Origin of the sequence: Acidihalobacter yilgarnensis, assembly GCF_001753245.1 — a bacterium.
GTDB lineage: Bacteria > Pseudomonadota > Gammaproteobacteria > DSM-5130 > Acidihalobacteraceae > Acidihalobacter > Acidihalobacter yilgarnensis.
The window spans coordinates 1,802,989-1,859,117 of the sequence record NZ_CP017415.1; the positions used below are offsets into that span (position 1 = coordinate 1,802,989).

Genomic DNA, 56,129 nt, shown 5'->3' on the forward strand with positions numbered 1-56,129 from the left:
GGGGCAACCACCGAAAATCCTTCCTTCGAGCTGAATAACGCACTGCTGTCGCGTGTGCGCACCTACGTGCTCAAGGCACTTGAGGCCGATGACATCCACGATGTACTCAGTCAAGCACTGTCCGATGAGCAGCGTGGACTCGGTGGGCATGGGCTGTCAGCCTCTGAGCAGGCATTGTCGTTGCTTGTGGCTGCGGCAGACGGCGATGCGCGGCGCGCGCTGAACCTGCTTGAATTGGCTGCTGATCTAGCCAGCGCAGAGGCGCAGGGCGGCCGAATTGATGAAACCATCGTGCGTGAGGCCGCCAGCCAGTCGCTACGTCGCTTCGACAAGGGAGGCGAGTATTTTTACGACCAGATCTCAGCTCTGCACAAATCGGTAAGAGGGTCGAATCCAGACGGTGCCTTGTACTGGTTCTGCCGAATGATCGATGGTGGCTGCGACCCTTTGTACATCGCGCGACGGCTGGTACGCATGGCCAGTGAAGATATTGGCAACGCAGATCCGCGTGCATTGGAAATGACCCTCAGCGCCTGGGACACCTACGAACGCCTCGGCACACCGGAAGGCGAACTCGCCCTCGCTCATGCGGTGATTTACCTTGCCGCCGTGCCCAAGAGCAATGCCGTCTACATGGCTTACAAGGCGGCCATGGCCTCTGTGCGTGGACACGGCACGCTGGAGGTCCCATTACATCTGCGTAACGCGCCCACCGGGTTAATGCGTTCGTTGGACTATGGCAAAGACTATCGTTATGCACATGACGAAGCGGGTGCCTATGCCGCTGGCGAACGTTATTTTCCCGATGGCATGCCCGAGGAACGCTATTACGAGCCCAGCGACCGCGGTCTTGAGTCGCGTATCAAGGCACGGCTCGATGAGCTGCGCACACGTGACCATGCCGCACGTAGCAAGCAGGGGGGGTAACGGCGAGGAATCGCCCGTTGATACTCAAGTCACGTACAGCTACTGCAAGTGTTGCTTGTCGTTCACGGCATCCAGTCCGAGGTGTGCAGGGGTAAGCGCCGCTGCACCGCGCACACGAGAGGGCAGGGTGACGGTGCCGCCTGCCATAGGCTCCCGTTCACCAATCCGCGTCCACAGGGCGTCCAGCGCGGCATAGGCGTAGGCCAGCATCGGCAGATAACGTGCGGCCAGCGCCGGCCAACCGAGTAGGGCGTCGAAGTGCTGCACATGCGGGATCCGCCAGAGCACCGGCTGGCGCCCCTGGGTGCGTAGCCAGTCGACATACGGGAGGCTACTGAACGCGACAGGAACCAATCCATCGTCATCGCCATGCACCAGCCAGAGAGGTAGGTCTTCGTGTGGCAAGGAGACGGCTGCTGCCTCAATACCTGTGCGCAGTACGCGTGACGGGGCATCCTCGTCGGTAGATTCGGTAGACAAGGCATATAGGCAAAGCAGCGACTTGATGAGAGGCCGTCCAGCCGCCAAGCTCGCGGGGACCACACCCAAACTGGGGGGATGCCTGGCGCGTCAGCCCACCAGGTGCTGCGCAATAAGGCGCCGGCCGGACGCAACTGACCCTGGGTATCCGGAACCCGTGCCAGAAAGCCTTCCTCACACGGCAATTCACCCATCGGGCGACACAGATATGAGCCTGCATAGACCGCGCCCGCCGCACGCCATATCTCCGTATCGCCGGTCAGCAGCGCCGCCTGTAGCGCCGCCGTGGACCAGCCCATAGTGTGCAGGCGTGACAAAGCCTCCTCCGCGTATTCGGCCGACCTGTTCGTACTCAGTACACCGGCCTCGGCGAGGCCTTCTCCCCATGCGACATGATCCGGCATCGCGTCAGCGTGGCGTGCCTGAGCGATGCCGAGCAGCGACGGCGCAGCGAGGGCGCTGCCGATCAGTAACGCGACTTCACTGGTGTAGTCGTAAAAGGCACGCCCCCGATTCGGCGTGAGGACGTTGGGCGAGATGGCTACCGCGCCATCCAGCTGGTTTGCCGTATCTCGCCCAGCTGCCTGCAAAATCGCCGCGCCGCCGTTGGACAGGCCTGTGGCGATAATACGGGTATTTTCGGGCGAAAACGGTGCAGCGTCGGGATAGGCGCGGTCGAGCATCGCCAATCCAAAATTCAGTGCCTGCAGCACATGATCACCCCAACTCGCCTCGGGGTTATCTCCAGAGTGCGCGTGCTTGATGCCTATGCCGCCTTCAGGGTCGGCGATGAGCGGTTCGAATTCCAGTACGTCTTCGCCTGCTGCGGCGCGGGTACCGTCCAGCCGGACACCGCTCCCGCTATGCGCGTCGAAATACCCGCTGCCGGCGCCCTTGTCGGTATAGACCACCGCACAACCACGTGGCAAACCCCAGGCACCAGCCAAGGCGATGCCACCGTAAATGCCGCGTGAGCCGGGTGAAGCGGTCACGATCAGGCAGCGTATCCTTCGGTCGAAATCGTCTGGAGCCTGCAGTAGAACGCGATGCGAGGTCTGTGCGCCCGGGAGTCGTGCGAAGGCATGATATTCGCGGCCTGGGATGCGTGGGGCCTGTCCATATATTTCGCCAAAGCCCCCAGTGGGTTCGAGGTCCGCGATCGCGCGCCAACTGGCATGGATGGCACGCCGACGCAGTTCCGTGGGCGTAGGTGTTGTCGCGTCCGTGAAGGCCGGTTTGCGTGGGTCGCGCAGTCCGGCAAGACCCAGACCCGCCGTCAGTAGGTCGTCGTCGTGTCGATGCGGGGATTCCCGGATGACGTCCGGTATCGGGTAATCGCTCATCCAGCCCTCTTTATCGACGTTAGGTTCAATTATCGCATCAATAAAACAATGGGTTACAAGTGTCTATTGAAGTCGAAGTAAAGGTACTTAACGACTATTGCCCACGGGCCATATCTCGAAAAGAATGCCAAGCAGAGGTTGATCGACGTAGTTGAGCACGCGACTCCGCGTACGGCGGTGTTCAATGATATGTACGGCCGTGAGGCTGCCGCCAGGCGTGGGTTGAGCGGATGGGTTGTCGATTACGGCGGTATCCTCGATCTGCCGCGTTTGTCCGCTGGACCCGATCAGTGGCTGGCTCGGTATGTTCAGGATCAAATTCGTATATACATGCAAGTAGCGGCTAAGCACGACCTTGATGGTGCCGGACAGGCGATATAGGTGTTGAGGTGACGGTATTTCCACCGATTGCCCGCCCTGAATAACATATCGCGGCGCGGTCAATGCGGGATACAAGGGTGCGTAATCACGGCCAGCAGTGATCGCAACGGGAATGGCTTGCTTGATGGACAACCCCGGCTGCTCCCAGGCCACGTGCGCAAGTACGGTATATCGTCCGCTGGCCTGCAACCGTTTTGCTGCGTCGTCCAACGCATAATCACTGGCCGGCAACGCGACGAAGCCTGAGGCCTGCTGGCCGTTAAACACGTCGACGGCCTGATCCATGTCGGGTGCAGGCAGATTTTGCGGCCATTGCTCCTGGGTGAAGTTATCGGGATCGTTGATCGCGAAAAGAATCATTTCGACGCGGTAACGATTTTGCGCCGGGACGGTCGCGGCCCAGGCCGTAGCCGACGCTAAGGTGGCGCAAGTCACAAGGCCAAAGGCGAACAAACGATGCAGGGCGGATGTCTTCATGGAAGCTCCGGATTAATGTCGCGTAACAGGTGCGCCAAGACGCTCGACGAGCGCATCGATCGCATCGATCCTTTCCGCCACGCCGGGCAGGGGTTGACTCGCGCGTAGCTTGAATTGGCCATCCAACCGATAGCGCTGCGGATCGGATTGCAGCAACGCGATCAGACGCGCGGGGTCGATCACGGTCTGTTCTGAGAATATGATGCGCAAACCCTGGGGGCCAGCCTCCAGCTTGCGTACCCCAAGGGTCGCCAGACTGAGCTTGAGGCGGGTCATTTCAAACAGGTTCTTGGCCGCATCCGGCAGCAAGCCGAAGCGGTCGATCAATTCGACCTGCAGTTCGCGCAGTTCATCCTGACTGTGCGCGCTGGCGATACGTTTGTACAGAATCAAACGGGTATGCACATCGCTGACGTAATCGTCAGGCAAAAGGGCCGGGGCGGCAAGATCGACCTCTGCGCCATGATCGAGCGGTCGTTCCAATTCTGGCAGCTTCCCGGCTTTGAGCGCAGCAACCGCACGTTCAAGCAGCTCGTTGTAGAGGCTGAATCCGATTTCCTGAATCTGACCGCTCTGATCTTCACCGAGCAGTTCACCGGCGCCGCGTATCTCAAGGTCGTGCGTAGCCAGACTGAAACCCACGCCGAGTTCGCCGAGCGATTCGACTGCTTCCAGGCGTTTAACCGCATCCGGGGTCATCGCCTTGGGCGGCGGCGTGATGAGATAGGCATAGGCACGGTGGTGCGAGCGTCCCACGCGACCGCGCAGCTGATGCAACTGGGCCAAACCCAAACGGTCAGCACGATCGATGACGATGGTGTTGGCGTTGGGGACGTCAATGCCGCTCTCGATGATGGTGGTGCAGACTAGAACATCATAGCGCCTGTGATAGAAGTCGAGCATGACCTGCTCGAGGTCACGTTCGCGCATCTGGCCGTGCGCCACGCCGATGCGCGCATTCGGTAATAAGCCGCGCAATCTAGTTACCGCGCGCTCGATGCTTTTGACCTCGTTATGCAAGAAATAGAGCTGTCCGCCACGGCTCAGCTCGCGCGCGCAGGCTTCGCTGATCAGAGAATCGCTCCATTCGTGCACGAAGGTCTTGATGGTATGCCGACGAGGCGGCGGTGTCGCGATAATCGAAAGATCTCGCAGACCGGCCAGAGACATATTGAGCGTGCGGGGTATCGGCGTGGCCGTGAGGGTCAGGAGATCCACCTCGGCACGTAGCTGCTTGAGACGTTCCTTGTGGCGTACGCCGAAGCGATGTTCCTCGTCGATGATCGCCAAGCCCAGGCGTTTGAAATGAATATCCGACCCCAATAGCTTGTGTGTACCGATGACGATGTCCACGGTACCCTCGCTGAGCGCATCGAGGACGGTGTCCTGCTCCTTTTTACTGCGAAAACGGGAGAGCGATTCGATCCGGAACGGCCATTCCGCAAAGCGATCGCGGAAGTTCGTCAGGTGTTGCTCGGCCAACAAGGTGGTCGGTACGAGAATGGCCACCTGATAACCGTTGTGAGCAACAGCGAAGGCCGCGCGCATCGCCACCTCAGTCTTACCGAAGCCGACATCACCACAAACCACGCGGTCCATCGGATGCGGTGCCGCCAAATCGGTCAAAACGGCCTCGATAGCGGTTTGCTGATCGGGTGTTTCTTCGAAGGGGAAGGCCCCCGCAAAGGCTGCGTATTCCTCGCCATCAAGGATGAACGACTGCCCTTGGCGCGCGGCGCGACGTGCGTTGATTTCGAGCAGTTCGGCTGCCGCATCTGAGGCCTTCTCTGCGGCGCGTCTACGCAGGCGCTGCCACTGGTCGCCGCCCAGTTTATGCAGCGGCGCCTCCTCGGGGCTGGCCCCGGTGTAGCGGCTGATCAGATGCAAAGAGACGACGGGTACGTACAGACGATCTCCCCCGGCATATTCAAGCACCAGGAATTCGGCCTCGATGTCGCCGACATTCAATCGACTCAATCCTTGATAGCGCCCCACGCCGTGTTCCTCGTGGACCACTGGCGCGCCCGGATTGAGGTCCGTGAGATTGCGTATGACGGCATCGGCGTCGCGTGTTTGCCGGCGGGTTCGCCGATGCTGCTGCGCACGCTGGCCGAACAGCGATTGTTCATCGATCAATACCAATCCGCGGCCGGGCAACACAACGCCAGCCTCAAGTGGTGCGACGCACAGGCCCAATGGTTCGGATCCCTCGACGAAGTCATCCCAGCGATCAACAATTTTGGGCCTCAGGCCATGTCCGCGCAGCAGATCGGCGAGCGCCTCACGGCGTCCGGCGGATTCGGCGGTGAAGAGCACCCGCCCCGGGGTCTCGTGCAGGAAGCGCCGCAGGGCAGCCGCGGGCTCGGCAGCGCGTGCCTCCAGGCGTAGTGGCGGTAATGGGGCGGTATCGGCCTGCTCGGCGTTCCCGTCCGATTCGGGGCGAGAGGCCCGCAGTAGGGCAAGACAAGGATACTGAGACACCGCAGTACGCAAGCGCTCGATATCCAGATATAGCTCGCCAGGCTCCAGCAAAGGGCGCTCGATGTCATGGCGCCGTTGCTCATGTCGTTCGACGATGAGTGCAAACTGCCGTTCGGCCGCCTGCCAGACATCGCCGGCCAGCATGACGAGCGTGCGCTCGGCGAGATAATCGAATAGCGTCGCTGTCTGCTCGAAAAAAAGAGGCAGGTAGTACTCGATCCCGCCAGGCGGATTGCCCTGACTCACCCCACGGTAAACCGCACTGCTTTGCGGGTCGCCCTCGAAGCGTTCGCGATAACGCCTGCGAAAGGTCTTGATGCCTTCGTCGTTGAGCGGGAACTCGTGCCCAGGCATGAGTTCGATGTGTTCGACGATCTCGCCGGAACGTTGGTTTTCGGGATCGAAGTCGCGAATACTTTCAATTTCATCATCGAACAGGTCGAGACGATACGGGTGCGGGCTGCCCATCGGGAAGAGATCGAGAATCTCGCCGCGTACCGCAAACTCGCCGTGCGCCATCACCTGATTGACCGCGCGGTATCCTCCAGCCTCCAGGTCGAGTCGGAAGGTATCGACATCGAGCCGCTGACCGACCGCAAAGTTCAGACTATGCCCTCTGATGTAGTCCTGTGGCGCCAGCCGCTGCATCAAGGTTTGAATCGGTACTACCAGCACGCCCCGAGTTAGGCCAGGCAGGCGATTGAGGACCGCCAAGCGCTGCGAGACGATATCGTCATGCGGTGAGAAGACGTCGTAGGGTAGGGTTTCCCAGTCCTCTAGATGCAGTACGTCGATGGATTGCGGCAGGAAAAAACGCAGCGTTTGTTCGAGGTGCCAGGCGGCCTGAGTATCCGATGCGATGAGCATGGCCGGGCCATCATGCGCTGCTGCAGCTGCCGCGGCGGCCATCGCCAGGGAAGCCCCCTGGAGATTGTGCATGGTTGCGAGCTCGCCCTTGGCGGCGGGCGTTGGCGGTCTTAGCGGATCGGCAAAACCGGAAACAGTGAGGTGACGGGCGATAGGGGAATCAGGCATGGGTTACGCGCGGTGGAGGATACAATAGCGCGGCATTCTCCCATAGCTCGCCGCGATCTGCAGCGGCAGATCGCGGCGACGGACTTCTGATGTCAGGTTTTCTTGTTCAGCGGGCAGGTACGTATGCCCAGTACCGTATAGAGGCCGCACCAGCCGACGAGGCCCGTGGCAAGCGGTATGACACCTAACCAACCCCAAGGTGTATGCAGGCCGACGAATACTTGCGAGATAAGCAGGAGACCAATGAGTATGCGTAAACCGCGGTCGAGTTTGCCGACGTTCGGATTCATGGCGAACTTCCTCAGTGAGGGGAAGGGGAGGCCGCGCCGCGCAGCACATCTGCGGGCCTACAGAAGATAGCCCATGATACACCCGCTTGGCGGTGTCGAAGCGGATTAACCGGCAGAGAGCGTTCCAGCCGGTAGCTGCATGGTGACGCAATGCAGGCTGCCGTATTGCTGGATCAACGGCACGCAATCAATACCCACGATCTCGCGCCCCGGAAAGGCCTCTGCAAGCGTTGACAAGGCATGCGCGTCGGCAATCGGGTCGGCATAGGTCGGTACCAATACAGTACCGTTGATAATCAGAAAATTGGCATAGGTTGCCGGCAGTCTTTGGCCCGTCTCGTCGAAGTGCGCGCGCGGCAACGGCAGAGGCAACAGCCGGTAAGGTTTACCGTTGCGCTGCTTCAGTGCGCGCAGTTCCTTGGCCATGGCCGTGAGCCCGGCGTAATGCTCGTCGGCAGGATCGTCGCAGCTCGCATAGGCGATCGTGCCCGCATCGCAGAAGCGGGCCAGGGTATCGACATGGCCGTCGGTATCGTCGCCAGCCAGTTCGCCGTGGCTCAGCCAGAGGATTCTGGATACGCCCAGCCAAGCGCACAGCCGTGCTTCGATCTCGGCTTCATCAAGACCGGCGTTGCGGGTTGACGTGAGTAGGCAGTGACGTGTGGTCAGGAGTCCGCCCTCGCCATCGCTATCGATGGCGCCGCCTTCGAGAATAAAATCAATTGGCGTCACGTCCGTCGCAAAGCAGGCGGCCTCGGCCAAGTGCCGATTGATGGCGTTGTCGAGCGCATGAGGGTGCTTGCCGCCCCAACCGTTGAACGAGAAGTCGAGTAGCAATGGCTGCGCGCCATCGGTAACGCCGATGGGGCCATGATCGCGAGCCCAGGTATCGTTGCTCGGTGCAAGGACGTAGCGCGCATTCCCGACGCCGCATGCCCGAAGCTTGTCGTCGATGGTTTCGCGGTGAATGGCGTCGCGACAGACGATCAGTACCTCCTCATGGCGCGAGATCGCCTGTGCCAATTCGAGGTAGACGCGTTCGACCGCGGCCAGTTGCGGTGCCCAGGCAGTGGCCTCGTGTGGCCAAGTGAGCATAACAGCGTCCTGCGGCGCCCATTCGGCAGGGAGCCGCCGCATCGAGTTTTCGGACATGATTATTTCAGCTATGGAAGGTGGTGGTCGGTCGAAAAATCAGGGGGCAAGATGGACACCCGGATGCACGACGGTATGAATGACGTAGCGATCTTCGAAGTAAACGGTGTATTTCGGGTAGACCCAGCGCGTGATCGGCGGGGTATCGATTGGCACCAAGCGTTGTGTCGGCTGGCCAAAGCGCTTGAGCACCTGCTGCATGGTCATACCTCGGTGCGGTTGCATCGGCAGGCGCGCGGCCTCGGGATGCCCGTTGGGCATGATCAGCACCTCTGCCATGACCGGCGAGGCGAGACCGCCGGCCAGGATCAGGCTCAGCGCTAGCAGCGTGCGTGACACCATGACGTACTCCAGCGTGATCGGATGAGGCCGACTATAGCATCGGCCCCAGTCAGCGAGAAGATCACCCGTTCCACTGTCATGGGCGGGTGTGGTTTAATCCCGCCATGTTTCATCCCCTCGAACTCTTCATCGGGCTGCGCTATACCCGCGCCAAGCGCCGAAACCATTTCATTTCCTTCATCACCTTGATTTCCATGCTCGGCATCGCCCTAGGTGTAACCGCGCTGATCACGGTGTTGTCGGTGATGAACGGTTTCGAACGCGAGTTGCAGCAGCGCATACTCGGTATGGCCTCAGACGTGACCGTCACTGAATTCGGGGGCGGATTGCACAACTGGCAACCCCTGGAGAAACGCCTTGCCGGGGCCGCCGGCGTCACCGGCGTTGCGCCTTATGTTCAGGGCGAAGCGATGATCACGGCCGGCCGTGCGGTCAGCGGAGTGCTCATGCAGGGCGTATTGCCCGCGCAACAGGGTGCGGTATCAGACGTCGGCAGACACATGGTTTCGGGACAGCTGACGGCGCTCAAGCCGGGTGAGTTTGGCATCGTCCTCGGACGCGATCTCGCCACCTATCTTGGTGTGGGCCCTGGCGACCATGTGACCGTGATCACACCGGATACCACGGTAACCCCGGCGGGAATTCTGCCGCGTTTTCGGCGATTTACCGTCGTCGGCGTCTTTTCAGTGGGCATGTATCAATACGATCGCAGCATGGCATTTGTCGACATGCAGGACGCTTCACGGCTATTCCGCCTTGATGACGGCATCACCGGCATCCGCCTCAAGCTCAAAAACGTGATGTCGGCGCCGCAGGTTGCGGCTTCGCTGAGCCGAGAACTCGGTTCCAAGTACTGGGTCAGCGACTGGACACAGGAAAACGCCAACTTTTTCCATGCCGTCAAGACCGAGAAAACGGTAATGTTCGTGATTCTGTTCCTGATCGTGGCGGTAGGCGTGTTCAACATCGTCTCCACCCTAGTGATGGTGGTCACGGACAAGCAATCCGATATTGCCATTCTGCGCACGCTGGGTTTGCCACCCGGCCGGGTGATGCGCATTTTCATGATTCAAGGCACGATTATCGGCTTCATCGGCGTACTGATCGGCATTCTCGGCGGAGTCCTGCTGTCGCTGAACGTGGAAACCATCGTCCCTGCGATCGAAAAACTCTTCCACGTCCAGTTCCTGTCTCCGCAGGTGTATTACATCAGCCAATTGCCCTCGCATCTGGAATGGCGCGACGTACTACATATTGGCGTCATCGCCTTCGTGCTCTCGATTCTAGCCACCATTTACCCCGCTTGGCGCGCGGCGCGCACTCAGCCCGCCGAAGCCTTGCGCTATGACTGACGGATGCCGTTCAAGGTGTTGAATTCTCTCCAATCGGGCGAGCCGGTTCTGCAATGCCGACAATTAAAAAAAACGTTCCGCGAAAATGGCCTGCTGGTCGAGGTGCTGCGTGGCATCGATCTGACGGTCATGCCTGGCGAGAAGGTTGCCATTGTCGGCAGTTCGGGTAGCGGCAAGAGTACGCTGCTGCATCTGCTGGGCGGTCTGGAGACGCCGAGCGAGGGCGAGGTCAATGTTTGCGGACAAGACATGGGGCGTCTGCCTGATACGCAGCGTGGCCGACTGCGCAATGAGGCACTGGGTTTCGTCTATCAATTTCACCACCTGTTGCCGGAATTCACCGCGCTTGAAAACGTGGCGATGCCGCTGATGATCCGCGGTGCACATCCGGCACAGGCTTCTCAACGTGCCCGCATGCTGCTGGAACGCGTCGGCCTGCTGGGTCGTCTCAAACACAAACCATCCGAACTCTCCGGCGGCGAGCGCCAGCGCGTGGCCATCGCACGCGCAGTGATCACGGAGCCGCGTGCGGTACTGGCCGACGAGCCAACGGGAAATCTCGATCGCAAAAACGCAGATCAGATCTACCAGCTCCTGCTCCGCCTCAATCAGGAACTGGAAACCGCCTTGATCATCGTCACCCACGACGCCTTGCTGACCCGTCGCATGGATCGGGTATTGCGCCTGGATGACGGCATGCTGATCGGCAGTAATTGAAGGCAACGGAAGGTCGGCCGGTGCTCGACCCGCAAAACTAGGGATTCAGTGCGAGGCATCGTCCTGGTGGTGGCGTCGCAGTCGCTGTTGCCAGCGGCGTATCACATATAGCCTCCAGAACAGACGAATACCGAAATACCCGGCTAGGGCAAGACTGCTGCCGACCACGAAGCTCCCGAGCAGCAATGGTTGCCAGATGTGGCTAAACTCATTCTGGAACCAAGCGGCCGACAGATGAAAATTAGTTGGGTGATGTGCCGGCACGCCGAGTAACCAGTTGCCGACGAGATAAGCGAAATAAAACATCGGGGGGATGGTGAGCGGATTGGTCAACCAGACCAGCGCCACAGAAATCGCGAGATTCACGCGAAAGGCCACGGCCAGCAGGGCGGCACCCACCATCTGGGCGGGGAAGGGGACGAAGGCCATGAACAGGCCGACCGCAAATGCGCCAGCCACCGAGCGGCGGTTCATATGCCACAGGCTTGGGTCGTGCAGCCATCGACCAAGAAACCGCAAGGCCTTGTGCTCCTGGACGGCATGGCGGTTGGGGAATAAGCGTTGGATGATTCGTTTGGCCATGGTGCGCGATCTGGCTGAACCTGCCCGGCATGAAATTCAAACGATTATGCCTCGTTTCCTGGGGCCTCGCCTGCACATTTATATGACAATGATTGGTGTCCGTGAGGCCAGGAGCAGCGCGTGATGGCGACCGGCTCACTGGCCTTTCTCCTGGGCATTCTTTGCCTTGGCCTGCTGCCGAGCCTGCCTTCGGTCACGATCTTCACGCTCATCACAGTACCTTTACTGCTCGTGGCCTGGGTCTTGCGCCGGCATTGTCCGTGCGCGCTACTGTTCTGGTTCGTGTTTGGTTTTGGTTGGGCTCTGCTACGGGCCGACTGGGCGCTCGCCCAAACCTGGCCTGCGCAGGACATGCACCGCGATGCCGTGTTAACCGGCGTCGTTATCGGCGTACCTGAGCGTCGAGACGTATCGACACGCTTCGAACTAGCGGTCGAATCGATCAGCCTGAATGGCCACCCCGTTGCGCATGCGCCGCATCATGTCCGCCTCAGCTGGTATGGCCACCGCCCCGATCTACGGCCCGGTGAGCGCTGGCGTCTGACCGTGCGCCTGAAGCCAGCACATGGCTATCTTAATCCAGGCGGCTTTGACTACGAAGGCTGGCTTTTCTCCCGAGGCATCCGGGCCACCGGATATGTCCGTCACGGCCGAATGGCGCTTCGCCTTGGTGAGAGACTCGGGCCTTTCGAGCGGATCGATCGATGGCGACAGTCCCTCGACCGCGATTTGCGTGCGGCGCTTCCCAACGACCCCAATGCAGGCGTGATCTCCGCGTTGGTCCTGGGATTGCGAGGCGGGATACCCGAAGATCGCTGGCGCGTGCTGTTGGAGACGGGGACGAATCATCTGATCGCGATTTCGGGACTGCATATTGGCTTGATCGCCGGCTTGATTTTCGCCGTGATGCGCCGGCTTTGGTCTGCGATACCGCCGTTTGCACTGCGGTTGAGTGCGCCGCAGGCGGCTGCGGCGCTGGCCCTGGCTGCAGCCGGCGGATATGCCTTGATGGCAGGGCTTTCGATTCCCACGCAGCGCGCGTTGATCATGCTCGCCGTTGCCTTGGGTGGCGTCATGCTCAAGCGCCGATTGCGCCCCGCTCATACGCTCGCCTTGGCACTGATGGTCGTGCTGCTGCTCGATCCGTTCGCCGTCTACAACGCCGGATTTTGGCTTTCGTTCACTGCGGTCGCCTTCATTTTATATGCATTGATCGGTCGGGAGCGCCCAGCGCGCGCTGCGGCCTGGATAAACTGGTTGCGAGTGCAGTGGGCGCTCGGCCTGGGTTTGCTGCCACTCAGCATCGCCTTGTTCCAACGCACGGCCCTGATTGCGCCCCTTGCAAACCTGATTGCCGTGCCCTGGGTCGGTCTGCTGGTCGTGCCCTTGGCCTTGAGCGGCACGCTTGTCCTGAGTCTGTGGCCAGCAGGCGGTGCCTTCATCCTGCATCTGACCGCCAAGTTACTTGCCATCCTGTGGCCGATACTCGACTGGCTGTCGACATTGCCCGGCGCGCATGCGCGACTGGGTCTTGCCTCCCCCTGGATATTGCCTGTCGCACTGGCCGGCGCGTTGGTCGTGCTTGCACCCCGAGCTTGGCCGGCACGGTGGGTAGGGTTGCTGCTCGTAGCGCCACTGTTCGTCCCCAGTGGCGATCCACCAAAACAGGGTGACTGGCGACTGACCGTACTGGATGTGGGGCAGGGCCTTGCCGTTACCGTGCAGACCGCACGACACGTGCTTGTGTTTGATGCGGGGCCTCGCTACGGTCCGAATTTCGATGCCGGCGAGGCAGTGCTCGTACCCTATCTGCGCACGCTCGGCATCTCGCATGTCGATCGTCTGGTCATTTCTCATCCAGATATGGATCATCGCGGAGGAGTGACGTCTTTGCTGGCGGCCTTGCCGGTATCCGAACGTATCGACGCCAAAGGTGCGCATGCTTGCCGTGCCGGTCAGACTTGGCACTGGGATGGCATCGATTTCAGGTTCTTGCATCCAGGACAAGGCCCGTCTAGAGGAGGGCGCAATGATCGCAGTTGCGTACTCCGAATAGACGGAGCCGGCGGCAGCGCGATCCTGATCGCCGATATTGAAAAAGGAGGCGAGCGGCGCCTGGTCAAACGCTGGCCAGAAGGCTTGCGCGCGGATCTCATGCTGGTACCACATCATGGCAGTCTGTCTTCGTCCAGCCCGCGGCTCATTGATGCGATCAAGCCGCGTATTGCCCTCATCAGTAGCGGATTCGGCAATCGCTATGGCTTCCCGCGCGAGGCCGTGGTGGAGCGCTACCGCGCACGTGGCATCGCCCTATATGACACGGCGCGATCCGGTGCCATACGGGTGGATTTCAAGCGTGAGGACAGCGCTATCCAGGTCGATCGCTTTCGCCGAAACCATGCACGTTTCTGGCAATATCAGCCCGCCAATCGAATATCCGATTTCTCCGCTCGTCTCTCGAGCGAGATAGGAGATTGAACCAATCGACAAGAGTATGATCAATAATACTAACGATAACGATTAGCATCTACAGAATGAGGGCGCATGAACAGATCCGCTGAGGCATCACCCATCGTCGTACCCGATCAACGGCACGCGATAGGACGATGGCGGCTTGCCATGATGGTTTTCGGCCCTGGCTTGGTCGTGATGTTGGCGGATACGGATGTCGGCAGCATCATCACCGCCGCGCAAAGCGGTGCCCAATGGGGTTATCACCTGCTACCGTTGCAACTCGTGCTGATTCCAATCCTGTACGTGGTGCAGGAATTGACTGTGCGCCTAGGGCTGATCACCGGAAAGGGGCATGGCGAACTGATCCGGGAAACCTTTGGGCGAGGGTGGGCGTGGCTATCGGTCTCCACGTTGGTGATCGCCTGCGTGGGTGCGCTCCTCACCGAGTTTTCGGGTGTTGCGAGTGTCGGTCGGCTCTACGGCGTGCCCATAGGCGTCAGTCTCGGACTGGCTGCCGGATTTCTCATCCTGGTGGTCTGGACAGGTAGTTACCGACGGGTCGAGCGGGTCGCCATGCTCATGGGCGCCTTTGAGCTCGCATTTTTCTGGGTGGCCGCCCGTGCACACCCGAATGTCAGTGAGGCCCTGGCCGGGTTCTCCCATATTCCGATGGGCAATCCCGGCTATCTCTATCTAGTCGCTGCCAACATCGGCGCAGTCATCATGCCTTGGATGGTGTTTTATCAGCAGTCCGCGATTGCCGACAAAGGTCTGCAACCACAGGCCTTGCGCTATGCGCGGTTCGATACAGCAATCGGCGCGGTGGTGACGCAACTCGTCATGGCCGCTGTGCTGATCGCCGCAGCGGCCACGCTGGGTACACACTCCGGCGGGCCACCGTTGGATACGGTTGAGGAAATCGCGGACGCGATGACACCTTATCTGGGTGCTGGGGGAGGGCGTCTGATTTTTTCGATCGGCATACTCGGTGCGGGCATGGTTGCCGCAATCGTCGTTTCGCTTGCCGCTGCCTGGGGTTTGGGTGAGGTGGCAGGTTATCGACGCTCGCTGCAGGACAGCCCGCAACGGGCACCCTGGTTCTACGCTGTCTATTCGTTCGTTGTCATTGCGGGCGCGGTGGTCGTTGGCGTCGCAAAGGATCTGGTGGCACTGAGCATCGCGGTCGAGGTGATGAATGCCTTGCTGCTGCCGTTGGTCCTCGGTTTTCTGTTCCTGCTCGGCCGACGCTCCTTGCCACCGGCACACCGCCTGCGTGGTATCTATGCTTGGCTGGTGGCTGGGACGATCATCGCAACCTCTTGCCTGGGATTGTATGGCGGGCTTTCCTGGATATTCGGTGGTAGTTGATCGGCGCGTACGCACTGCCGACGTGCTTAACCTCGTTTGCCCGTTACGTGTATGATTCGGCTTCATTTCCGAACAGAATCACACAGCGGGGCATCGACACGTGTTCGAGATCGTCAAGGCCGGCGGTTGGGTCATGGCGCCGATCATCGGCGCATCTATTCTCGCGCTCGCCATCATTCTGGAGCGTTTCTGGTCGCTGCGTAGGTCGCAGATCATGCCCATGGGCCTGCTCGACGCCGTGGTCGACGAACTGCGGCGCAATGAACTACCTGCCGAGCGGATTCAGGCCATCGCAGCCGGTTCGCCGCTGGGCCGCATCCTCGCCGTCGGGCTCGCCAATCGCCGTCAGTCACACGAACTCATCAAAGAACGCATCGAGGAAACCGGCCGCCAGGTCGTGCATGAACTCGAGCGCTTCCTGAATACACTGGGCACCATCGCCACGATTTCCCCGCTGATGGGTCTGCTCGGTACCGTGTTCGGCATGATCCAGGTCTTCGGCGTGATCACCTCAGTGGGTGTCGGCAACCCACATATCCTCGCTGGTGGTATCGCAAAGGCCCTAATCACCACCGCCGCGGGTCTGCTGGTCGCAATTCCCGCGCATGTCTTCTATCGCTATTTCCGGGGCTATGTGGATGCGCTGACCGTGGAGATGGAGGATCAGTCGATTCAGTTAGTGGACAGCCTGCGCAGTGTCGCAACCACTACCGCGACGGTGCGCAAGACGAGAACCGGCACATGAATTTCAGCCGCCATGCGCGCGCCAGCCACCACAGCGAAGGCACCGGCATCGACATGACGCCGATGGTCGATACGGTGTTGACGCTGCTGATCTTCTTCATGGTCACCACCACCTTCAGCCGTCAGTCAGAACTCAAGATTCAGCTGCCCAAGGCGGAAAGCGCCGTCACCGCGACCAAGCAAAGTCCGCTGGTGCTATCCATCGATGCACGCGGACATTACTACCTCAACGGTCGCGAGTTGGTAAATTCCCGCTTCGACACGCTGTTCCGGGCTCTGCAACAGGCCAAGGGTACGGATGGCGACAAAACACCGCTGGTCATCCGCGCCGACGTCAAGACCCCCTATCAGGCCGTCGTCACTGCCATGGACGCAGCCGGCCAGCTCGGCCTGTCGCATCTGTCGATCGCCACCGACAAAACCGCGCCACCCAATCACTGAAATGGCCATCGAATCCAAGCCCGTCTCCGGTGCCGAGGTCTACCGGCGCCTGTTGCGCGAGTCGTTGCAACACTGGCCCTATCTGGTCGTTGCGGTGATCGGCATGACGCTCACCGCCGCCACACAGCCGGCGATGGCCGCATTGATGAAGCCGTTGCTCAACGGCGGTTTCGTCGACCGCAATGTGCAGACCATCACCTGGATTCCGCTGGCCCTGGTCGGCCTATATTTCGTGCGCGGCATCGCCAGCTACCTGTCCGCATACTTCATGGCCTACGTCGGCACGCGCGTGGTGATGGACCTGCGCGGCCGCATGTTCGACCGCCTGCTGCACATGCCCGTGACCTTCTTCGACAATGCGTCCTCCGGTGAGCTGCTGGCCAAGCTGACCTATAACGTGGAGCAGGTGGCTGGTGCTTCAACCAGCAGCTTCACCATTCTGGTACGCGACAGCATTACCGCCATCGGCCTGATGATCTGGGTGGTCTACCTGAGCTGGAAGCTCAGCCTGGTGTTCCTCGTGCTGATCCCGGTGATCGCATTGATCGTCAAATCCGTGTCCAAGATCTTCCGGCGCCTGAGTCACGGCATCCAGGACGTGGTGGGTGAGGTGACGCATGTCTCCGAGGAGATGATCGAGGGACATCGCGTGGTCAAGCTATTCGGTGGCGTCGATTACGAGACCCGTCGATTCGACGAGGTCAATCAGCGCAGCCGCTGGCTGCAGCTACGCTCCACCGCAGCGCAGGCCGCCAGTCTGCCGGTGATGGAATTCATCGCCTCGATCGGCATTGCCTTCATCATCTACCTTGCGACTTCTGGCACTCTGCTCGAATCCATGAACGTGGGCAGCTTCGTCTCCTTCGTGACGGCCGTCTTGATGCTGATGGAACCGCTGCGTCGCCTCGCCCAGATCAATCCCACGCTGCAAAAGGGGATTGCCGCGGGCGAAACCATCTTCGAGCTGATCGATACGCCGCCGGAGCGCGACACGGGTACCCAGCAACTGACACGTGCCGCCGGGCGTATCGAATATCGTGGCGCCAGCTTCAGCTATGCCGAAGGCAAGGGCGACGTGCTTAAAGGGATCGACCTGCACATCGCACCAGGTGAGACCGTGGCGCTGGTCGGGCGCTCGGGCAGCGGCAAGAGCACACTGGTGAATCTGCTACCACGCTTCTACGAACTCGAACGCGGCGGAATTTTGCTCGACGGAATTCCCATTGGCGATCTGACCCTGGATAGCCTGCGTGAACAGATCACCTATGTCGGTCAACAGGTTATCTTGTTCAACGACAGCATCGCGGCGAATATCGCCTATGGCGCGCAGGGTGGCGCTACGCGTGAACGCATCATCGAAGCTGCGCGCGCCGCCCACGCCTGGGAATTCATAGAACAACTACCCGAAGGCCTCGACACCCTGGTCGGGGAGAACGGCGTGCTGCTTTCCGGTGGTCAGCGCCAACGACTGGCCATCGCCCGTGCATTGCTCAAGGACGCACCCATCCTGATTCTGGACGAGGCCACCTCCGCGCTCGATACCGAATCCGAACGCCACATCCAGGCCGCCCTCGAGGTACTCGTGCGCGGCCGTACCACCCTGGTCATCGCGCATCGGTTATCGACCATCGAAAGTGCGGATCGTATCGTGGTCATGCAAAAAGGCGAGATCATCGAAATCGGCAATCACGCGGAACTGATCGCACGCGACGGCGTTTACGCCCGCTTGCACCGATTGCAGTTCCGCGACGAGGCCCACGATGACGATGCAAGGGCGGGGCTGAATGCCGCCGGTTGACGACCGGGCATACGGTGGGCACTGGTGGCCGGTCCTGCGCGCCAACTGGCACGACCGGCGTAACGGTCTGCGCGCCGCGGCCCTGGCCAGAGGCGGCCACCTACGAGCACCGCATGGTGAAGGCAAGGTGGTGTGGATCAAGGCCGGAGGCAGCCCTGACTCCGTCAGATTGGCCTGCGAACTACTCGGAGCCTTACGCGAACGTCGGCTTGATATTCGCCTGGCATTGACCTTCGAACAGGATTACGAGGACATCATTGAACCGCGTGTCCGAGGGCTGCGCAAGATCGGGCTGGGTTATGGTCCGAGCGACCGCCCGGCAGCGGTCCGGCGTGTACTGAAACGTCTCAATCCCATCGGGCTGGTACTGGTCGATACCGCGCCGCATCCCAATTTGTTGCGCGCATCCGCCGCCATGAAGACACACGTCATTGCCTTCAATACACCGCCGACCCCAGTCATGGTGGAGGCTGCCTACCCGCTGGACGAGCAGCAGGCGACGGCTTGGCGATCGAGTGGCAAGACCGAATGCCTGGCCGATGCGGCCGATCCCTTGGCGTTATTTGCCGAAGCCCAAATCGATACGACCCTGCGTAGCCTCGCCGCAGTTGGCCGAGACGAACTCCATCTCTGGTGGTGGCATGACGACTGCGGGGACACGCAGGCAGAAACCATCGCGCAATGGCGTCAATCGCCCCTGGCTCATCAGGGCGTGTTATTCGTCTCAGGCCGTCCAGCGTCCGCGGCTCGTGCGCATGCAGACCTGTCGATTGGCGACTGGGATCGCGGAGCCCTCCCGCCAGGGCACGTCATTTGGGTGGACGATCCACGCTGGTTCGGCGCCATCGCCAGTGCGGCGACGGGCGGGTATCTCGAAACGCATGTGCGTGCAACGCTTTGGCAGGCGCTGGCCGGTGGTTGCCCGCTTACGCCGGGGGCCGCGACGCGGGCGTTGCGCCCGTCGTTGCCGATCTCCCCGCAGACGCCATCCGCACAATCGGCCATATGGGCGGATTGGCAGGCACTGATGGCTGAGCCGCTGGCAGCACGCCGCCGTGGTGACGCCGGACGTCGATATTTCTGGGAGGAACGCAGGCGCGTTCAAGGTGTGATTGACGCCTTTCTGCAACGAATATTCGATTGGTAAATCATGTTGTTGCAAAAGATAGTTCAAGCTCTTTGGCGCTATGACAATGCGTTCTCCCGTTTGTTGTCACCCCTCTCTTGGCTCTATGCGCGTGAGGCAAGGCGGCGACGCCAGCGATTTTTGGAGGCACCGCCGCCGCGCTGGCCCGTGCCGGTGATCGTGGTTGGCAACATCACGGTAGGCGGCACCGGCAAAACGCCCATGGTGATCTGGCTGGTCGAATGGTTGCGCATGCAGGGTTGGCGGCCCGGCGTGGTCAGCCGCGGTTATGGCGGTCATGCCAGCGGCGGATGTCCACATACCGTGCTGACGAACGATGATCCCGCACAGGTGGGCGATGAACCACTCTTGATTGCCCATCGCAGCGGCGTGCCCGTGGTCGTTTGCCGCGACCGCGCGGCTGCCGTGCACCTGCTGCTCGACACCAGCGATTGCAACATCATCATCAGCGACGATGGACTGCAGCATTATCGCCTGTCGCGCGATATCGAAATCGCCATGATCGACGGCAAACGGCGACTGGGAAATGCCCGCTGCCTACCCGCTGGCCCTCTGCGTGAGCCCGTCGACCGTTTGAGCGAAGTGGATTTTGTGGTCGTCACCGAGGGTAAGCCAGAACCGGGAGAGTATGGCCTGACGCTCGCGCTAAGCGCCACGGCGAGACGCGTCGGTCCCACACGTGACGACGACATGCGGGACTTACGTGAATTCGAAGGGGAGGTGGTGCACGCCGTGGCTGGCATCGGCAATCCGGAACGCTTCTTCATGGCCCTTGAGCGGGCTGGCCTGCGTGTGATTCGCCATCCCCTGCCGGACCATCACCCAATTGCACCCGCGGATATCGACTTCGGCGATACACGTGCCGTGCTCATGACCGAGAAGGATGCCGTAAAATGCCGATCATTCGCCTCGCCGCAGGTTTGGACCGTATCGGCTGACGCCGCCCCGGAGCAGGCCTGGATCGATGCCTTCAGCGAACGCCTCAGGAGAGTATGTGATGGACAAGAAACTGCTTGATATCCTCGTCTGCCCAGTCACCAAAGGGCCATTGATTTACGACAAAAAACGCGAAGAGCTGATCTCAAAATCCGCTCGTCTGGCTTATCCCATCCGCGAAGGCATCCCCGTCATGCTGGAAGATGAGGCCCGCCCCTTGAGCCAGGAAGAGGTGGAAGCGCTCCAAAGCCAGCGATGAGAACGGAATCCACATGATCTTACCTGCGCTCTGAGGCCAATTCCCATGAGTTTTCGCGTCGTGATCCCCGCGCGTTATGCTTCCACTCGGTTGCCTGGCAAACCGCTGTTGCCATTGGCCGGGCGGCCGTTGATCGCACACGTGCATGATTGCGCGGTGGCCTCTGGAGCAGCCGAGATTCTGGTTGCAACTGACGACCCCCGTATTGCAGAGGCCTGTGAGGGTTTCGGCGCATCCGTGGTCATGACTTCGTCGACGCATCGTTCCGGCAGCGAGCGACTCGCGGAGGTTGCCACCACACGAGGCTGGAGCGACGACGATATTGTGGTCAATCTCCAAGGCGATGAACCATTGACGCCGCCGGCGATTATTCGCCAGGTGGCTGAGGATTTGACCCATTTCCCAGAGGCCAGCGTTTCCACGCTGTGTGCGCCGATCCATTCGGCCGCGCAACTCAACGATCCACACACGGTCAAGGTCGTGCGTGACGCAGCGGGTTACGCTTTGTATTTCAGTCGCGCACCGATTCCCTGGGAGCGCGATGTGATCGGTGCCGAAGCGAAGGAGACGCCGATCGGTTGGCGCCATGTAGGCATGTACGCCTATCGCGCGGGTTACCTGCGACGCTATGTGACGCTACCCGCCTGTGAGCTTGAATCCATCGAGAAGCTCGAACAGCTCCGCGTGCTATGGCATGGCGCGCGCATTCACGTGGCCGAGGCCGTTGAAGTACCGGGGCATGGCGTCGACACACCGGAGGATTTGAAGCTCGTAGCGGCCCTCATGGCACAAAAGACCGGATCAATGACGCACCCTGAGTGATAATTCACCTCAAAAACAAACAATAAATATTTGAATAGTTAGTATTTTATATAAATTAATTTGTCTGATGATCGCAGCGGTCGGGTCAGGCCCGGCCGCTGCAGTTACGCCGACGGGGCGCTAGCCGATGTTTACTTTGCCGCCTCTTTGAGCAGGCCGTGCATCGCCAATGCGACATCGTGTGCCGCCGAAGGATTGTCGATGGTCACACCGATGCTTGCCAGCTGATCGACTTGCTCCAACAGTTTGCGCTTGGCGGTCGACGCCTCATCGTGGATCGCACCATCACCCAGGCCCTTGCAGGGGTTCATCGCCTTGGGATCGAATCCCTTGCCGTGTTCACCCACCATGCAGTTAAGGATGTGGTGCATGTGCATATGCATGTGCGCCAGCGAATCGGCCTTGATGAGAAAATCCGCGTGCAGCAACGCCTTGTCAATTTGCTGTTGGGCATTGCCGGCAGCCATGCCGTTGGCGCTGAATCCGAGTGTGAACGCACACACGGTGAGAGTAGCCAATAGACTGTTTTTTTTCATGGTTTACGCCTCCATTCCAGTGGGCCGCGAGGGTCTCTGCCTTCGGGCACACTAATCATAGCCTCACGTTTCTGTCGCGTGTCGAATTGTATAAAACGCCAACGCGTCAATCGATACGCGCAGACTCCGACTGAACCTGACACCAAATATCGTGTCCAACCAACTCGCGTGCCAGTGCACGTGCAAGTCGAGGCAAAAGGGCAGGGAGGCATGAGACGCGAACACAACCGCGGTACGCGCGGGCAGGGCCGTTTCTGGCGTATCACGGGGCAAGTGGTAGTGTTGCTGGTGGTATTCGGCACGCTGGGGGTTGGCTCGTGGCTAATCTATCTCTGGCACTCATTGCCATCGGTGGCAGAGCTCAAGCACTGGAATCCAGCGACGCCATTACGTATTTACGCGGCGAACGGCCAGCTCTTGTCCGTTGACGGCCCGCGCCTGCGCGACACCTTGCAGTCACAGCAGATTCCCGACCAGCTACGCAATGCCTTCGTCTCGGCCGAAAACGGACACTTCTGGAGCAATAACCCAATTTATTACCCGGTCAGCTTTCCGGGCATCCTGCGCGCCGCCTGGATCGATCTGATCCATTTTGCGCCAGTGCAGGGCGCAAGCACCATCCCAGAACAGGTCGCCCGTAACTTCTATCTCTCACCCGAGAAAACGATCACCCGCAAGGTTCGCGAAATTCTGCTGGCCTACAAACTCACCCAGCACTTCAGCCATCGCGACATCCTAGATCTATATCTGAATAAGATTTATCTTGGTAACGGTGCCTACGGCATTGGTGCCGCCGCACAGATCTACTACGGCAAGCAGGTTGATGCACTTTCCCTCCCGCAAATGGCAATGCTGGCAGGACTTCCAGCCGCCCCCGCGTACTTCAACCCCCTGGCCAACCCAAAAGATGCCCGCGCACGCCGCAATTACGTCCTTGGGCGCATGCTCGTGCATGGATACATCTCGCAACAAGAAGCCAGAGAGGCGGAAGCCGCGCCGCTGACGGCCCAGTACCACACCGAGGGGCGCAATATCGCGCGTTATGCCACTCAATGGATTGAGCAATGGTTGGTTTCGCAATACGGCGCGGACATGACTTATCGCACCGGGCTGCGCGTATATACGACCATCGTGCCCAGATTACAGAGCGCTGCAAACGAGGCCGTGGCTACCGGCCTCGAGAACTATTCAATGGGGCTCGACAGCCTGGATCCCAAACAATATCAGGGCCCAGTCGCGCACCTCGACGAAACGCAGATCACACAGGCACTCAACGGTGTGCGCCCCACCGTCTTGCCGCCGCAAGACCCGGCTAATCTTCACTGGGGACTGGTTTTGTCCACAACGCGGAGCCACGCGAAAATCTCCCTGGAAGGGCAGGAGAGTATTGACCTCGGACAGCGTGGCGTGGCTTGGATTGCGGGCGCTCCAAACGCGAAAAAATCACCCCAAGTCGATGTGGCCAAGCTGCTCAAGCGCGGCGATCTCGTGTGGTTGCGGCATTATGTGAATCCCGGTTGGCCTGCGAACGGGGAAGACTGGCGCACCGCCGTCTGGAAAACACCCGCACCCGGCGAAGCCGGTTGGCAGCTCACGCAAATACCCAAGGTACAAGGCGCGTTGGTTGGCATGGACAACTCGACTGGTGCCATCGTTTCCATCGCAGGTGGATTCAGTTACTCGTTGAGTCACTTCGACCGGGCACTTTATGCATACCGCCAGCCGGGCTCTTCCTTCAAACCCTTCGTCTATGCCGCTGCGCTGGATGGCCCGGAACTTCTCGCACATGGCAAATCAAACTATCTGACGCCGATCTCCCTGATTGCCGACACACCGCTCAAAATCAAATTGCCCAATGGGACCTATTACAAGCCGACCAACTACGAGAAAACCTTCTCGGACACACCCATCCCACTGTGGAAGGATCTGGCAGATTCCATCAACGTGCCCAGTGTGCGTATTCTGATGCACGTCGGCATCCCGTATGCGATCCAATACGCCAAACAATTCGGCTTCAAGAATACACAACTCCCCCCCGTACCCTCGCTCGTCCTCGGTGCCGCAGACGTCACGCCGATGCAGATGGCGCGAGCCTATGCCGTGTTTTCCAATGGCGGCTTTCTCATCAATCCCTACCTGATCACCAAAGTCATCAAGGCCGACGGCGAAGCGCTGCCACTCAAAAATTGCACGCTCTGCGTCACACAACCACCCAATAAACCCGTAATAACGCCCGGCGTGGCCTACCTGATGACACGCATGCTGCAACGCGTCATCAGAAACGGAACCGGAATTGCCGCCAAACCGCTCGGACATTATCTGGCCGGCAAGACCGGCACGACCAATGACGAAAAGAATGCCTGGTTCGTAGGCTACGGGCGCCACTACATCGCCTCCGCGTGGGTCGGTTACGACAACAATGGCCCCATGGGTCACTGGGCCGCCGGCGCCCGCGAGGCACTCCCTATCTGGATTCATTTCATGAAGTCCGCATTGGCGGAAGAGGGCGATTACCCATTCTTCAAACCACAGGACATCACCCAGGCCAGCATTAACCCGAAAACAGGCACCCTCGAATCCGAAGGTGGCCAGGTATTCGACTTCCTATCCGGTTTTCTGCCTCCGGCCAGTGTCCCGGAATTCCCACTCTTCGGCCCGAACGCCAGCATGAACATGCCGCCCAGCACCACCAGTACCGGCTCGGGCAACGCCAACAACAGCTTCCTGCAACAGTTCGGCAACGCCCCGCTGCAAAACCCACCTAAAAGCGGCAACGGCAATAGCACGCAAAACAACAACGGGCCGCTTTTTTAAGGCCTCGTCCAAAGGGCGATTCAAAGGCGCTTTTGGCCGGATTGCCCATCGAACAACACCAAAAGTGTCATCCATGGCACAAAAGTCCCGTGTTACATATACGGGACTTTGGAGGTCGCAGGCATCCACTGGCACGTGGAGGTCTGTATGTCACTTCGCATAATGAATAAGGCGCCCAATGCCGACCAAATCCACCATCAAAGGCGCCTCACAGCCGGTTTAAGCGAAGAACAGGCCGCCCAGATAGCCGGAGTCAGTTTGCGCACGTGGCGGCGCTGGGAGCGCGGAGAAAGCCCCATGCCGACGTCTGCATGGCAATGGTTCCGCACCGTCACCGACGGCCTACCACTGGTCAAGGACTGGGAAGGCTGGGGGTTCAAGGACGGCAAGCTGTGGTCTCCGGAGAACGAGGGGTTCACACCCGGCCAGATCCGCTCTCTGACGTATCTGCAAGCCCTGAGCAAGGCCAAGACCGGACAACACCACTTCCAGCCCTCGGACGTCTTGGGCGGCATCGACGAACGCCTGGCCAACCACCTCAAGCTGCTGGGCAAGCTCGACCTGATCGGACTGCTGCTCTCGCTGACCTACAGCGAACACCTCAAGCACCACCCACAGAGCAGCGAGCAGATCGGGCAGGGGCTGCGCTACCTGATCGCGGGTGTGCAGCAGTTCCAGCAGCAGCAAGTCAGGATACCGACGACGGAGGCACGGACATGAACGGCACACCCAACGCGGACAGCACCAGCGACACGACCCCACTGGCCCTGATCCCCAAAGGCTTCAACCGCAGCTTTGAAGAACTCAAGGTCTATGTCGGGCTGCACTTCACGATCACGAAGCCGGTAGACGATACGCAGTTCGGCAAAATGATCTGGATGGATGAAGACCAAGACTACCGATCGCGCGAGGTACACGAGATGTGGCCGGTTGGCAGTCGAGGGCAAATCGAAGCGATCAAGTGGAGCGGCTACGGCAAGGAAGGCGGATGGTGGCTCAAGATCGAAAAGGATGGACCCTACGAAAAATGGGAGGCGGAGTACACCAATTGTCGGCCGGATGAGCTGTTCAACCACGTCGAGCTAGACCCGCCGGCGGTCAACGGTGAGGCCCGGCGGGACTGATGGCCAGCGTTCCCGAACGAGCAAAGCCCGTTCGTGCCCACCGGCACGCGAACCCCCAACAGCAGACAGGAGCAATAAGCATCATGAATCAACCCAGTGCGATTACGACGGGCGAGCGGTGGAGGCTCGAGCAAAGGCGGCGGCGGGCGCGGCTGCGCCTGCGCGCCCTTGGCCGCCGAAGCCGGGCGGTTGACATAAGGTCAACCGAGGCAGGCGGTTTACGGTCGGCAGGCTGTCCGATGGACAAGCTGTCGAGTTTGGCCGGACAATCTGTCCGGTTGACGGTCAACAGGTCCGGTTTCGAGGACAGTATGCCCATCCGCCGAGCCCATCGAACAACACCAAAAGTCTCACCCGTGGGACAAAAGTCCCGTGTTACATATACGGGACTTTGGAGGTCGCAGGCATCCACTGACAAGTGGAGGTCTGTATGTCACTTCGTGTAATGAATATTATGTTAAATGATGGCTGGCGCTGTCGTGTGATCACCCCGTTTTTGCTGTGCCCGCAGTGCCAACAAGCGAGGCGCTTTGTAGGAACGCCTTGGCTTCGGCCACGCTAGGAACACCTACCCCGTACAATTTACCCTCGATCACGGTGGCCGGTATGCTGCGTATCATCAGGTTGGCTACGATGTCCCGACCTGGCCTGATGCCGACATCCAAAACCTCGTAATCCACGTTGTCATGTTCCTTGGCAACTTGTGTCCAGACTCGTTCTGCCTGTGGGCAGCTCGGGCACCATTGCGAAACCAATAACTGTACTTTCATGTCTGTCGGTCCCCGCTCAGATTTGTTCACTAAGTCATTGTCTCTACATCAGTAGACTGTTTGCCTTGATCCATATCAAGGCAAACTCGAAGGCGCTGTTGTCTGCTTGAGGCAGACACGCCCCCACGAGGAAAACCGTTCATGACACATTTCGATCAGGCTTTTTTGGGTGAACATCGGGAGATGGAAACGCGGCTCAAAAACGTCGGCCAACACGCGGCGCAAGGTGAATGGCGTATGGCTGCAAGTGTGGTCGAATCCCAGAAGGCCCATCTGCTACATCATATCGATGTGGAGGAACGTGTAGTTTACCCAGCATTCGAGTCTCAGACCGATGATGAGGGTCGGCGCACCTTGGCTTTTTTGCGCAAACGGCATCTTGAGTTGCCGGTGTTTTTCGATGAATTGGCGGATGCGATAGCCGATCACGACGAAGAATCCCTCAACGACACCCTGGAAACGCTGCTGCGGATCATCGCGGATCATCACCAAACCGAGGAAAAGGATGTGTTTCCCTACTTCGAACCCACCGCACCTTTGGAGACTGTCGGCATAGATGCCGCCCGTGCGCTGGAGGAAGGCAGATGAGCACCTACCACGGCTGCGAATTACCGGAAGATCTGTATTACGATCTGGATTATGTATGGGTGCGCGCTGAGGCCGATGGCAGTTTGACGGTTGGCATCACCGACCCTGCACAGACTTTTGCCGGGCGTATTTTACGCGCGCGGATCAAGAAACCAGGCACTACCCTGCTGGCTGGGCGGCACGTTGCCACGCTGGAAAGTGGCAAATGGGCTGGCGGCGTACCAATTCCATTCGAGGCGCGTGTCCTGGAACGCAATGAGGCGGTACTGGAAGACGGCCATTTGATCAATATCGATCCCTACCGTGACGCTTGGATCGCACGCCTAGAGCCGATTGCTGGGGCGGAGGAAGCGCTGACAAGCCTGCATACCGGCGAGGAAGCGCAGGCGGCGCTTAGGGTTTGGATAGAAAGGTATGATATTCAGTGTCTTAGATGTTCTAGTTGATAGATTGAATTAAATCGGCAATAAGATCGCTCAAATCAGCCCATTAATCCACGTCTGAGTAGATTAGTGCCCAGAAAGACCAACGCTACGAGGAGCAGCTGGCGGAAACGCGCTTGATCGATACGCTGGCGTAGCCACTGACCCACGGCAATGCCGAACAGTGTTGGTATCAATGCCAGCGTTGATCCCCATAACTGCGGGACAGAGACTATGCCCAGACCGATCAACGAGGCACTCAGCGGAATCGATCCGCAAAGTGCAATCAATCCATAGGCGCCGATGAAGCGTTCGCGATCGAGCTTGAGCGCGACCAGGTACAAAATCAGCGGGGGCCCGTTGATCAGTGAAACGCCGTTGAGAACGCCGGCAAACAGCCCGACGCCCGGCCCTGCCCCGCGCTCATATTGAGATGGAAGGTGTAGATGTGGATTCAGCCATGATGTCAGACAAAAGCCCAGCACCACACATCCCAGCAACACAAACAAGCCGCGAGTCGGCACACTCACCAACAACTGCGCCCCGATGACGGTGCCGATACCGAATGCCAGTATGAGTGGCCAAAATCGCGCAAGAGCCCAGCGCAGGTGATCGCTACTCAGGCATTGCCAGAGATTGGCCACCACGATAGGTACGAGCAGAATCGCGATGATTGTATGGGGTGTCAGGAAGCCACCGAGAACCGAAACCACGAACACCGGCATGCCGATGCCAATCGCCCCTTTAATGAAGCCGCCACAGACGAGCACCAAGGCGATTGCGGCGATCATAGGGGGCGACAGATCCATGAGGGGCATACCGTATCAGCAGCAACTCAGCAGAGCCGCGCCGAACGAGTCAAACACTGATATTCGCGCGCCTGCGGATGTCGGCGAGTAGTTCGTCGGGCACCTCGATGCCCTCGGCGCGATGTCGTGCCCGAGCAGTCAAACGCCGCTCACCGGGCAAACGCGTACCCGGTTGGGAAACGATGGCCTCCATCAGTTGCTCCAGGCGGTGCGGATAAGCCTCGCCCCCGAATTTGATCGGGTCGATCAGAATGAACAACTGCCCTACTCTCGGCGGCTCACCGTTCGCGGTGAAGAATGAACTAGCCTCGAAACCGAAGTGAGATCCGGTCAGACCGGCGGCCAATATCTCGACGACCAGAGTCAAGGCTGCGCCCTTGGCATCGCCCATCGGTAGCATCGTGCCACCATCGAGCACTGCGGCGGGGTCCGTGGTCGGATGCCCGGCCGCATCCAGTGCCCAATCATCGGGAACCGTTTGATTGCGATCCCGCGCCACCATCACCTTGCCGCGCGCAACTTTGCTCATCGACAGATCGACGACCAACGGCGCCTGGCGCTGCCTCGGTGTGGCGAAGGCAATCGGATTGGTGCCAAAAACGGCCTTCGATCCGCCCCAAGGTGCAATGCCTGCCGGTGAATTGCCGAATGCCAGTGCGACTACGCCACGTTGCGCTACATGTTCGACATGATGCCCGGCCACACCGAAGTGATGAGAATTGCGTACCGCGAGCGCGACCACGCCAGTTTCCTTGACGCGTGCCAGCGCTGCATCAAGACCAATTCCGATGGCTGGGTAGGCGAATCCGCAGCGTGCGTCCACACACAGGGCTGCCGCGGCGGGTGATTCGATCTGCGGGCGGGCATGTCCGTCTACCTTGCCGCTTGCCGCCTGATCGGCATATGACGGCAGACGCGAGACGCCATGCGAGGCGAGCCCATCCATATCGGCGGCCACCAGCGCAGCTGCGACACTACGCGCGTTTGCTTCGCTGGTATTGGCATTCATCAATGCACGGGTTACCAGCGTAGTCAGGGATTCTTCAGCTAGGCGGGTCATGCCGGTCCTTCCTCCAGGGTTTGTACCACCGCCTCACCGATCATGCGGCTGACGCGAGCATTCGATTCGCGCGTGACGCCGGCAATATGGGGTGTCAGTATGAGATTTTCCAAATCATGGAACATCGAGTGAGCCGACAGAGGCTCTGTTTCGAAGACATCGAGCGCGGCTCCAGCCAAGCGACCTTCGCGCAGCGCTGCACTCAGGGCAGCATCATCAACGACACCGCCACGGGCGGTATTGATCAGGATTGACCCGGGACGCATTAACGCCAATTCCTGCGTACCCATAAGATGGCGAGAGTCTGCATTCAGGGGAACATGCAGACTCAACACATCGCACCCAGCAAGCAGACTCGCAAGCGAATCGACCGGCTCAACCGCATGCTGTGCCCAGACACTGTCAGCGGCATTCAGGCCGGGATCGAATGCACGTACCACAAGCCCCAGTCCGCGCGCACGGCATGCCACCGCGCGCGCGATGCCGCCAAACCCTACCAGACCCAACTCGCGACCTTGGACTTCGCCGCCAACGAGTGCGGCGCGCGGCCATTGGCCAGTGAGCATTGCTCCGGTTGCGCCAAAACTGCCGCGCACCAGAATCAGCATCGTGGCGATGACGTATTCCGCAACCGCGATATTATTGGCACCGATGGCCGGAAGTACGCGTATGCCGCGATGTCGACAATAGTCTAGATCGATGTTGTCCAGCCCAACGCCGAGGCGCCCCACTACCCGCAAGCGCGGCGCGGTCGCCAGCAGTTTTGCATCGACACGCGTACGATTGCGCACGATCAACGCCCGAGCCGCGTGCAGGTAATCCGCCAAACGGATGGGATGGTCAGCCAGATCCGGTTCGTAACGCACCTTCAGGCGCGCGCGCAACGCTTCGACCGCATCACCATCCATGAATTCGCTGATGACGACGTCGCTCATGGCACGGATACCGCCCCCGGCTCGCCATCCGCATCCTCAAGTAGCGTGAATCCAGGTCTGACGCGGGTAAATTCGACCGGGACTTGAACGACGCGTAGCCGCCCATCGGCTTGCAGGCGCAGGCGATTGAAACTGGATGTTTCCCATTCTCCGGGGCCCGGAAAATCCTCGCGGAAGTGGGCACCACGCGAATTTTCTCGCGCCAGTGCCGAGGTCGTAATTGCGCGGCTGACCAGCAACATATTTCTCAGATTCAACCAATCGTGCCAGGTCAAATTGAACGCCAGATCGCTGCCATCCACGCCGGTCTGTGCAAGGCGCGCTTCCAATTTATCCAAGCGATCGAGCGCTCGATAAAGCCCATCGGCGTGGCGTAAAATGCCGACATCCTCCCACAAGGTGTCGAAAACGCCTTCGCGGATGGATTCGATGTCTCCTGGCGGTAGGCCCAGCGGTGTGCATGCTGCGGCATATTCCTGCGCCAGCCGTTCTTCGTCTGGCGTTTGCCATTCCGGATCGGATTCCGTGAGATAGCGTGCGATGCTGTCACCCGCCAGACCGCCAAATACGGTGGCGTTGGCCACCCCGTTACCGCCGAGACGGTTCGCGCCGTGAACGCCGCCGGTATCCTCCCCGGCAGCGAACAAACCCAACAGGGCGGTGGTGCAGTCGACCGTGAATTCAACGCCACCCATCATGTAATGTGCCGTGGGAATGACTTCTACACGACCGCCGGCGAGATCGAATCCGCAATCGGCACAGCGTTTGACCATGCCGCGAAATTGCCTGCGTACATTGTCTTCACCGAGATGGCTCATGCTCAGGTATACGCCCCCGTTCGGGCTGGTGTTGCCATTTCGAATTTCTTCAAAGATGGCACGGCTCACCACATCGCGCGTCGCGCGCTCGCCGCGAAGGTCGTAGCGCTGCATGAAACGCGCGCCATCACCCCCGAGCAGGTAGCCTCCTGCACCACGCAATCCTTCCTCCAACACCGTCCCCGTCATGCGTGTGTCAGGGCCAGCTAACAGTCCGGTGGGGTGGAATTGCACCATTTCCATGTCGCGCAGCGGTAAGCCAAGGCGCAACGCCATCGCCATGCCGTCGCAACTCTTGTCGCCAGAGGGTGTGTGATATTTGTACATGGTCGGCCCACCGCCAGTCGCGAGCAGCACCGCGCGCGCTTGCACGAACACGAATTCACCCGTGTGCATATCGATCAACAGGACGCCAGCGATTCGCGTGCCGGTCGCATCAGGGATCATGGCAACCGCACGATGTTCTTCCAGACGCTCGATGTCGCGTGCCCAGACTTGCTCCGTCAACCGATTCATGATCTCGATGCCGGTCAGATCGCCTTTATGCACGGTACGGTCAAAGGTTTGCCCGGCAAAGGCCTTCTGGTGCAGCGTGCCATCGGGGTTACGATCGAAGAAACAGCCGATCTCGTTTTCAAGCTCGCGCAATCTCAGCGGTGCGTGCGAGACCAATGCCCACGCCAATTCCTGGTTATTGATCCATTTCCCGCCTTCCAGGGTATCCATGAAGTGGCGTGGTATGGAGTCACCCACCGCCAGCGCGGCGTTGTAGCCGCCCTGTACCATGCGTGTACAACCGCACTTGCCCAACAGCCCCTTGACGGCAACAGTGATACGCGTGCCCGGGGCCTCGCGATGCACGTGCAAGGCCGCAAACAAACCTGCCCCACCGCTACCCAGGATCAGTACATCCGTGCGTACGCGCCTCAAGTCCGTATACCCATCGAGGCCAGTGCCGCATCGCGCTGCGCAGCCGCATCGCAACGCACCTGTTCGTACAGGCTGTCGCCATGGCTGTCCATTGCGACCAATAGCGGCCCGAAATTGCGCACGCGGAAGCGCCATAGGCTCTCTGGATTGAGGTCATCCAGATCGACATCCTCGATTGCCTCAATCCAGGTGGTTTCCAGTGCGGCGGTACCACCCACGATGGCCAGATAGACACCGCCCAGATCACTGAAGGCATTCAGCGAACCGGATAGCAATCCGCCTTTGCCGATAATCACTCGTACGCCGCAGCGCGTCATCAGAGGCTGCGTGAAGCGCTCCATGCGCGTGCTGGTAGTGGTGCCGACACAGATCGGTGCGTAACCTGCCGGGTAATCGGATGAGCGCGGCACACGCCGGACATTGGGTGCGGTATGAATCACCGCATGCCCTGCGAGATCGAAACGCGTCTCTCGACCACGATCAAACAGGTGGATCAGCGTGGCATCGCGGATACCGAATAAACTCCCGCTCAAACTCACGGTATCGCCCGTACGCAACGCCCTGACCTGTGCCTCGGTCATCGGGGTCGTCAGTTCGACATGTGCCATGGCGTCTCCCTCCTCAGAATCCGAATTCGATGCCGTCCGGGCTCAGTATCGCCGAGGCACGGCGCGCCGAGTGGCACTGGATGTTGACCGCCACCGGATTGAGTGTGATGTGTGTGGCCGCGGTTTCCACGTGTACCGCGAACGCCGTGGCATCGCCGCCGAGTCCTTGAGGCCCAATACCCAGTAAATTCACCGCTTCACTGAGCTTCGCCTCAAGCTGCGCACCTTCCTCATCTTCGCAACGGCTGCCGAGGGCGCGTGTTGCGGCAACCTTCGCCAGGTGCATGCAGAGATCCGAGGTACCACCGATCCCCACGCCGACAATGGTCGGCGGGCAGACCTTGCCGCCGGCCTCCAGCACGCGGTCGATCACGAAGGTCTTGATCGCGTCCACACCTTCGGACGGCAAACACATGCGCAACCATGAGCCATTTTCAGAACCGCTACCCTTGGGAATCATTTCGATCCGCACACGCTCCACGGTTTCGTTAAAATCGAAATGAATCACCGGCACATGCCGCCCGGTACTCGTGTGATTGTTCTGACGCGTAATTGGATGCACAACCGACGAACGTAACGGATGCTCCTGTGTGGCACGCCGGCAACCCGTTGTGATGGCTGCCTTGATAACGGTGCCATCGAACTCTACGTCTCGGCCGATGATGACGTTGTAGATCGGCAGCCCCGTGTCCTGACACAAAAGATTGCGGGTTTCCTCGGCCACCTGAATATTTCTGACCAAGGTGCCGAGCACTCGTTGCGCGCCCGCGTCGCGTTCCTTGTGTGTCAGCCGATCAAGACCGTGCTTGATATCGTCCGGCAGCTGTTTGAGCGCACGAATATATAACGCCCGCGCCACTTCCTCGACGGCCGCTTGGTAGAGTTTCATCGCTGCATGCCCCACTTGCGAACCGTATGAACCTCAATGGTTCTAAAGACGATGCCCTCGACCAACAGACCGATGAGAATCACCGTCAACAACCCGGCGAAAACCGCAGCAGTCTGCAGCTCGTTCTGATTTTCAAAGATATACCAACCGATGCCGCCGGAACTCGAAGTCGCACCGAAGACAAGTTCGGCGGCGATTTCCGTGCGCCATGCGAACATCCACCCTATCTTTAATCCGGACAGAATCGACGGGAATGCAGCGGGAATCAGCAATTTGATCACATACCGCCAGCCCGTGAGACCATAGTTTTTGCCGGCCATACGCAAGGTATCGCTCACCGATACGAACCCGGTCAGCATATTGACTGCTACGGCCCACAACACGGCATGTACCAATACAAAGACAATACTGCCCTGCCCCAAGCCAAACCAGATCAATGCCAGCGGCAGCAGGGCAATTGCTGGCAACGGACTAAACATCGCCGTCAAGGTACTCAGCACATCTTCACCGAAGCGGGTCAACACCGCAGTTGTGGTTAATAGCAAAGCGATGAGGACACCCAGTCCGTAACCGATCAGCAGCGTTTCTATGGAATTCAAGGCCCTCAGTAACAGTGGCCCATTGACCAGCGCATTCCAGAAAGCCTCGACGGTTGCGCTGAAGGTGGGGAATAGCAGCGGGTTATGCAGCCACAATGTGTATCCTTGCCAGATTGCAGCCAACAATACGAGAATAAACAAACGCCGCAAAATCGTGATGTCCTTGATGCGTTGCCACCAAGATAAGGTCCGCGCAATCTCGCCAATTTCTCCCAGCGACTGCGGCGTGCGTTCAAATTCATCACGCACAGGCGGCATCTCAGCAGGTAATTTATTTTCCATTCGCCTCGACCTCCACCTGACTTGCCTCCTCGGCAAAGAGCATGTCGTGAATGCGCTGTTGCAACTCCTTGAATCCGTCTGAGGTTTGATTTTCATGGGAAAAATCATGGGCATTGATTTCAGCTCGAACTTGGCCAGGATGCGGTGATAAAACCAAAATCCGAGTCCCCAAAATGATCGCCTCCTGAATCGAATGCGTGACAAAAAGCACCGTGAAATGCAGTTCATCCCAAAGCTGTAACAACTCTTGCTGCATTTTTAGCCGTGTGAGGGCATCGAGTGCCGCAAAGGGCTCATCCATTAGCAATATGGCCGGCCCCATCGCCATGCCTCGTGCGATCGCGACACGTTGTTTCATGCCGCCCGAGAGCGTATGTGGATACGCATCTCTGAATTTCAAAAGATTGACCTTATTCAGAAACAGCTCGGCACGCTCAAGCGCCTCGACAGGACTATATTTGTGACTGGTAATCATGGGAAAAAGAATATTTTCTATCACGGTTTTCCATGGCAGTAATTGGTCGAATTCCTGAAAAACCATCATCCGGTCAGGTCCCGGGCGTTCCACGACGGCACCATTGACCTCGATACGTCCGGAAACGGGTGATAAAAAACCACCCACTGCCTTGAGCAGCGTTGATTTGCCACACCCAGACGGGCCTAATAGAATGAATCTGTCCGCAGGAAATACTTTGAAATCGACCTGATAGGTCGCGGTTACGATCTGCTTTTTGGTTTTGTATTGAAGCGTCGTGCCGCAGACATTCAGCAGTGGTGGGATGTCTTCCACCTCGCCGCATTTCCCTTGGGCTCCATCCATTTTCAGCATGGCTTCCATACATCCCTCGTGCATTCGGTTTGCAGCTGGTTGTCGTCGGCCGCATATCGGCCGACGACAATTGAACACTCGACAACTGTCAGCTACCGTGCTCGTTCCAGACGTTTTTGAAAAACACGTCCTTCCAGGATTTTGGAAGATGGGTGATGGAGCCGGTTTTATACATGAAGCGCGCGTACTTCATGATGTTTTTAGGGGTCGTTGTAAATTCATTTTCTGGATTCGTGATAATCCCAAGGATAAGCTTTTTAGGCAGTTTTGAATGAGCCTCATCGATATAAATCTGAGCGGCCTCTTCTGGATTATCCTTAATGAATTTATCTGCCGCCTGCAAAGCCTTGAATACCGCATTGAACATTTTTGGATGTTCTTTGTGGTATTTGGCCGAAGCCCACAAGGTGTTGAATGTGGATTTTCCACCCAGCACCTGATAGGAACTCAGAACGGTATGTACCTTAGGATTGGCCAGCTCCTCAATGGAATACGGCGGCGAAGTGAAATGCGCATCAATCTGCCCCCCTCCGCTAAGTAATGTGGCCATTGCATCTGGGTGCTTCATCGATACCGTCAAATTGTCGAGTTTGTTGTAATGTTTGTCGCCCCATTGTTTGGCAGCGGCCATCTGTAATGTGATCGCCTGAATGGAGACCTTTACTGCAGGCAAGGCAATGCGGTCTTTGTTGGTGAAATCCGTAATGTTATGAACATTCGGGTTAGTGGTGTTAAGCAAGTTGGGCAGGCTATTGAGTGCCGCCACGCCATGCACGTCGTAGATGCCTTTCGTCTTATCCCACATTTTGAGCAAAGGACCAACGCCGCCCGATGCGAAATCAAGATTGCCCGAGAGTAGCGCGGCGTTCATCGCCGAACCACCGCCAAAGGTCGCCCAAGTGATCTTGACGTCGTGAATCCCTGCCTCGGCGGCATACTTTTGAATCAGGTGGTTGTGACGCATCACCATCAACGGCAGATAACCAACGCCGTATTGTTGTGCGAATCGGATGGTTTCGGCACCGGATATGCTACTCAACCCCAAAGCCACGACGCCAGCAATCAACGCCGATCCGAGTTTGGTGACACGTGAGTGTTTCCCTTTTCTACGGTTTTGCATCGCAACTCCTCCTTTTTCGTCATCGATCGGTGCTACGGCACTCTCTATTCACCTGTAACCGTAGACGCTTGCGGGTAAAACGCTTGCGAAACGGATTTCAAAACGCCCTCAGGAGATAGCTCAGGGCAATCATGAGAGATACCCCACACGCGACGGCGATCGCCGTCTTCTGCCAGTCGCCCCAAGGCAGAAACTCTATGGCCAATAAGCGCAGACCACCCGTAAGATGCGCGGCCAGCAGCATGGCCACGCCACCTTCGCCAAACTTGACCCACGGATTATTTGCCCAGTCCAATGAACCGCTCGAATCGCTGGCCCCGGTGATAATGGTGGACAGCACCCATAAATGAATGGGAAGGAAAATACCCAGCAGCAGGCCCGATGCGCGATGGACCGCGAATGCCCAGTAACTCGAATGTCGTCGCAATCCCCGATTTCGATTCATGCGTATAGCCCCAAGACCGCGCGCCACCCCAGAAACGCCAGTAAGGCGGCGAAGGCCAGCGCGATCATGTTGACTCCATCTTTGCGTATCGATGTCCATTCCATCAGTACGACACGTAGTCCGATGGGTACATGGATTGCGGCCGCCGTGACGAACGAGCCGTATACGCTTAGCCAGAAGAGGTTGCCTCGAGTGTGCGCGAGAATCTGGCCGGCCGACAGGCCGTCGTTGACCACATAGATCATCGTGCCTAAATGTATCGTCACGGTGATGACCAGCAAGAAGGCAGTCGCGCGCTGCGCCATCCAGAGCCAGACATCCAGCCGCGAGTTCACAGCTCACCCCGCAAGGCGGCCAAAGCCACTGTGCGCTTGAGGCCTGCAATGCCAGCTGCCGGATTCAGTCCCATGGGGCAATGTTGGAGACAGGCCTGCTGACCATGGCAACCTAGACATCCGTCGTCGCTCGCAACGGCGGCTAGGTGCAGGTCCCGGTGCTCGTCACGCGCGTCGTTGATCAGAGTCCAGACACGATTCAACGCGGCAGGTCCAAGGTAATCCGGCTTCCACGAAACCACATCACAGGCGGCATAACAAACCGCACAATTGATGCATTCGATGCCTTTATCAGCCTGCCGGCGCTGCGCGGAATCCGGACGCACGCGCGCAAATGCGTCCTCCCGTGTTCCGGCGGAAATAAAATAACCGCGTGCACGTCGCCATTTGGTGAAGAAGGTGCGCATATCCACCACCAAGTCCTTGATCACCGGTAAATTTCGCAATGGTGAAAGACTTAATCGATGGCCGTTCGCAACACGTTCAACGTGGGTGCGGCAGGTCCACTTTGGCGAGCCGTTGACGGTCATGGCGCAGGAGCCGCACACGCCGACGCGGCAGGCGAACCGGTAGGACAAGGTCGGATCGAGATGACGTTGGATGTAGGTCACCACATCCAGCACGGTTTGATTGTCATGCCGAGGCACGCGGTAGGCGACGAACTCGCCCGAAACGCCACCCCGCCATACCGATACATCGAGGACTTGTGCCTTCGTCATCGAAATCCCCCCACCCGAAACGGAACGCCTACCCCGTCGGTTTGCGCCGATTCAGGCGCTGCGATACAGCTTGGTCAGGACGAACTCGCGATGGCCCAGGGCTTCCGCCGAGGTTGATCGCCCGCTGCAGGTGCGCAACATCATCTCAATCAGTGCATCACCCGCCTGATCCAGATTCATCTCGCGGCGCAAGATGCCGGAAACGTCCAGATCAATGTGCTCGGACATGGTGCGCACGGTCCGCGGGTTGGCGCTGAGCTTGATCACCGGCTCCACCGGATTACCGATGATATTGCCCTGCCCAGTCGTGAACAGATGCACCACATAGCCCGCAGCGCACTGTAGGGTGATGCATTCGGCCGCCGCCGACGAGGTGTCCATGAAATACAGCCCTGAACCCTTGGCGGGTGTTTCGGCCGGTTCGAGCACGTCGATGAATTGCGTCCGCTTGCCGATTTTGGCCAGATTACCGAAGGCCTTTTCCTCGATGGTCGAAAGCCCTCCCGCGATGTTGCCCTTGGTCGGCTGCGATTCGGAGAGATCGTCGGTCTTGTGACGGTTGATGAAGTCGTTGTAGTCGTTCCAGGTTCTGAGGAACTTCTCCCGAACCTCGTCATTGGCCGCGCGCCCGGCGCATACCTGCTCGGCACCGGTTAGCTCGGAGGTCTCGCCGAAGCAGATATTGGCTCCCCGCGGCACCAACTTATCCACCAGATTGCCCATGGTCGGATTCGAGGCCAAGCCAGAGGTCGTATCCGATTCACCGCACTTCATCGAGATCCACAACTCGTCGATGCCACAACGTTCGCGCTGCTTTTCCGTCGTCCACTGCACCATCTCTTTGGCAGCACGCGAGGCACGCGCGATGGTGTCGATATCGCCATGCTCCTCGATGGAAAAGCCTTCTACCGGTTTGCCGGTGAGTCGAATACCCTCCACCACGCGCTGCGTCCAGCCAGGTTCGATGCCGATAACCACGACCGCGGCCACATTGGGATTCGCGCCAGTGCCGATCAGCGTACGGAAGAACAGCTCCAAATCCGCGCCGAATTGCAGGCGCCCATAAGGATGCGGCAGGGCCATCGTACCCTTGATGTTGTTACCCACGGCCTCGCAGGCGGCATTGGAGAGATCGTCCAGCGGCAGTATGACGACATGATTGCGGATGCCGACGCGACCATTTTCGCGCCTATAACCCATAAAACTCAGATCGGTATTGGCCATCGTCGTTACCACCGTTTCGTCTTGATGTTGTGCACGTGCACGTGGCGCCCCTTGCCGATATTGGCCACGGCACGGCCGATGTCATTCTCGTACTCGATGATCGTATCGCCTTCACTCACATCGACGAGTGCGATCTTGTGGCCTAGAGGGATATCGTCCTGGGCCTCAATACTCAGTGTGGTGTCGTTTTCGAGCAGCCAGCCCGTCAAGGACTGACCTGCCTTGATGCCCTCCACGACCACCACACCAACACGGTCGGCCTTGTTATGCACCAGAAAGTGGGTTGCCATGCCTGCTCCTCACATGATTGCCAAGTTTCGTAAGTAGTCTTATGTAGTATGTCCTATATAAGACATATAACAGACTAGTCGGTGATATTATCGACGTCAAGGCGTAAACTGAAAATTATCGATAGAACGTTGTAGAACGCTGTAATTCCATACAAAAATCACGGTAAAGCACCGGCATCTGGATGCTACGCAAACCCGTACAAAGCATTGCAAGGCCATGATGTAAGGGCATAATGCCGATCAATACCGCTGTCCACCGCAATGTCCATACGGAATGCGCTTGGACACTTAAACCCTGCCCTCGCTCGAAGCGTGGCGCCCGCAACCAACACAGGAATGACTCATGGGAGAAGCCACCGGCCCGGATTTCAGGCCGCTGTACAGCCAGATCAAGGCATTGCTCACGCAACGCCTCGCAGCAGGTGAGTGGCCGCCTGGTCAGGCATTGCCGAGCGAGACCGCATTGGCGCAGGAATATGGCGTCAGCCAGGGCACCCTGCGCAAGGCATTGAACGAAATGGAGGCAGAACGCCTGGTCGACAGGCGACAAGGCAAGGGCACCTTTGCCGCCAAACACAGCGCTGCGCGCTCACTGTTTCAGTTCTTCTTGTTGGTCGGCGAAAACGGTGAACGCCAACTTCCCGAAAGTCGCACCCTTGAATGTAGTGCTGGCAAGGCCACACGCGACGAACAAGAGGTTCTTGAGCTTGACGCCGGCGCTACGGTGACGCGCATCATGCGCGTGCGCCATCTCAAGGGACGGCCGGTTATCTGCGAGCGCATTACCGTATCGACCGCGTTGTTCCCCGATCTGCAACGCTGCACGGCTGGGGAAGTGACCAATACCCTCTACGACATGTACGAGGGGCGATATGGTGTCACGGTGGTGCGTGCCCGCGAACGTCTGCGCGCGGTGGCTGCTAGCGAGCGCGAAGCGGAATTGCTCGAATTGAGCACGGGAGCGCCCCTGTTGGAGATCCACCGGGTTGCCTTCAACATCAATAAGCATCCCGTCGAACTGCGTATCAGCCACTGCAGCACGGCCCATCATTATTACCTAAGTGAACTGGACTGACAGAGCCCCCGTCGAATGTCGTCCAGTCTGTATATCGACACTCCTGGAAGTTTTCGCGTGCAAATACGTGTAAGAGTGGTGCACACACGAGCGACCAAGTGCTTGTCGACATCGCGGACGGTGATCGCAAGACGCCGCCCGTGCATCGACACCCACACATAATCCGCTTGAGGAGTGTCCATGAGTACGCATCACAAGGCATTGAAAATGGCCATCGCCACCATCGTCGCCTCCGCTGCATTGGCGACTGGTACGACGGCCCTGGCCGCCAGCGGTCCGAAGATGGCCAAATGCTTCGGCGTTAACGCCGCCCATCGCAACGACTGCAAGACCGCAACCGGCTCATGTGCCGGTACCGATCCCAAGGCCCGCGATCCCAATGCCTTCATCCTGGTGCCGCAGGGTGTCTGCGGCATGATCGCCGGCGGCACCACGCACCCAACGCCGATCGCATTGAAGCGCGAACAGACGTTTCATCACGAGCTGATGGAGATGTCCCCGGAAAAACGCAAGGAGGCTGTCAAGATGCTGCGAATGAAACAAGCCAAGCTGCACATGGAGAGCGGGTCCTGACCCGTTGACATGAACGCGCCGCCCTTCAACAGAGGCGCACCGATCCCGGCTCACGCCGGGATCGGACTCCGCGCCGAATACGAACGCGAAATTCTGCAGTCCGGCACCCGTGCTGCCTGGCTTGAGGCGCACAGCGAGAATTACTTCGGCCCTGGCGGCCGTCCGCTGCGCAATCTACAGATGCTGGCCGAGCGTCTCCCGCTGAGTCTGCATGGGGTTGGCCTAGGCCTGGGCAATGCCGATCCGCTGGATCGCGCTCACTTGGCACGCCTGCGCCGGCTTGTGAATCTCGTGCAACCCGCCCTGATCTCCGAACATTTGTGCTGGAATGCTCATGCTGGCCACCACTTTAACGATCTGCTGCCCCTGCCCTACACCGAAGAAGCAGTCGCCCATGTGGTCGAACGCATCGTGCAACTGCAGGACACACTGGGACGTAGAATTCTGGTTGAAAACGTCTCCTGTTACCTCCAGTTCGAAGATTCGCGGATGACCGAATGGGCGTTCGTCAACGCCATCGCCGAACAGGCCGATTGCGATATTCTGCTGGACGTCAACAACATCTACGTCAATGCCTGCAATCATGGGTATGACGCGCTCGACTTTATCCACGCGGTCGACCCCAACCGCGTCGGCGAAATTCACCTCGCAGGGCACACCCGTCGTGAATTCGACGATGGTACGGTGATTCGCATCGATACCCATGATCAACCCGTGTGCGAAGGCGTCTGGAGCCTCTATCGGCAAACACTGGAACGCCTCGGACCACGTCCAACGTTGATCGAATGGGACGCCGCCCTGCCCCCGCTCGGCATCCTGGAGGCGGAAGCCTTGGCCGCAGAGCGCATCCTCACCGAGGTTAATCGTGAACACGCTGGCTGAGCTGCAAACGGCCTTCGCCGTTGCACTGGAGCATCCAGAACAAGTCGATGCGGTGCGTCTGCGCCATGAGGGCATCGCCGCACCGCGTCGTATCGGCCTGTATCGCAACAACACCCGCATTACCCAGACGGAAGCGCTGGCCGGTATCTATCCGGCCGTGCAAAAACTGGTCGGCGAGGATTTCTTTGCAGCGTTTGCAGAACACTATCGCACCCGATATCCGTCGCGTAGCGGTGACTTGCGCGACTTTGGCGGCACACTGGCCGAATGCATCGCCGAATTCGACCCCGCCGCTGGATTGCCCTATCTGCCGGATGTCGCACGCCTGGAATGGGACTGGCATCTCTGCTTCCACGCCGAAGAGGTCGAAGCACTCGATGTCAGCGGGCTGGCTCGGCTGGCAGAGGATGTCGATTCCGAACCGGCACTGGCACTGATACCCGCGGCCAAACTCCTACACTCGCCCTATCCGGCCGCCGACATCTGGGCTTTCGCCCTCGAACCCGAGCCGCGACAAGGCACGCTCGACCTCGATGCGCTGGCGCCGGCCTACCTGTTGATCGCACGCCCCACAGACGAAGTGCTCGTGCTCTCGCTCGCGCCGGCCGATTACCACTGGCTGGCCCATGTTGCTGCGGGAGAATCCTTATCCACCGCCCTCGAAGCCACGCTGGAAATCCACCCCGATTTCGATCTTGCCGAGCGCCTGCCATCTCTGGTTAGCCTCGGCGTGTTCACGGCACATCAAGCGGGAGAGAAGCCATGATACTCGACAAGCCTATTGCGCTTTACGTACGTATCGCGCAACTGCTCGACAAGGCCTCTCCACTGGCCGACCTGCTGCTCAGGCTCTGGGTCGCAGAGGTGTTTTGGCGCGCTGGTGTGGTGAAGCTACAGAGCATTTACTCGACCCTGTATCTATTTCAGTACGAATACCATGTGCCCTTTTTGCCGCCCGAAGTGGCCGCGTATCTGGCCACAGGTATCGAACTGGGCTTTCCCGTGCTACTCGCGCTAGGCCTGTTCACCCGCTTCACCGCGGGCTTCCTGTTCGTCTATAACATAATGGCTGTGATTTCGTATCCGGCGCTCTGGGCAACCGGATTCATCGACCACAAGGTATGGGGCATCATGTTGCTGGTCACGCTTCTACACGGCCCAGGCGCCCTATCCATCGATGCCGTTCTGCGGCGCTGGTGGCCTGCCGCTCCGCGCCGTTCGACCCCACAAAGGCTGCATCCGCAATGACACTAGGCACTGCTCCACCGAGATTTTCCCACCGTTGGCAGACGTTGCTCGTGATACTCGCCTCAATCCTGGCGCTCACCCTGATCGCCAGGCCCGCGATGGCCGACGGACCGAATTTCCCGACGGGTGCGCCCTGGTTCAACGTAAGCCAGCCCCTGACCGCCGCTGACCTCAAAGGACGGCTCGTGCTGCTGGATTTCTTCACGCCGGGCTGCATCAACTGCATCCACACGCTCCCCGGCACCGCGCGTCTGGAGCGCGAATTCGGCGGCAGTCTACTGGTCATCGGCGTCAACTCGCCCAAATTCAAGGCCTCACAGGGTGTCAGTGCCATTGACGGCTTCATCCGCCGTTACAACCTTCACCACCCCATCGTGACCGATAAAGACATGCGCCTCTGGCGTCAATACGGCGTGTTTGCCTGGCCCACATTCGTCTTGCTCGGGACGAATGGCGAGGTCGTGGGAAAATTCATCGGTGAGGGGCGCTACGGCCAAATTCGTAAGGCGGCGATCCAAACGCTGGCCAAGGCGAGGCACGACGGCACCCTGAATACCACCAGCGTCTTGCCACTCAAGCCGATGCCCATGCCCGATACCCCGCTGCTGCAACCGGGCAAGGTCGCAGTGGATGCACGTTATGTCGCGGTATCCGACAGCGGGCACAACCGCGTTGTCTTATTCAACCATCAAGGAAAAACGCTACAGGTCATCGGCAGCGGCCAGTTGGGCGTTGCCGATGGCGAAGCGGCCCGAGCCCGCTTCAATGGCCCCCAAGGTTTGGCCTTCGACGACGATGCCTTGTACGTCGCCGACACAGGGAACCAGCTGATCCGCCGCATCGATCTGAAGACCTTCGCCGTCACCACCGTGGCCGGTGACGGTCGACAGGAATATGGCGTCGTCGGCATTCATCAGGCGCGCGCCGTACCGCTCAACTCCCCTTGGGGACTGGAACGAGTTGGCGACGAGCTCTATATCGCCATGGCAGGAGATCACCAGATTTGGAAGTTGGACCTGCGCACCCAGCGCATCGGTCCGGTCGCAGGCAGCGGCGCGGAGGGGATCGCGGACGGGCCGGCGGCCCAGGCCAGCTTCGCCCAGAGCAGCGGCCTTGCCTATCACGACGGCCAACTCTACGTTGCCGACCCAGAGTCATCCGCCGTACGCATCGTCGATTTGGCCGACATGCATGTGCGCACACTGATCGGCCGCGGCTTATTCGATTTCGGCCTGCGCAATGGACCAGCGGCAAGCGCACTACTGCAGCACGATCAAGGACTGGCCTACGAGGACGGTAAACTCTACATTACAGATACATTCAACGATGCCATCCGAACGCTGAGTCTTGCTACGCAAACAGTCTCGACACTGACCATCGGTCTCGCGCAACCCGGTGGTCTCGCAATACTCGCCCCCACCGTCTGCTTGTGGCCGATACCAACGCCAATCAGCTGGTCACGGTCGATACTCAAAATGGCAAAATAAAACCCTGGTCGATCAGTGGGTTACCCCCGCCTACGACCCACTGATATTTAAACAAACGAGTGATGGGGGCGTGGGCATAGAAGGCAGAAGCCATGGCAAATAATGGCAATTCCGTCACGCCCGTAACAACGCCTTGGCCAAACGCTCGGAGAGCTGATCAGCAGTGAACTGTGGTTCGTTCGATGGATACAGCGTGTCTTCGTCGAGATCAATCCATATTCCTTTGCTAGCGAGAACATGCCCTTGAGTTTTTCGCAAGCTCTCAGGCGTTCTCCGAGTGTGGCCTCAGTTCTGGCTTTAGCGGGGAAAACGACGTAGTTAATTCTCTAATCGGCATGCATTCTTCACAATCCAAGAACTTGCCCGCGTCGCTCAGGCCTATTCTCCGGTCATCACTGGCACTTCGCATATGGCGATTCTCATCGAATCGATCTCGAATACCATTCAAGCTCGACTTGATTTTTGTTCGAGAGATTACTCATCACCTCCTCGTCGATCATGTGCTTGAATCAAATATTTTCAACCGCTAACGGGGCTCCAAGTAGCAAATGGACATAGCTGAAAACAACGGCGAAGCAATGAGTATGCAGCATCGGCTGCGGGATTAAAGTTTTCCTGATAAAGGCAATTGTCTCCAAAAAGAGACACTTGAAATACAGGCAGGCAAGATGCATGATTTTTTTAGGCGCAGCTGAATATCATGCGTCCTCATGGGCTTGCTTAATAACTTCGGGGTGGCGGCATGATCTACTGGGCGGCTATATTTCTGATTATTTCGATAGCAGCAGGCGTTCTTGGTCTTGGTGGGATATCAGGCTTAGCCGCGCAAATCGCCTGGATATTGTTTGTCGTTGGCCTAATTTTAGCCGTTATATTATTCATAATGGGTCGGAGACCAAGATTATAACTTCACCAATCATGGAGTTCGGGTCTGCGGGTCTGAAATATCATTCGTGAAGCATCACGAGTGTATATGTGATTTTTAATATATTTTAGTCGCCCCATGAATTTACCATAATGAGGATATACACATGGTTAATGCTGCCCTTAAAAAAATCACTCCCCTCCTGGTTTTGGCGGTTATGTTGGCTGGCTGCCAATCCCACGAGGGCCCAGCCGAAAAAGCGGGCAAAAAAATTGACAACGCAGCCAGCCAGGTAAAGAAAGATGTTGGAAACGCGACTGATAAGGCCGGCAAGAAAATTGAAGATGCTGGCAATAGCATCAAAAATAATTAATCAAATAAGGGTTTATTACCAATCCTTCGAGAAAACGCCATTAATATCAGATGGCCAGTGCACGTTTGGCAATTGATGGCTGCTTGATCTGAGCATATTTGGTGACCTCATGTGCCAGATGCTAATGCCGATCAGTACTTCGGCGCCCTGTTTCGTGCGCTAAGCCCTTTAGGCTCCCCAGATTGACGATCTGTGCGCGCGCGGCGGCGTCCTTGCAGATCGCGCCGACATCGTCGCCGGTGACCACCGGCACGCAGGTGTTGTAGACGAACACCGCAATATCCAAAACGGCCGCACCTAGAACGCCAGGCAATCAAACGAGGCAGCTTTATCCACACCGCCATCGACACTGATGGGGGCCGCGGCTGGTCAGCCCGGTTATCGATCGGTCGGTGGATCGACCTTTGTTGCGGAATAACAGGAACGAAGATGCATGCCCTTGTTGCGCAAAAAGGCGATGAACCCGCCTGACGACGGTTTGTAAATCGTTACGGTACTCGAAGGATTCGCGGCGCAGTAGTCGATCTCGTTCTCGTAAAACGTCTCGGCAACGACATCGAATTTATATCGGGCATCCTGAACGGCCACCGCCCGCGTGCACAAATAGCCTAGCGGCTGCTTGTTCTTGATGACGGGCAAATCGACAAAAACCCCCTCACTTACCCGTTTGCCGAGCGTCGCCGGATTACAGCCCGCAAAAGCGGGCGGTGCAAATGCCAAACTTAAGGCCAGGATCGGGATCGCTTGCTTCATCGCTCGTTTCCGTCGTTTGCGTCAAACGTCCGGGAGACGCCTGAATCGAAGGTCGTCGCGGGTCGCGACAAGATGCCTGTCCGTACCATATCCGCAAACGCAGCCCAGCGGAAGGCTACGCTGGCGTAGCCTTCCGCTACCACGGGCGGTAGGTGCGGCGACAAGCCGGAATCTCGTCGCGCAAAAAAATCCTTCGGTCAGAAATTAAGATTGACTGCCGTACCGAATCGCTTGTTGTTCCAGGGGATTCGCGTAAAATCTAGCCCTTTTGCGCGTTGGAGTTGCATGTGTTTCAGTTGTATTACGCTCACGTCGCCAAGGCTCGGGACGATATCCTTTCCGGTTTGACCGTCGCATTCGCACTGGTGCCGGAGGCGGTCGCGTTCGCGTTCGTGGCCGGCGTCAACCCCCTGGTCGGGCTCTACGGCGCGTTCATGATGGGACTGGTCACTTCGCTGGTCGGCGGCCGGCCCGGTATGATTTCCGGTGCGACTGGGTCGATGGCCGTCGTCATGGTCGCCCTGGTCGCGAAACACGGCGAACAATATCTGTTCGCCACGATCATCCTGGCCGGCGTGTTGCAAATTATTTTCGGCGCGCTGAAATTCGGCAAATATACCCGTATCGTCCCGCTGCCGGTCATGCTCGGCTTCGTCAACGGGCTTGCGATCGTGATCTTTCTCGCCCAGCTCAACCACTTCAAGACGCAGGGCACTGGCGGCGCCGCCCACTGGCTGACGGGCACCCCGCTGTTCGTCATGCTGGGCCTCGTCGCGCTCACCATGGCGATCATGTATGGGCTGCCCAAAATCACCCGCGCCTTCCCTGCCGGTCTGGCCGCGATCATCGCGATCACGCTGCTGGTGCATCTGGCCGGGCTGCACACGCCGCAGGTCGGCTCCATCGCCGACATCCACGGCGGCTTCCCGAGTTTTCACCTCCCGAGCGTGCCGATCACGCTGGACTCGCTCAAGGTCATCCTGCCTTACGCAGTCATCCTCGCCGGCGTGGGCCTGATCGAATCGTTGCTGACCATGACCGTCGTGGACGAAGTGACCCACACGCGCGGCCAGGGTAACCGCGTGTCCATCGGTCAGGGCGCCGCCAACATGGTGAACGGCTTCTTCGGCGGCATGGGCGGCTGCGCCATGATCGGCCAGACAATGATCAACGTCTCCTCCGGTGGTCAGCGTAACCTGTCCGGCATCGTCGCGGCGCTGTCCCTGCTGACATTCATCATGTTTGCGTCGGGCCTCATCAACCTCGTGCCCGTAGCGGCCCTGGTCGGCCTGATGTTCATGGTCGTCATCCAGACCTTCGAATGGGGTAGTTTCAACCTGCTGAACAAAATCCCCCGCGAGGATATTTTTGTCGGCATCCTCGTGACCGTTGTCACTATTTTCACGGACCTAGCGATCGCCGTGGTCATCGGCGTCATCGCCAGCGCACTGGCGTTCGCCTGGAAGCAGGCCAGGCACATCTACGTGCTGGTCCACGACGAAGCCGACGGCACCCGCATCTACGAAGTTCACGGTCCGCTGTTTTTCGCCTCCACGCACCGCTTCGGAGAATTGTTCGATCCGGAAAACGATCCCAGCGATGTCGTGGTCGATTTCGGCCACTCGCGCGTAGCGGACCATTCAGCCATCGAAGCCATCGACACCCTAGCCACCCGCTATACAACTGCCGGCAAATTGCTGCGCCTGCGCCACCTGAGCCAGGAATGCCAAATTCTGTTGAAAAAGGCCGGTAACCTCGTCGAAGTGAACATCAGCGAAGACCCGCATTATCACGTCGCGGATAACTCACTGGCTTGATTCAGGGTTAATCGTTTCAGGCAACCAGATCGGGCTGTACTTCGCCACCGCCCGATCTGGTTTAAGGGCATGGCATCCTGCTATTGATTCACCCTCATCGATTCATGAAAGCAGACACCGGGCTGATGTGGTTTATAGACGGATGTCGACCCCGAAGAGACATTCGACCCAATCCCAGTCTACTTCCGTTTGGTGGTTGCGGAGAGCTGACACTCGACTACCCCATAATTTTGGTCAGAATCCTTCGACTTGTCACCTGAAAACACACAGCCTTCCGGAGACGCGAACCGCAACCATCGCGGTCCGCTCGCACTGATATTCTTCAGCGAATAGGTATCTGTCGATTGTACGGTAACGAACAGACAGTTTATCCAGTCAGAGTAACCTGACGATTAGGAAGTAGGTATTGGCGAGGGCGATGAGTGAGATTCCCTCTAAGCTGGCGAATGAATACCGACTAGAAACAGTGTAGCCAACCTTGCTGTGAAGAAAGCCGAAATGACGTTAGACACCGTTCTAACGCCGTCGCGGCGTCATACGATTCTGGCACTGGCGGAAGCCGGGGCATTGAGCGATTGGGATACCGAAGCAGGAAATAGAGCGTCCGAATTCGTGACCAGCGACCCGTGATGCGCACCGGTGGATGCGGTGCCGGAGACGTGCTCGGTGGACACTCGATCCGCCACAAAGGGGGATGGGTGCAAAGAGTGGTCGCCGCAATAGTCTTTCAGGACAGACATGAGCCTTTACAACGGGATGGTTAGTGCCCCTCCAACTTTCTTTATAGAGAGACAGAGTTCATGAGTGCCTTTTCCAAAGCTGGAAGTCGCATAGGTGCCGATGGCAATTTTGCCTCGTTCGAAGCTGCCCGCCATCGACCATCATGTCCCCGGTGCAACGGCCCTGTGCTGCGTGTGCGACGCCGCTTCTTAGATCGTATCGTGAACCTGATTACGCCGGTGCATCGATTACGCTGCTGTGCGATGAGCTGCGGCTGGAGAGGGATTCTTCGCGTGAAGTGAATAGGAGATAGCAAAAAAATAGTAACCGCACGAACGGGGGTCAGATACCCTCTTGGATTTCAAGTCCGCGCAAGGGGATTTCAGCCTGGAACGGTCGTCCCGATTTAATCACGCCATAGATCAAATGCATGAGCTTGCGCATGCTGGCGCCGACAATGGCCTTCGGTGCCAAGCCCTTGCTTTCCAGGCGTTTGGCTAAAGCGATGATGACCGGGTTATGCCGCTTGGCCACCAGACCAGGCATGTACAGTGCCCGGTCTGGTGGCCGCATGGCCGGCTCTTGAGATCGTCGTGCGTCCCTTGACCGACGCACCCGATTGTTTCTGTTTCGGGCTTCAGGCCAATGAAGGCGGCCAGCACCTTGGCGCTCTTGAAGCGACGCGTATCGCCGATGTAGGCCAGAAATTGGGCGAACTCGGGTCAGGGGCGAACCGGGGTCAGATACCCTCTTTATGGCATCCAGAAAAATTGGATATCCCGCGCGCCATAAAAGTTATGATGCCGAGTGGCATCGGATACTATTCCACAATACTAAACCCGAGCCCAATCTCCTCCAATCATCTAGCAGCGTGCCGCTTCTTGCGAACGCCATGTTATGCAACATGGCTTAGTCGCAGCCACGAGCAGCCGAGCTTGTACCCACTATGCCGCTTTCCGTTTTGTGACCATCCCGTTTCCACCAGTCCAAGCGGCCTATCGGTTCTTTGACTCGCGCACTTCGGCCACGGGATCGTCCAGCAGTCGGCGCAAGCGCTGGCGGCGAACGCGTGGTGCGGCGGCGAGGTGGACCGTCCAGTCCTCGTCGGTGAGCATGCGCGCCGCTACGGCGGCACGCACCTCGGCGGCGGGATCGCCGATCAAGCTCGAGAGTAGTGATTCTGGCAGGCGCTGCGTGCGTGAATTTCAGATCAGGCCCGCAAGGCACACGCTGCTGGAATTCGCGTATTTCACGATGCCCTCCGAGATATCGTTGGCGGCATACATCGCCATCATCTCGCCGGAAACCACCACATAAATTTCCTGGGTCTTGTTTTCACGAATGGACATGGCGAAGCCGCCACAGACCACGTCGCCCAGCACGTCATAGAACACGAAATCGAGGTTCTCTTCGTAGGCGCCCTCTTCTTCCAGGAAATGGATCAGGTGATCATACCGCGGCCGGCGCCGCCAACACCCGGCTCGGGAGTGTGCGTATTTGTGGTTATGAGGTTGGAACCTGGCCTAGGACTCGCATAGGTTTGTCTGCATGCAGCGCCGCGATCAACGGGCAGGCCACTTTCTCCTCGCCTTGGCGGCACTGCTCGAGCAGGTTTGCCAGCGTCGCTTCGACTCGGCGCAGATCCTGTAGCCGTGCGCGTACGTCGTCCAAGCGTTGAGCCGCCAGTTCGGCCGCCGAATCGCATTGCATGCCTTCATCGAGTGGCAGCAGCTGAAGGATTTCGTCCAGGCAGAACCCAAGACGCTGTGCCGACTTGATGAACTTCACTCGCGCGATGTCCTCCACCGTGTAATAGCGAATACCACCCGGTGGGCGGGGCGGCTCGCGCAACAAGTTTCTGCGTTGGTAGAACCGAACGGTCTCGACGTTGACGCCCACCGCCTCGGCCAGGCGGCCGATGGTCAATGCGTTTTCCCGATGATTCATTAAGAGTTGACTCCGTACTTTAGTACGGCAGTAAGTTTACGCTACCTAGCGCCCACCAAATTCATATGAATCGACACACCCAGGAGGCAACCTCATGTCTACCATCACCCGCATTATCGATAAAACTGGCGTCGTCGGCGCCATCGTTGGCAGTTTCAGTTGCGCCATGTGCTTTCCAGCGGCCGCGAGCCTTGGTGCCGCGATCGGATTGGGCTTTCTCAGCCACTGGGAAGGCCTGTTCGTACATTGGCTGATTCCGATCTTCGCCAGCGTGGCGCTATTGGCGACACTGGTGGGCTGGTTCTCGCACCACCAGTGGCAGCGCACCCTGCTTGGGTCGATCGGTCCGGTGCTGGCGCTGGTCGGCGTGTTTGGGCTGACCCATCACTTTCTGGCCAAGGACCTGGCGAGAGGGGTTTTCTATAGCGGACTGGGGGTGATGTTTTTAACCTCCATCTGGGACATGGTCAATCCGGCGAACCGCCGTTGTGCGACCGATGGGGGCGAAACGCCCTCCCCGCGTAGCTGATCAGATGAATCCTTTGGAGAACCTTATGACCGAGAACGCAACCACCGAACTCGCGATCACCGGCATGACCTGCGACAGTTGTGCCGCACACGTGCGCGAAGCGCTCGAAGCCGTGTCCGGCGTGCGCGAGGCCCAGGTGTCCTACCCGGATGCCACGGCCTGGGTCGTGCTGGAACGCGAGGTGTCTATACAGCAGCTGACCGAGGCGGTGGGCGCGCACGGCTATGGTGCGCATCCACGCGGTGATGACGTCACCTCTGCGGGTGACGGACAGGGACTACACATCGCTGTGATCGGCAGCGGCGGCGCGGCTATGGCCGGTGCGCTCAAGGCCGTCGAGAAGGGTGCGCGCGTCACGCTGATCGAGCGCGGCACCATCGGCGGTACCTGCGTCAATATCGGCTGTGTGCCGTCCAAGATTATGATCCGTGCTGCGCATATCGCACATCTACGACGTGAGAGCCCCTTCGACGCTGGCCTACCGCCCACCTCACCCACCGTGCTTCGCGGCCCATTGCTGGCCCAGCAGCAAGGTCGTGTCGAGGAACTGCGTCATGCCAAGTACGAAGGTATCTTGGAGACCACCCCATCCATCAAGGTCTTACACGGCAGGGCACGTTTCCTTGATGCGCAGACACTGAGCGTGGCTCTCAACGACGGCGGCGAACGCAAGGTGGTCTTCGACCGCTGTCTGGTCGCAACGGGCGCGAGTCCCGCCATCCCGCCGATTGCGGGCCTTGCGGACACACCCTACTGGACATCGACCGAGGCGCTGACCAGCGATACGATTCCCGGACGGCTGGCGGTGATCGGCGCGTCGGTGGTGGCGGTGGAGTTGGCCCAGGCCTTCGCTCGCCTGGGTAGCCAGGTTACGCTACTCGCCCGCCACACGCTGTTGTCCCAGGACGATCCTGCGATTGGTGAAGCCCTCGCCGCCGCCTTCCGTGAGGAGGGCATTGAAGTCCTGGAACACACGCAGGCAAACCGTGTCGCATGCGCTGGGGATGAGTTTGTGCTGAGCCTGCCCACGGGCGAGTTGCGCGCCGACCGGCTACTCGTCGCCACCGGGCGCAATCCGAACACGCGGGAGCTGAGCCTGGAAGCGGCCGGTGTCAAGATCGACCAGCACGGCGCCATCGCTGTGGACGCCGGCCTGCGCACGAGCGCGGCGCACATCTTTGCGGCCGGCGACTGCACCGATCAGCCACAGTTTGTGTACGTCGCGGCCGCTGGCGGCACCCGCGCGGCGATCAACATGACCGGCGGCGAGGCGAGCCTCGACCTCTCCGCGATGCCGGCCGTGGTGTTCACCGATCCCCAGGTCGCTACCGTGGGGCTGAGCGAGCAGGCAGCCCGAGACCTAGGCATCGAGATCGACACCCGCACACTGTCCCTCGACAACGTGCCGCGGGCACTGGCCAACTTCGATACTCGCGGCTTCATCAAGCTGGTCGCGGATGCCGAAACAGGCCGTTTGCTTGGCGTGCAGGCAGTTGCCGCGGAAGCGGGTGAACTGATCCAGTCGGCAGTGCTGGCGATCCGTAACCGCATGACAGTGCAGGATCTGGCCGACCAGCTCTTCCCTTATCTGACCATGGTCGAGGGACTCAAGCTGGCCGCGCAGACCTTCACCAAGGATGTGAAACAACTGTCATGCTGCGCCGGGTAAACCACAGAGTCCGTTTGAGCGAGGATGTATAAGGCATGATCCGACATCAAGGCGATGAAGACCGGCTGCACAGTAGGCAGAGCGTGGAAGCGGCCGTTGCCCGCTTGCGTGATCGCTTTCCCTTGGAGCGGAGCGTGATGGCCTTGCCGAGTGACGCCCTTGCGGCTTATCGCCGTCTGATCAATCACTGGTGCGATACCGCAGGCCCGCTTGCAACCGATGCGCTCGGTTCCGAAAACCTGCATGCCTTACTGGCCATCGATGCAGTGGTTGATCAATCCGGGCAACTCGGATGTTACCCGTTCAGTGCCTTGCCGACAGGCATACAGGTCCAACTCGGCAACCGTTCGGTTCATGCCATGTGCGCAATCGACGCCCTGGCGGTTTCGCGCGTCAGCGGCCAGGCGAGCCAGATTGCCGCTTCATGCGCCTTGTGCGATACACAATTGGCTCTCGGAATGCAAGCCAACGGTGGCTTGCGTGAGACGATGGTGTATGAGACAGCGGTTATCTGGGCCGACGAAACACAGGCGTGCTGCAGCACGAACGCATGCTGCGACACCTTATGTCCGAGTATTCGTTTCATCTGCCGTAGTTGCACTGAAAGCGGAAGCCAAGGCGGTGAAGTTTATACAGTGGCCCAGGCCGCCGTAATTGCCAATGCTTTTTTCGGATTTCAAGCGCGGCTGCGAAACCTGGAGATGGGATAGTGAGGGCTTGCGGATGAACACGGACGGGAATCCCACGTGGACTATCGGACGGTTGGCCGCTGCTGCCGGTGTGCACGTGGAAACCGTCCGCTATTACCAGCGACGTTCCCTACTACCCATCCCGTCACGCGGTTATGGCAGTATCCGCCGTTATTGCCAAGAGGACCTTGAGCGCCTGAATTTTATCCGTCACGCGCAGCAGGCCGGATTCAGTCTGCATGAAATTGCCGAGCTGCTTGCCCTGGGAGAAAAGCGTTGTCACGAAATTCAGATGATCGCAGAAAGGCGTTTGAAAGAGGTTAGCGTGCGGATCGAATCTCTACATCGAGTAGAACACCAGCTGTCGGGATTGATCGACGCGTGCAAGCGGGGAGGAGAAATGGATACGCCGATCGATTGCCCGCTGTACCTGAGAATCAGGGAGGACTGAACCAATGTTCACAAACTGGCAGGCCAGTCACGGCGGCTTGAACGATGTTTCGCCGCGGGCAGTCTGATGAGACCACAGTCCGCGATAAACAAACTATCGGCTACTTACTTAACGCCCGCGCGAACAATATGTCAGCCCGCCCATCTAAAACGAACACTCTTGATCACCGCAATCGTGGGTTCCTGGCTCACACTGTTTAATTTGGGCGATCGGCTGATGATGGGCGACATCACTGCCTGGATCTGGCTGAAGGTTAGCCTCAATTATCTTACACCTTTTATCGTATCCAATTTGGGGCTACTGAGCTATCGGGCTTGACACCAATGAGCTCGGACTGGTTCTCGAAAACGAATAGCCCTCTGGTCGAACGAAATATTGATCCACGGAGCAGACAATAAGTATGCGTAAGAAATCCATCATGGTTTTATTAGGGTTGTCGCTCTTGATCGGAGTGTCGGGATGGGTCAGCTGGAAATTCGCTGGGGCGCCATCGACCGAACACTCTCAGACATCAGCACGAACCCAAACGTCGGCAAAATTCCACCCAGTGCCCGCCCCGGATGTTTCATTTGAAGTAGCGGGGAAGAAAGCATCGATCAGCCAGTACGCGGGACACAAAATCATGCTTTGGTTGTTTTCGACATGGTGTAGCAGCTGCGAGGCCGGACTCAAAGCGCTGGCCAAACACCGCCTGGAATTGGCGCAGGATGGCGTGACTTTGATCGTATTGGATAATTACAAGAACGACGGATATCCGGGTCTGACAACCGATGAATTTGTGCAAAAGGTCGCGCCTGAGCTGGAGAGCACGTCTGGCTGGATATTCGGGACAGCGAGTAAAACGCTTGCCGAGACCTACAACCCGAAAGGATTCCCTGACATCTATTTTCTGATCGACAGCAAAGGGCTGATCCAGGCAGTCAGTGGCTCCCCAAACGTCACCATGCAGAAAATTCTGAGGTTTGCGAAGACAGGCCAATAACGTGAAGGGATGAAATGCAGCCGATAGATTATCCCTGGCGATCCATAAGGTCTTGCCTGGAGGACACGCGCATGTTGTATGAACTTGCTACTACGCTCAAACGCCTCTGGACGGAACCTGTTGGGCGATGGACTGTTCTCATGGCCTTCATCGTCCTGTTCCCGCTCTATGCCGTCACCTTGCCAGCCTCCCTGACCGGTGGACATATCGGCTGGGACAGTCTGCGCCTGCTCGCACCAGGGCAAGCGGTATTTGCCTTTTGCCTGGCGGTCTTGCTCGCACTCACGCTGGCCACGATGGTGCTATTGATACGCCATGGGCAACGTGCCAGCAAGAGTACTGGGATAGGTGGCGCCCTGGTCGCATTCTTCGCGCCATTGCTGTGCTGTAGCCCC

General features: G+C 58.7%; 61 protein-coding genes and 2 pseudogenes (2 of these 63 only partly in view). 32 read left to right on the forward strand and 31 right to left on the reverse strand.

Annotation, left to right across the window (positions count from 1 at the left end; translation table 11 throughout):
- Positions 1-927, forward strand: partial view of a replication-associated recombination protein A gene (locus tag BI364_RS08585; RefSeq protein ID WP_070078385.1) — the 3' portion only. The gene continues 414 nt to the left of window position 1, outside the view; 927 of the gene's 1,341 nt are visible here — the last part of the coding sequence; its start codon lies off the left edge, out of view; it ends in the stop codon at positions 925-927.
- Positions 928-966: 39 nt separating this feature from the next.
- Here BI364_RS08585 and BI364_RS19160 read toward each other — a convergent pair whose 3' ends face one another.
- From BI364_RS19160 to BI364_RS08615, 7 genes and pseudogenes are all read right to left on the reverse strand, one after another.
- Entirely contained in the window at positions 967-1,470 is a 504-nt protein-coding gene (locus BI364_RS19160) for a 3-hydroxybutyrate oligomer hydrolase family protein (RefSeq protein ID WP_407639353.1), read from the reverse strand.
- 20 nt (positions 1,471-1,490) lie between these two features.
- A pseudogene (locus BI364_RS08590) lies at positions 1,491-2,750 on the reverse strand (3-hydroxybutyrate oligomer hydrolase family protein); the annotation flags it as partial.
- Between the two features lie 87 nt (positions 2,751-2,837).
- On the reverse strand, positions 2,838-3,608 hold the full coding sequence (locus BI364_RS08595; RefSeq protein ID WP_070078386.1) for a CsiV family protein: 771 nt from the start codon (positions 3,606-3,608) through the stop codon (positions 2,838-2,840).
- A 12-nt stretch (positions 3,609-3,620) separates the two neighbouring features.
- Positions 3,621-7,124 carry a transcription-repair coupling factor gene (mfd, locus tag BI364_RS08600; protein ID WP_070078387.1) on the reverse strand — a complete coding sequence of 1,168 codons (3,504 nt, stop codon included), beginning with the start codon at positions 7,122-7,124 and terminating at the stop codon, positions 3,621-3,623.
- A gap of 92 nt (positions 7,125-7,216) precedes the next feature.
- A complete protein-coding gene (locus BI364_RS08605) occupies positions 7,217-7,414 on the reverse strand; it encodes a YgaP family membrane protein (RefSeq protein WP_070078388.1) in 198 nt (65 codons plus the stop codon).
- A gap of 105 nt (positions 7,415-7,519) precedes the next feature.
- A complete protein-coding gene (locus tag BI364_RS08610) occupies positions 7,520-8,566 on the reverse strand; it encodes an agmatine deiminase family protein (protein ID WP_070078389.1) in 1,047 nt (348 codons plus the stop codon).
- A gap of 39 nt (positions 8,567-8,605) precedes the next feature.
- Positions 8,606-8,908, reverse strand: coding sequence for a hypothetical protein (locus BI364_RS08615; protein WP_070078390.1), 303 nt, complete (start codon positions 8,906-8,908; stop codon positions 8,606-8,608).
- Between the two features lie 104 nt (positions 8,909-9,012).
- Between BI364_RS08615 and BI364_RS08620 the strand changes: the two genes are divergently transcribed.
- Positions 9,013-10,260: a lipoprotein-releasing ABC transporter permease subunit gene (locus tag BI364_RS08620; RefSeq protein WP_070078391.1), complete on the forward strand. Its 1,248-nt coding sequence runs from the start codon at positions 9,013-9,015 to the stop codon at positions 10,258-10,260.
- 18 nt (positions 10,261-10,278) lie between these two features.
- Positions 10,279-10,977 (forward strand): lipoprotein-releasing ABC transporter ATP-binding protein LolD, encoded by a 699-nt coding sequence (gene lolD / locus BI364_RS08625; protein ID WP_070079980.1) that lies wholly within the window; start codon positions 10,279-10,281, stop codon positions 10,975-10,977.
- A 45-nt stretch (positions 10,978-11,022) separates the two neighbouring features.
- Here the strand turns inward: lolD and BI364_RS08630 are convergent, their stop codons facing one another.
- A complete protein-coding gene (locus BI364_RS08630) occupies positions 11,023-11,559 on the reverse strand; it encodes a DUF2062 domain-containing protein (RefSeq protein WP_070078392.1) in 537 nt (178 codons plus the stop codon).
- A 123-nt stretch (positions 11,560-11,682) separates the two neighbouring features.
- On the opposite strand from BI364_RS08630, the gene BI364_RS08635 reads away from it, so the two are divergent.
- The 9 genes from BI364_RS08635 to kdsB all read left to right on the forward strand — a co-directional run bounded on the left by BI364_RS08635 (position 11,683) and on the right by kdsB (position 21,528).
- Entirely contained in the window at positions 11,683-14,037 is a 2,355-nt protein-coding gene (locus BI364_RS08635) for a DNA internalization-related competence protein ComEC/Rec2 (RefSeq protein WP_070078393.1), read from the forward strand.
- A gap of 66 nt (positions 14,038-14,103) precedes the next feature.
- The gene (locus tag BI364_RS08640; protein ID WP_070078394.1) at positions 14,104-15,381 is read left to right on the forward strand and encodes an NRAMP family divalent metal transporter; all 1,278 of its coding nucleotides are present in this window, start codon (positions 14,104-14,106) and stop codon (positions 15,379-15,381) included.
- A 100-nt stretch (positions 15,382-15,481) separates the two neighbouring features.
- Positions 15,482-16,126: a MotA/TolQ/ExbB proton channel family protein gene (locus BI364_RS08645; RefSeq protein ID WP_070078395.1), complete on the forward strand. Its 645-nt coding sequence runs from the start codon at positions 15,482-15,484 to the stop codon at positions 16,124-16,126.
- A complete protein-coding gene (locus tag BI364_RS08650) occupies positions 16,123-16,566 on the forward strand; it encodes an ExbD/TolR family protein (protein WP_070078396.1) in 444 nt (147 codons plus the stop codon). The genes BI364_RS08645 and BI364_RS08650 overlap by 4 nt, the downstream gene beginning before the upstream one ends.
- A 1-nt stretch (position 16,567) precedes the next feature.
- Complete coding sequence (gene msbA / locus BI364_RS08655) at positions 16,568-18,364, forward strand: lipid A export permease/ATP-binding protein MsbA (protein WP_070078397.1); 1,797 nt, start codon at positions 16,568-16,570, stop codon at positions 18,362-18,364.
- Positions 18,351-19,511 carry a glycosyltransferase N-terminal domain-containing protein gene (locus BI364_RS08660; protein ID WP_070078398.1) on the forward strand — a complete coding sequence of 387 codons (1,161 nt, stop codon included), beginning with the start codon at positions 18,351-18,353 and terminating at the stop codon, positions 19,509-19,511. The genes msbA and BI364_RS08660 overlap by 14 nt, the downstream gene beginning before the upstream one ends.
- A gap of 3 nt (positions 19,512-19,514) precedes the next feature.
- Positions 19,515-20,528 carry a tetraacyldisaccharide 4'-kinase gene (gene lpxK, locus BI364_RS08665; RefSeq protein ID WP_156782678.1) on the forward strand — a complete coding sequence of 338 codons (1,014 nt, stop codon included), beginning with the start codon at positions 19,515-19,517 and terminating at the stop codon, positions 20,526-20,528.
- Entirely contained in the window at positions 20,509-20,706 is a 198-nt protein-coding gene (locus BI364_RS08670; protein WP_070078399.1) for a Trm112 family protein, read from the forward strand. The genes lpxK and BI364_RS08670 overlap by 20 nt, the downstream gene beginning before the upstream one ends.
- 45 nt (positions 20,707-20,751) lie before the next feature.
- Complete coding sequence (gene kdsB, locus BI364_RS08675; RefSeq protein WP_070078400.1) at positions 20,752-21,528, forward strand: 3-deoxy-manno-octulosonate cytidylyltransferase; 777 nt, start codon at positions 20,752-20,754, stop codon at positions 21,526-21,528.
- Positions 21,529-21,659: 131 nt separating this feature from the next.
- Here the strand turns inward: kdsB and BI364_RS08680 are convergent, their stop codons facing one another.
- Positions 21,660-22,064 (reverse strand): hypothetical protein, encoded by a 405-nt coding sequence (locus BI364_RS08680; protein WP_070078401.1) that lies wholly within the window; start codon positions 22,062-22,064, stop codon positions 21,660-21,662.
- A gap of 210 nt (positions 22,065-22,274) precedes the next feature.
- Between BI364_RS08680 and BI364_RS08685 the strand changes: the two genes are divergently transcribed.
- From BI364_RS08685 to BI364_RS08695, 3 genes are all read left to right on the forward strand, one after another.
- Positions 22,275-24,878 carry a penicillin-binding protein 1A gene (locus BI364_RS08685; RefSeq protein WP_083251535.1) on the forward strand — a complete coding sequence of 868 codons (2,604 nt, stop codon included), beginning with the start codon at positions 22,275-22,277 and terminating at the stop codon, positions 24,876-24,878.
- 162 nt (positions 24,879-25,040) lie between these two features.
- A complete protein-coding gene (locus tag BI364_RS08690) occupies positions 25,041-25,598 on the forward strand; it encodes a VC1465 family Xer recombination activation factor (protein WP_070078403.1) in 558 nt (185 codons plus the stop codon).
- A complete protein-coding gene (locus BI364_RS08695; RefSeq protein WP_070078404.1) occupies positions 25,595-26,002 on the forward strand; it encodes a hypothetical protein in 408 nt (135 codons plus the stop codon). The genes BI364_RS08690 and BI364_RS08695 overlap by 4 nt, the downstream gene beginning before the upstream one ends.
- A 485-nt stretch (positions 26,003-26,487) precedes the next feature.
- On the opposite strand, the gene BI364_RS08700 is transcribed toward BI364_RS08695, so the two are convergent.
- On the reverse strand, positions 26,488-26,772 hold the full coding sequence (locus tag BI364_RS08700) for a thioredoxin family protein (protein WP_070078405.1): 285 nt from the start codon (positions 26,770-26,772) through the stop codon (positions 26,488-26,490).
- A 141-nt stretch (positions 26,773-26,913) separates the two neighbouring features.
- On the opposite strand from BI364_RS08700, the gene BI364_RS08705 reads away from it, so the two are divergent.
- Positions 26,914-27,360: a hemerythrin domain-containing protein gene (locus tag BI364_RS08705; protein WP_070078406.1), complete on the forward strand. Its 447-nt coding sequence runs from the start codon at positions 26,914-26,916 to the stop codon at positions 27,358-27,360.
- Positions 27,357-27,806: a glycine cleavage system protein H gene (locus BI364_RS08710; protein WP_070078407.1), complete on the forward strand. Its 450-nt coding sequence runs from the start codon at positions 27,357-27,359 to the stop codon at positions 27,804-27,806. The genes BI364_RS08705 and BI364_RS08710 overlap by 4 nt, the downstream gene beginning before the upstream one ends.
- Before the next feature lie 35 nt (positions 27,807-27,841).
- Here the strand turns inward: BI364_RS08710 and BI364_RS08715 are convergent, their stop codons facing one another.
- The 14 genes from BI364_RS08715 to BI364_RS08780 form a co-directional block, all read right to left on the reverse strand.
- Positions 27,842-28,591, reverse strand: a complete 750-nt coding sequence (locus BI364_RS08715) for a sulfite exporter TauE/SafE family protein (protein ID WP_197495639.1) — start codon at positions 28,589-28,591, stop codon at positions 27,842-27,844.
- A gap of 49 nt (positions 28,592-28,640) precedes the next feature.
- A complete protein-coding gene (locus BI364_RS08720; RefSeq protein WP_070078409.1) occupies positions 28,641-29,651 on the reverse strand; it encodes an Ldh family oxidoreductase in 1,011 nt (336 codons plus the stop codon).
- Entirely contained in the window at positions 29,648-30,586 is a 939-nt protein-coding gene (locus BI364_RS08725) for a hydroxyacid dehydrogenase (RefSeq protein ID WP_070078410.1), read from the reverse strand. Before BI364_RS08725 ends, BI364_RS08720 begins: the two co-directional genes overlap by 4 nt.
- Entirely contained in the window at positions 30,583-32,334 is a 1,752-nt protein-coding gene (locus tag BI364_RS08730; RefSeq protein WP_070078411.1) for an L-aspartate oxidase, read from the reverse strand. Before BI364_RS08730 ends, BI364_RS08725 begins: the two co-directional genes overlap by 4 nt.
- The gene (locus BI364_RS08735) at positions 32,331-32,942 is read right to left on the reverse strand and encodes a fumarate hydratase C-terminal domain-containing protein (RefSeq protein ID WP_070078412.1); all 612 of its coding nucleotides are present in this window, start codon (positions 32,940-32,942) and stop codon (positions 32,331-32,333) included. The genes BI364_RS08730 and BI364_RS08735 overlap by 4 nt, the downstream gene beginning before the upstream one ends.
- A gap of 13 nt (positions 32,943-32,955) precedes the next feature.
- Positions 32,956-33,831, reverse strand: a complete 876-nt coding sequence (locus BI364_RS08740) for a fumarate hydratase (protein WP_070078413.1) — start codon at positions 33,829-33,831, stop codon at positions 32,956-32,958.
- On the reverse strand, positions 33,828-34,712 hold the full coding sequence (locus BI364_RS08745) for an ABC transporter permease (protein WP_197495640.1): 885 nt from the start codon (positions 34,710-34,712) through the stop codon (positions 33,828-33,830). The genes BI364_RS08740 and BI364_RS08745 overlap by 4 nt, the downstream gene beginning before the upstream one ends.
- On the reverse strand, positions 34,702-35,550 hold the full coding sequence (locus BI364_RS08750) for an ABC transporter ATP-binding protein (protein ID WP_197495641.1): 849 nt from the start codon (positions 35,548-35,550) through the stop codon (positions 34,702-34,704). Before BI364_RS08750 ends, BI364_RS08745 begins: the two co-directional genes overlap by 11 nt.
- A gap of 79 nt (positions 35,551-35,629) precedes the next feature.
- Entirely contained in the window at positions 35,630-36,661 is a 1,032-nt protein-coding gene (locus BI364_RS08755; RefSeq protein WP_070078415.1) for an ABC transporter substrate-binding protein, read from the reverse strand.
- A 97-nt stretch (positions 36,662-36,758) separates the two neighbouring features.
- The gene (locus tag BI364_RS08760) at positions 36,759-37,088 is read right to left on the reverse strand and encodes a succinate dehydrogenase (protein WP_197495642.1); all 330 of its coding nucleotides are present in this window, start codon (positions 37,086-37,088) and stop codon (positions 36,759-36,761) included.
- A gap of 14 nt (positions 37,089-37,102) precedes the next feature.
- Complete coding sequence (locus BI364_RS08765; RefSeq protein WP_083251273.1) at positions 37,103-37,441, reverse strand: hypothetical protein; 339 nt, start codon at positions 37,439-37,441, stop codon at positions 37,103-37,105.
- Entirely contained in the window at positions 37,438-38,160 is a 723-nt protein-coding gene (locus BI364_RS08770) for a succinate dehydrogenase/fumarate reductase iron-sulfur subunit (RefSeq protein WP_070078417.1), read from the reverse strand. The genes BI364_RS08765 and BI364_RS08770 overlap by 4 nt, the downstream gene beginning before the upstream one ends.
- A 51-nt stretch (positions 38,161-38,211) precedes the next feature.
- On the reverse strand, positions 38,212-39,384 hold the full coding sequence (locus BI364_RS08775) for a UxaA family hydrolase (RefSeq protein WP_070078418.1): 1,173 nt from the start codon (positions 39,382-39,384) through the stop codon (positions 38,212-38,214).
- 5 nt (positions 39,385-39,389) lie between these two features.
- The gene (locus BI364_RS08780) at positions 39,390-39,674 is read right to left on the reverse strand and encodes a UxaA family hydrolase (RefSeq protein WP_070078419.1); all 285 of its coding nucleotides are present in this window, start codon (positions 39,672-39,674) and stop codon (positions 39,390-39,392) included.
- 343 nt (positions 39,675-40,017) lie between these two features.
- Between BI364_RS08780 and BI364_RS08785 the strand changes: the two genes are divergently transcribed.
- The 8 genes from BI364_RS08785 (at position 40,018) to BI364_RS08815 (ending at position 46,177) form a co-directional block, all read left to right on the forward strand.
- Positions 40,018-40,749 carry a GntR family transcriptional regulator gene (locus BI364_RS08785; protein WP_070078420.1) on the forward strand — a complete coding sequence of 244 codons (732 nt, stop codon included), beginning with the start codon at positions 40,018-40,020 and terminating at the stop codon, positions 40,747-40,749.
- A 180-nt stretch (positions 40,750-40,929) separates the two neighbouring features.
- Positions 40,930-41,322: a BufA1 family periplasmic bufferin-type metallophore gene (locus BI364_RS08790; protein ID WP_070078421.1), complete on the forward strand. Its 393-nt coding sequence runs from the start codon at positions 40,930-40,932 to the stop codon at positions 41,320-41,322.
- A 9-nt stretch (positions 41,323-41,331) separates the two neighbouring features.
- Positions 41,332-42,204: an MNIO family bufferin maturase gene (gene bufB / locus BI364_RS08795; RefSeq protein ID WP_070078422.1), complete on the forward strand. Its 873-nt coding sequence runs from the start codon at positions 41,332-41,334 to the stop codon at positions 42,202-42,204.
- Positions 42,188-42,970: an HvfC/BufC N-terminal domain-containing protein gene (locus BI364_RS08800; protein WP_070078423.1), complete on the forward strand. Its 783-nt coding sequence runs from the start codon at positions 42,188-42,190 to the stop codon at positions 42,968-42,970. The genes bufB and BI364_RS08800 overlap by 17 nt, the downstream gene beginning before the upstream one ends.
- Complete coding sequence (locus tag BI364_RS08805) at positions 42,967-43,452, forward strand: DoxX family protein (RefSeq protein ID WP_070078424.1); 486 nt, start codon at positions 42,967-42,969, stop codon at positions 43,450-43,452. Before BI364_RS08800 ends, BI364_RS08805 begins: the two co-directional genes overlap by 4 nt.
- Positions 43,449-44,939, forward strand: a complete 1,491-nt coding sequence (locus tag BI364_RS08810) for a thioredoxin-like domain-containing protein (protein ID WP_207644986.1) — start codon at positions 43,449-43,451, stop codon at positions 44,937-44,939. The genes BI364_RS08805 and BI364_RS08810 overlap by 4 nt, the downstream gene beginning before the upstream one ends.
- Before the next feature lie 742 nt (positions 44,940-45,681).
- Positions 45,682-45,846 carry a DUF1328 domain-containing protein gene (locus tag BI364_RS17395; protein WP_083251276.1) on the forward strand — a complete coding sequence of 55 codons (165 nt, stop codon included), beginning with the start codon at positions 45,682-45,684 and terminating at the stop codon, positions 45,844-45,846.
- Positions 45,847-45,970: 124 nt separating this feature from the next.
- Positions 45,971-46,177, forward strand: coding sequence for a lipoprotein (locus tag BI364_RS08815; RefSeq protein WP_070078426.1), 207 nt, complete (start codon positions 45,971-45,973; stop codon positions 46,175-46,177).
- A 121-nt stretch (positions 46,178-46,298) separates the two neighbouring features.
- Here the strand turns inward: BI364_RS08815 and BI364_RS17885 are convergent, their stop codons facing one another.
- Complete coding sequence (locus tag BI364_RS17885) at positions 46,299-46,463, reverse strand: hypothetical protein (RefSeq protein ID WP_156782679.1); 165 nt, start codon at positions 46,461-46,463, stop codon at positions 46,299-46,301.
- Between the two features lie 92 nt (positions 46,464-46,555).
- Positions 46,556-46,930, reverse strand: a complete 375-nt coding sequence (locus BI364_RS08820) for a hypothetical protein (RefSeq protein WP_070078427.1) — start codon at positions 46,928-46,930, stop codon at positions 46,556-46,558.
- A 287-nt stretch (positions 46,931-47,217) separates the two neighbouring features.
- On the opposite strand from BI364_RS08820, the gene BI364_RS08825 reads away from it, so the two are divergent.
- Positions 47,218-48,747, forward strand: a complete 1,530-nt coding sequence (locus BI364_RS08825; RefSeq protein ID WP_070079984.1) for a SulP family inorganic anion transporter — start codon at positions 47,218-47,220, stop codon at positions 48,745-48,747.
- 1,062 nt (positions 48,748-49,809) lie between these two features.
- On the opposite strand, the gene BI364_RS18315 is transcribed toward BI364_RS08825, so the two are convergent.
- The 5 genes and pseudogenes from BI364_RS18315 to merR all read right to left on the reverse strand — a co-directional run bounded on the left by BI364_RS18315 (position 49,810) and on the right by merR (position 51,414).
- Entirely contained in the window at positions 49,810-50,040 is a 231-nt protein-coding gene (locus BI364_RS18315; RefSeq protein WP_197495644.1) for a hypothetical protein, read from the reverse strand.
- Positions 49,965-50,171, reverse strand: a complete 207-nt coding sequence (locus BI364_RS19165) for a transposase (protein ID WP_197496026.1) — start codon at positions 50,169-50,171, stop codon at positions 49,965-49,967. The genes BI364_RS18315 and BI364_RS19165 overlap by 76 nt, the downstream gene beginning before the upstream one ends.
- Before the next feature lie 291 nt (positions 50,172-50,462).
- Complete coding sequence (locus BI364_RS17890) at positions 50,463-50,630, reverse strand: hypothetical protein (protein ID WP_197495645.1); 168 nt, start codon at positions 50,628-50,630, stop codon at positions 50,463-50,465.
- 45 nt (positions 50,631-50,675) lie between these two features.
- Positions 50,676-50,953, reverse strand: a pseudogene (nifH, locus tag BI364_RS08835) (nitrogenase reductase); the annotation flags it as partial.
- A 17-nt stretch (positions 50,954-50,970) separates the two neighbouring features.
- Positions 50,971-51,414, reverse strand: a complete 444-nt coding sequence (merR, locus tag BI364_RS08840) for an Hg(II)-responsive transcriptional regulator (protein ID WP_070078429.1) — start codon at positions 51,412-51,414, stop codon at positions 50,971-50,973.
- Between the two features lie 94 nt (positions 51,415-51,508).
- Between merR and merC the strand changes: the two genes are divergently transcribed.
- The 6 genes from merC to BI364_RS08875 form a co-directional block, all read left to right on the forward strand.
- A complete protein-coding gene (merC, locus tag BI364_RS08845) occupies positions 51,509-51,943 on the forward strand; it encodes an organomercurial transporter MerC (protein WP_070078430.1) in 435 nt (144 codons plus the stop codon).
- 25 nt (positions 51,944-51,968) lie between these two features.
- Positions 51,969-53,612, forward strand: a complete 1,644-nt coding sequence (gene merA, locus BI364_RS08850) for a mercury(II) reductase (RefSeq protein ID WP_070078431.1) — start codon at positions 51,969-51,971, stop codon at positions 53,610-53,612.
- Positions 53,613-53,647: 35 nt separating this feature from the next.
- On the forward strand, positions 53,648-54,322 hold the full coding sequence (gene merB, locus BI364_RS08855) for an organomercurial lyase (protein WP_070078432.1): 675 nt from the start codon (positions 53,648-53,650) through the stop codon (positions 54,320-54,322).
- Positions 54,323-54,335: 13 nt separating this feature from the next.
- Entirely contained in the window at positions 54,336-54,752 is a 417-nt protein-coding gene (locus BI364_RS08860) for a MerR family transcriptional regulator (protein WP_070078433.1), read from the forward strand.
- 400 nt (positions 54,753-55,152) lie between these two features.
- Complete coding sequence (locus BI364_RS17405; RefSeq protein WP_083251277.1) at positions 55,153-55,734, forward strand: peroxiredoxin family protein; 582 nt, start codon at positions 55,153-55,155, stop codon at positions 55,732-55,734.
- A gap of 71 nt (positions 55,735-55,805) precedes the next feature.
- Positions 55,806-56,129, forward strand: the 5' portion of a protein-coding gene (locus BI364_RS08875) for a hypothetical protein (protein ID WP_156782681.1). The gene runs 192 nt beyond the window's last position; the window shows 324 of its 516 coding nt (coding positions 1-324); its start codon is at positions 55,806-55,808; the stop codon falls past the right edge of the window.

Coding starts and splice junctions, on each gene's coding strand:
- BI364_RS08595 (WP_070078386.1), bottom strand. CDS start 3,608: ATGAAGACATCCGCCCTGCATCGTTTGTTCGCCTTTGGCCTTGTGACT.
- mfd (WP_070078387.1), bottom strand. CDS start 7,124: ATGCCTGATTCCCCTATCGCCCGTCACCTCACTGTTTCCGGTTTTGCC.
- BI364_RS08605 (WP_070078388.1), bottom strand. CDS start 7,414: ATGAATCCGAACGTCGGCAAACTCGACCGCGGTTTACGCATACTCATT.
- BI364_RS08610 (WP_070078389.1), bottom strand. CDS start 8,566: ATGTCCGAAAACTCGATGCGGCGGCTCCCTGCCGAATGGGCGCCGCAG.
- BI364_RS08615 (WP_070078390.1), bottom strand. CDS start 8,908: ATGGTGTCACGCACGCTGCTAGCGCTGAGCCTGATCCTGGCCGGCGGT.
- BI364_RS08620 (WP_070078391.1), top strand. CDS start 9,013: ATGTTTCATCCCCTCGAACTCTTCATCGGGCTGCGCTATACCCGCGCC.
- BI364_RS08630 (WP_070078392.1), bottom strand. CDS start 11,559: ATGGCCAAACGAATCATCCAACGCTTATTCCCCAACCGCCATGCCGTC.
- BI364_RS08635 (WP_070078393.1), top strand. CDS start 11,683: ATGGCGACCGGCTCACTGGCCTTTCTCCTGGGCATTCTTTGCCTTGGC.
- BI364_RS08640 (WP_070078394.1), top strand. CDS start 14,104: ATGAACAGATCCGCTGAGGCATCACCCATCGTCGTACCCGATCAACGG.
- BI364_RS08650 (WP_070078396.1), top strand. CDS start 16,123: ATGAATTTCAGCCGCCATGCGCGCGCCAGCCACCACAGCGAAGGCACC.
- msbA (WP_070078397.1), top strand. CDS start 16,568: ATGGCCATCGAATCCAAGCCCGTCTCCGGTGCCGAGGTCTACCGGCGC.
- BI364_RS08660 (WP_070078398.1), top strand. CDS start 18,351: ATGCCGCCGGTTGACGACCGGGCATACGGTGGGCACTGGTGGCCGGTC.
- lpxK (WP_156782678.1), top strand. CDS start 19,515: ATGTTGTTGCAAAAGATAGTTCAAGCTCTTTGGCGCTATGACAATGCG.
- BI364_RS08670 (WP_070078399.1), top strand. CDS start 20,509: ATGGACAAGAAACTGCTTGATATCCTCGTCTGCCCAGTCACCAAAGGG.
- kdsB (WP_070078400.1), top strand. CDS start 20,752: ATGAGTTTTCGCGTCGTGATCCCCGCGCGTTATGCTTCCACTCGGTTG.
- BI364_RS08680 (WP_070078401.1), bottom strand. CDS start 22,064: ATGAAAAAAAACAGTCTATTGGCTACTCTCACCGTGTGTGCGTTCACA.
- BI364_RS08685 (WP_083251535.1), top strand. CDS start 22,275: ATGAGACGCGAACACAACCGCGGTACGCGCGGGCAGGGCCGTTTCTGG.
- BI364_RS08690 (WP_070078403.1), top strand. CDS start 25,041: ATGAATAAGGCGCCCAATGCCGACCAAATCCACCATCAAAGGCGCCTC.
- BI364_RS08695 (WP_070078404.1), top strand. CDS start 25,595: ATGAACGGCACACCCAACGCGGACAGCACCAGCGACACGACCCCACTG.
- BI364_RS08700 (WP_070078405.1), bottom strand. CDS start 26,772: ATGAAAGTACAGTTATTGGTTTCGCAATGGTGCCCGAGCTGCCCACAG.
- BI364_RS08705 (WP_070078406.1), top strand. CDS start 26,914: ATGACACATTTCGATCAGGCTTTTTTGGGTGAACATCGGGAGATGGAA.
- BI364_RS08710 (WP_070078407.1), top strand. CDS start 27,357: ATGAGCACCTACCACGGCTGCGAATTACCGGAAGATCTGTATTACGAT.
- BI364_RS08715 (WP_197495639.1), bottom strand. CDS start 28,591: ATGGATCTGTCGCCCCCTATGATCGCCGCAATCGCCTTGGTGCTCGTC.
- BI364_RS08720 (WP_070078409.1), bottom strand. CDS start 29,651: ATGACCCGCCTAGCTGAAGAATCCCTGACTACGCTGGTAACCCGTGCA.
- BI364_RS08725 (WP_070078410.1), bottom strand. CDS start 30,586: ATGAGCGACGTCGTCATCAGCGAATTCATGGATGGTGATGCGGTCGAA.
- BI364_RS08735 (WP_070078412.1), bottom strand. CDS start 32,942: ATGGCACATGTCGAACTGACGACCCCGATGACCGAGGCACAGGTCAGG.
- BI364_RS08740 (WP_070078413.1), bottom strand. CDS start 33,831: ATGAAACTCTACCAAGCGGCCGTCGAGGAAGTGGCGCGGGCGTTATAT.
- BI364_RS08745 (WP_197495640.1), bottom strand. CDS start 34,712: ATGGAAAATAAATTACCTGCTGAGATGCCGCCTGTGCGTGATGAATTT.
- BI364_RS08750 (WP_197495641.1), bottom strand. CDS start 35,550: ATGGAAGCCATGCTGAAAATGGATGGAGCCCAAGGGAAATGCGGCGAG.
- BI364_RS08755 (WP_070078415.1), bottom strand. CDS start 36,661: ATGCAAAACCGTAGAAAAGGGAAACACTCACGTGTCACCAAACTCGGA.
- BI364_RS08770 (WP_070078417.1), bottom strand. CDS start 38,160: ATGACGAAGGCACAAGTCCTCGATGTATCGGTATGGCGGGGTGGCGTT.
- BI364_RS08775 (WP_070078418.1), bottom strand. CDS start 39,384: ATGGCCAATACCGATCTGAGTTTTATGGGTTATAGGCGCGAAAATGGT.
- BI364_RS08780 (WP_070078419.1), bottom strand. CDS start 39,674: ATGGCAACCCACTTTCTGGTGCATAACAAGGCCGACCGTGTTGGTGTG.
- BI364_RS08785 (WP_070078420.1), top strand. CDS start 40,018: ATGGGAGAAGCCACCGGCCCGGATTTCAGGCCGCTGTACAGCCAGATC.
- BI364_RS08790 (WP_070078421.1), top strand. CDS start 40,930: ATGAGTACGCATCACAAGGCATTGAAAATGGCCATCGCCACCATCGTC.
- bufB (WP_070078422.1), top strand. CDS start 41,332: ATGAACGCGCCGCCCTTCAACAGAGGCGCACCGATCCCGGCTCACGCC.
- BI364_RS08805 (WP_070078424.1), top strand. CDS start 42,967: ATGATACTCGACAAGCCTATTGCGCTTTACGTACGTATCGCGCAACTG.
- BI364_RS08810 (WP_207644986.1), top strand. CDS start 43,449: ATGACACTAGGCACTGCTCCACCGAGATTTTCCCACCGTTGGCAGACG.
- BI364_RS17395 (WP_083251276.1), top strand. CDS start 45,682: ATGATCTACTGGGCGGCTATATTTCTGATTATTTCGATAGCAGCAGGC.
- BI364_RS08815 (WP_070078426.1), top strand. CDS start 45,971: ATGGTTAATGCTGCCCTTAAAAAAATCACTCCCCTCCTGGTTTTGGCG.
- BI364_RS08820 (WP_070078427.1), bottom strand. CDS start 46,930: ATGAAGCAAGCGATCCCGATCCTGGCCTTAAGTTTGGCATTTGCACCG.
- BI364_RS18315 (WP_197495644.1), bottom strand. CDS start 50,040: ATGCGGCCACCAGACCGGGCACTGTACATGCCTGGTCTGGTGGCCAAG.
- merR (WP_070078429.1), bottom strand. CDS start 51,414: ATGAATCATCGGGAAAACGCATTGACCATCGGCCGCCTGGCCGAGGCG.
- merC (WP_070078430.1), top strand. CDS start 51,509: ATGTCTACCATCACCCGCATTATCGATAAAACTGGCGTCGTCGGCGCC.
- merA (WP_070078431.1), top strand. CDS start 51,969: ATGACCGAGAACGCAACCACCGAACTCGCGATCACCGGCATGACCTGC.
- merB (WP_070078432.1), top strand. CDS start 53,648: ATGATCCGACATCAAGGCGATGAAGACCGGCTGCACAGTAGGCAGAGC.
- BI364_RS08860 (WP_070078433.1), top strand. CDS start 54,336: ATGAACACGGACGGGAATCCCACGTGGACTATCGGACGGTTGGCCGCT.
- BI364_RS17405 (WP_083251277.1), top strand. CDS start 55,153: ATGCGTAAGAAATCCATCATGGTTTTATTAGGGTTGTCGCTCTTGATC.